The organism is Polaribacter vadi (assembly GCF_001761365.1).
Taxonomy (GTDB): domain Bacteria; phylum Bacteroidota; class Bacteroidia; order Flavobacteriales; family Flavobacteriaceae; genus Polaribacter; species Polaribacter vadi.
In genome coordinates this window covers 2,448,358-2,506,028 of sequence record NZ_CP017477.1, presented here as the reverse complement: position 1 = coordinate 2,506,028, position 57,671 = coordinate 2,448,358, and the positions used below count along the sequence as shown (strand labels likewise).

Below are 57,671 nucleotides of genomic sequence, written 5' to 3'. Positions count from 1 at the left end.
AGTAAGTGTTGCTTATAAAGATACACTTGTAAAGCTATCAAAAGGAACCATTTTTAAAGTAGTAAATGGTACTATTGATACTGTAAATACTTTTGATATTAACGAAAATTCTTGGTTGCAAAAAGAATCTAATTTTAAAAGTACAGCCTTACGTTTTGTGCTAAAAGAAATAGAAAATCAGTTTGGCTACACCATTGAAACAAAAGATATTGATTTAGATATTTTGTATTCTGGAGGTTTTACACATGCTGATGTAGATATTGCATTGCAATCTGTTACAATTCCTTTACAATTATCGTATAAAATTGAAGGTGAAAAAATTATCATTTTTAATTATGATAACTAAAATTCAAGGTTTTTTTCTCAGTTTTTTATTAATAACAAGTATTGCTTTTTCTCAGAATTCTTCTGATAAAATTGCACTTTCATCACTATTAATAACTTTAGAAAAAAACTATGATATTAAATTTTCTTTTTCTGATACTGATGTAAAAAACATTTTTATTGATGCACCAAAACCTGGAATTTCTATTGATGAACTCTTAACTTTTTTAAACGAAAAAACATTTTTACATTTTAAAACTTTAGACAATAGATATGTTACAGTTTCCTTTTTAAACAAATCTATTTCTATTTGCGGAACAGTTTTAGATGCCAATTCTTTAACGCCTTTAAATTTGGCTTCTGTTACAATAGATGGTTTTAAAACAGGAACAACTACCAATAATGAAGGTGTTTTTTACTTAAATAATATTCCTGTAAATGCCACTTTAAGTATTTCTTTTATCAGCTTTAAAACTATAAAAATTACAGCAAAAGAGTTGTTTTCTATTACTTGTAAACAACTTTTTTTAGAAGAAGAAACAGAGCAATTATCAGAAATTACAATGCAAAAGTTACTAACTTCTGGCTTGCAAAAAAATGCAGATGGAAGCACAGTGTTAAACACAGAAAAATTTGGAATTTTACCTGGACTCATAGAACCAGATATTTTACAAACCATTAAAATTTTACCAGGAATAGAAAGTGTAAACGAAAGTGTTTCTAATATTAATGTTAGAGGTGGCACAAATGATCAAAATTTAATGCTTTGGGATGGCATTAAAATGTATCATTCAGGTCATTTTTTTGGGTTGATTTCTGCTTATAATCCGTATTTAACTAAAAAAGTTTCGGTTACAAAAAATGGTACAAGTAGTGCTTTTTCAGACGGAGTTTCATCAACCATAAATATGGAAACATCCGATAGAATTACCAATAAATTTTCTGGTGGAGCAGGTTTTAATTTATTAAGTGCCGATGTTTTTTTACAAGTGCCAATTAAAGAAAATTTAGAATTGCATATTTCTGGAAGAAGATCTTTTACAGACTTTGTAAATACACCTACTTATAACAATTATTTTTCGAGAAGTTTTCAAGACAATTCTGTGTCATCAAATAATATAAAAAATTATGAATCAGATTTTTACTTTTACGATTATTCTTTTAAAGTTTTATATGATATTGGTTATAAACATTCCATTAGGGCTAATTTTATCCAGATAAAAAATAACTTAGATTATTTAGAAAAATACACTTCTAACAACACCACAATTGAAGAAAACAGTACTTTAAAACAAGAAAATTTAGGGGCAAGTTTAAGTTGGAATGCTAATTGGAATTATGAATTTTCTACTAATTTATCTGCTTTTGTATCCGATTATAAAATAAATTCTTCAGATTATAATAAAGATTCAGATCAGTTTCAAACACAGTTTAATAACGTATTAGAAACCGAAATAAAACTAGATACTAAATATGAATTTACAGATGTTTTACATTTTAAAAATGGCGTGGTTTTTAACGAAATTGGCATTAGAAATACAACTACTGTAAACGCACCAACTTTTTCTAAAACCGTTAAAAATGTATTGGTAAAAAGCGCTTTTTATTCGGAAATTGAATATCAAAAAAACAATACGTATGCAAGATTTGGTGTGCGTTCAAACTACTTTCATAAGTTTTCTAAATTTGTTTTTGAACCTAGAATTAACGTCAGACAAAAAATAAATGATGAATTTTATGTAAAATTAGAAGGCGAATTTAAAAACCAAACTACTGCACAAAAAATAGATTTTGAAGACAACTTTTTAGGGATCGAAAAGCGTAGATGGATTTTAGCTGATGATACTAATACACCCATTATAAAAAGTAAACAAGCTTCTTTTGGTGTTGAATATAAGCTTCCTAAATTTTATGTTGATATTACTGGTTTTTACAAAAAAGTTAATGGAATTACAGCTGCAAATCAAGGATTTTACAATAACACGCAAACTTTTACTTCTACTGGCAATTATGAAGTAAAAGGAATAGAGTTTTTGGTAAACAAACAAACAGAAAATATAAGTACTTGGTTAAGTTATACCTTTTCTAAAAACAACTATACTTTCGCTATTTTTAATCCAGAAACCTTTGCGAATAGTTTAGATATTTCACACTCTTTAAGTGCTGCTTTTAGTTATAATTTTACTGAAAGTTTTAAAGTTTCTTTAGGTAGTGTTTTACGTTCTGGAAAACCGTTTACAAAACCTGTACTTGGTAATGAAACCATACAAATTGGTAATAGAACCATTGTAAATTACAACAATCCAAACCAAGAAAGATTAGCTAACTTTTTTAGAATTGATTTTTCCACAAGTTACGATTTTAAATTTAGAGATGCTATAAAGTCTACGATAAGAGTTGGTTTTACCAATATTACAGATAGAAATAATATGATAGATTCTTATTATATTTTAGATGAAACAAGTGCTAATAATGTAAATAGAGTTAATACTTATTCTTTGCCTTTTACACCAAATTTAAGTTTTAGAGTAAATTTTTAAAAAAATAACTTCCAAAACCTGCTAAAGGTTTTTAGTTGATAATTTTTACGATTCTTTCTTATAGTTTTTTTGAATATACAAAGCAATTAATAAACTGAAACCAACAACAATTCCACTAAAAGAATCGAAGGTTCTTTCACTATTTATAATGGTATATAAAGAAAATATAATTGCTAAAAATGCAATAATAATTACTACATATTTTACTTTAGTATTCATAAATTATTATTTTCTATCCATTCTAATATGTGGAATACCATCTTCTAAATACTCCTCTCCTACTTGTTTAAATTGATGTGTTTCGTAAAATTTCTTTAAATATTTTTGAGCAGAAATTGTAATTTCATCAACTTTAAAATTATTTTTTATAGCACTTATGGATGCTTTCATAATTAAATGTCCATAACCAAACTTTCGTTCTTTTTCTGCAACTACTACTCTTCCAATACTTGCATTCTCAAAATAATCTCCAGGTTTAAAAATACGTGTATATGCAACTACTTTATCATTCTTAAAACCAAAAACATGCAACGCTTTTTGGTCTTTAAAATCTATATCTTGGTACACACAATCTTGCTCCACCACAAAAACTTCTGCTCTAAGTTGTAGAATTTGATAGAGTTCTGTAGTATTTAATTCTGAAAACAATTTTATTTTAAATTTCATATAAAAACCTTTCTACAGTGCTTTAAGACGTCATTATTAAAAGACTATTAACAAGAAATTTTATCAACTCTAGTTCCATGTCTACCACCTTCAAATTCTGTAGTTAAAAAAATATCTACAAAACCAATAGCTTGTTGTAAAGACACAAAACGTGCAGGAATCGTTAACATATTTGAGTTGTTATGTTGTCTTGTTAATGCAACCAATTCATTATTCCAACACAAAGCAGCTCTTATTCCTTGATGTTTATTAGCAGTCATTTGTGCACCATTTCCAGAACCACAAAGAATAATACCAAATTCAGCTTTACCTGTTTCTACACAGTTTGCTGTTGGATGAATAGCATCAGGATAATCCATAGAATCGTTTGTATCGGTTCCAAAATTGATAACTTTATATCCTTTATTCTCTAAATGTTTTATAATTTCGAACTTGTATTCAGTTCCTGCATGATCGTTTCCAATGGCAATTGTCATAATATAATTTTAGTGTAATTATAAATTTTTAAAATAATCTAGTTATTAAATAAAAGATTGCTTCATTCTATTCGTAATTACGTAGTTAGATTTACAAAAGTATAGAAATTAACGGTTATCAACAGTTATAAACAATACTAATTTATACATTTTTAATAACTCTTTAATTTTTAACTTATTACCATTTTAAGAGAATGTTAAGAAGTTGTAACAAGAAACTCGTAAGTTTATTTGCCAGTTTTAATTATTATTACAATACACGCTCTTGGTTGATATATGCAAATTTTATTATGAGTTTTTAATAAAAGTTTATCAACATAAAATTTACAATTTATTTACATAACTAGGTTTGTTAACTATTAAGAATTTTAGGTTAATTGCTGTTTATAAGTTTTGTTAATAACTCTATTTTTAAGTTGATTTTAAACGATTTAAAAACTCATAAGTTGTCAGTCTTTTTTAATAACTCACAAACTATCACAAAATCTAATAATTTTATAGTAGCTATTCACATACTATTATAAACATCATTGTTTTTTAAAAATTTATAAAAGAAAAATAATTATAATATAGAATGTTGATAAGTGTTGAAATTCTAAAAATTTTATTTTTTAAGATTGATGTAAATTTTAAAGAAATGATATAATTAAAATAAAAAGTAGGGTTTATTTTTAAACTTCATTTCCGAGAAAAGAGACTAAAAAGTTCTAAATTTTATTGAAATAAAGGTGAGTACTAAAATATATTTTGAAAAATTAAAACAGGAAGAAACTAAACTCTTTTCTTTTCAGCTTTTAAAAGCGATACTGTATCTTTTTGAATCTCTACAGTTTCATTAGGAACATGAGTTTTATTCAAAGAAGTATTTATAGTCATTACAGTAACAAAAATGCCTGCAACAAGTATAAAAATGAATAATGCTATAATTTTACGAAGATTTTTCATCTAAATTTAAATGTCCTTTCTATATAGACGTAAAAATAAACAAAACGTTACACAAAAATTAAGATTTTTTTAACGTTTAACAATTTAAACAAAAATAAAATTTTAGATTGATGTCAGTTCACCACAAATTTAATTGCTTTTTCTAAAATTTTTGCAGTAACTTTTCCTGTTCCAATCAACTCTCCATCAGCTTGTATAAAGGTTTTATGATTTTTAGGTTGTACACATATTTCTTTAGTTTTATACGTTTCACACTTTTTATGATCTACAATTTTTCCTGAATATAATTTATTGATATTCAGTACTAAATCTAAAAAAGTAATATTTTTAGCGATGGTAATATCAAAAAATTCGTCAGAAGCATCAACATCTTTGGTAAACTGCATGCCACCACCAGAAAATTTACAAAGTCCGATAACCGTCATTAAACAAGTTGTTTCTATTTTTTGATCATCAAAAGAAATAGAAAATATAGATTTTTTATAGAAGAATAAACCATAAATTCCGGCTAATAAATAAGATGCAGCTCCAAAACTTTTTAATTTTTTAAGTTTATTAACAATGTACGCATCATACCCTAAACCAGCTGCGTTATTAAAATAAGTCATTTTTTGATCAGCAGTTTCCAAAACACCAATATCTTGTAAAATTGTCTTTTTTTGGTTGATGATTTCTATCGACTTTTTAATATTATTAGGAATGTTATACGTTTTTATCCAATCGTTTCCAGTTCCTAAAGGAATTACTGCAATAGTTATATCCGAAGTTTTTACATATCTTTGCAGCATTATTGCATTCACTACATGATGTAGGGTTCCATCTCCACCTACAGAAATAAAGTTTCTATATCCTTGCTTAACTGCGTTTTGTACCAATTCAATTTCGTGTTTAACAAATTGTGTAATAGAAAAAGAAAAATGAATATTCTTATCTCGTAACAATTGCTGAATTAGCTTCCACTTTTTAGAAAAATTACGATTGCCAGAAGTTGGGTTTGCAACAATAAACCAACGATTCACATGGATCTTGTCGAAACTTATTTTATCAACAGGTAGTTTTTCCAATCGAGCCATAAAATTAAATTAATAAGAAGCCAAATTACAAAATAGATTTATAACTTTATTTTAATGTAAATAAGTTGAAATATTTGTAATTTGCAACATACATCAGTTCTATATAAATTATAAACTGATCCAAAAAAAATTAAAGTATAAATGACAAAAAAGAAGAAAAAAATATATAAAAAGAAAGGAAAAATTGTAAAAGATTTAACTAAAAATATATTCAGAATTTTAAATGAAGACAGTAGTAAGTCTTTCAATTATAAACAAATAGCAGCCAAATTAAAAATTGAAGATACTGATGGTAAAAACCAAGTTATTCAAAAATTAGCAGAATTAACAGGCTCAAAAAAATTAATAGAAATAGACAGAGGTAAATTTCAAATTAATGAAGATCGTAAATATTCCATTGGTACTTTAGATATTACCTCTAATGGAAATGGATATTTTATGACAGATGATTATGAAAACGACATTTTTACACCCAATAACAATCTTGGAAAAGGTTTGCATGGAGATGTGGTTAGAGCCTATGTTTACAAAAGAAAAAGAAGTAATAAACTAGAGGCAGACGTTGTAGAAATTATAGAACGCGCAAAAAACGAATTTGTTGGTGTTTTACAAAAAAGCAAAAACTTTGGTTTTGTAATTTGTGATAACAACAAAATGTATGCAGATATTTTTATCTCCGAAAGTAAAATGAATGGTGCAGAACATGGAGATAAAGTACAAGCAAAACTAATTGATTGGCCAGAAAATTCTAAAAATCCGTTTGGTAAAATAACCACAGTTTTAGGAAAACCAGGAGATCATAATACAGAAATGCATTCTATTTTATTAGAATATGATTTGCCTTACGAATTTGAGCCAGAAGTAGAGAAGGAAGCAGAAGAGTTACCGATAGAAATTACCAAAGAAGAAATTGCCAAACGTAGAGATATGAGAGGCGATTTAACCTTTACAATCGATCCAAAAGATGCCAAAGATTTTGATGATGCATTATCATTCACAAAATTAGAGAATGGCAATTTTGAAATTGGAATTCATATTGCAGATGTTTCACATTATTTACAACCAGATACTATTTTAGATGATGAAGCGTATGCAAGAGCAACCTCTGTTTATTTGGTAGATAGAGTAGTGCCAATGTTACCAGAAATGTTAAGTAATGGCGTTTGTTCTTTAAGACCAAATGAAGAAAAATTAACATTTTCTGCTGTTTTTGAAATCAATGAAAAAGCACAAATAGTAGGGGAGTGGTTTGGAAGAACAGTAACGTATTCAGACCAACGTTTTGCGTATGAAGAAGCACAAAGTATTATAGAAAATGTACAACTTTCTGAGGATGTGCAGCCTTATACAATGCCTACAGATATTTCTATCACAGATGCATCTTACGAAGTAAAAGCTGAAGTTGTAGAAGCTACTTTAAAGTTAGATGAATTGGCAAAAATTCTTCGTAAAAAGAGAATGAAACAAGGTGCAATTTCTTTTGATAGAGTAGAGGTGAAGTTCAATTTAGATGAAGATGCAAATCCTGTTGGAGTTTTCTTTAAAACAAGCCAAGATGCTAATAAATTAATTGAAGAATTTATGTTGTTAGCCAACAGAAAAGTAGCAGAATTTATTGGAAGTCATAAAGGAAGGCCATCAAACAAAACGTTTATTTATAGAGTACATGATGAGCCAAATGACGAGAAATTAGCTTCGCTACAAAATATCATTGGTAAATTCGGTTATAAAATAAATACAGATACCAAAGAGAGTACATCAGCGACTTTAAATCAACTTTTAAGTGATGTTCAAGGCAAAGCAGAATCGAATATGATTGAAACTTTAGCTATTAGAACCATGAGTAAAGCTGTTTATACAACTCAAAATATTGGGCATTATGGTTTGGCTTTTGATTATTATAGTCATTTTACATCACCAATAAGACGTTATCCTGATGTAATGACACATAGATTGCTTCAACATTATTTAGATGGAGGAGAATCGCCAAAAGCGCTTCCTTATGAAGAAAAGTGTAAACATTCTTCGCAAAGAGAAGAATTAGCATCAAAAGCAGAAAGATCATCTATAAAATACATGCAAGTTAAATACATGCAAGATCATAAAGAAGAAATTTTTGATGGTGTAATTACAGGCGTTACTGAATGGGGAATTTATGTAGAAATTGCTGCGAATAAATGTGAAGGAATGGTTAGAATTAGAGATATAAAAAGCGATTATTATATTTTTGATGAAGAGCAATATGCAATTGTTGGGCAATCCACAAAAAACATGTATCAGTTAGGTGATGATGTAAAAGTGCAAGTAAAAAAGACAGATTTAGAACGCAAACATTTAGATTTTAATTTAATTGAGGAGTAAAAAAAATCCAGTTTTCAGTTTCAGTATACAGTTTTAAATTGATAAAATTTCAAGGAAATAACATTGAGTTGGTTTACACCTAATTTGTCACCCTGAATTTATTTCAGGGTCTCAAAAATGATAAACTAATTCAAATTAATACGAGATTCTGAAATAAATTCAGAAGGATAAATTTTTAAAAATAAACCAATGATTTTAACAACAACAAATAATATAGAAAACTTTCAAATAGTAGATTATTTAGGCATTGTAACTGGTTCAGCTTACGATTCTAGTTATTCTACAAACGGAAAAAAAATGTCTTTTACAGATATGTTTAGCATGACTAAATATAGAGAAATGTACACTTTAGGTTTAGAAGGTATAAAAGAAAAAGCGTTCCAAAATTTAAAAGATAATGCAGTTAAATTAGGAGCAAATGCAGTTGTAGGAATTCAAATAGATGTAGAACCTTTGGCAAATTCCTCTACACTTTTAGTTTCTATTACAGGAACTGCAGTAAAAGTAAAATAAATTAATTATTAGTTGTTACAATAAAAGATAAAAATTAACTTTATAAAGATGGTATACTTGTTGATTTATGAGTATCATCAAAATTAAAATTATGAAAAAAATAGTATGTATTTGTTTGTTAATTAGTTCTTTTATAGGACAATCGCAAACAACAGTAACTAAAAATTTAGGCGATTATAATGTTTTAAAAGTTTATAATGGTATTGAATTAGAGTTGATAAAATCTACAGAAACGAAACTTGTTATTACAGGAAAGAAATCTGAAATGGTTAAAATTAAAAATGTAGATAATACTTTAAAATTATCCTTACCTTTTTCTTTAAATCCTGAAGATAATGCTGCTGGTGGAGAAGTTTTAGTAAAATTATATTACAATGCTATTATTGATGTAATTGATGCTAATGAAAACGCGACCATTACAGGAAAAGAAATAGAACAAGAAAAATTAGAGGTAAATTCGCAAGAAAGAGCTTTTATTAATTTAGTTTTAAAAGTAAAACACTTAGAAGTAAGAGCAACTTCTGGAGGAATTATTAAATTAACAGGTAGTACAAAAAACCAAAATGTAGATGTAGATTTATATGGAATTTATAATGGTTTTGGTTTAAAGGCAGACTCAAATTCTACTGTAAAGGCTGGTACTGGAGCAAGAGCAGAAGTTTTTGCAGAAGAAACCTTAGATGCGAAAGTAAGTTTTGGAGGTTCTATTTTTTACAAAGGAAACCCAGAAGTTTTAAAAGATAAAAAAGTAATTGGTGGCATTATACAAAAAAGAGATTAATAAAAACCTTTTTGTATCTTTGTACTATTAAATTTAAGAACAAATGAATAGTTTACATACATTTTTAGCAATTCCAGGAGGATACTCAATAATATTAATTGTAGTGGTTGTTTTATTGTTATTTGGAGGCAAGAAAATACCTGAGCTAATGAAAGGTTTAGGTGGTGGAATAAAAGAGTTTAAAAAGGCTTCTAAAGACGAAGAAGGAGAACAGTTAGAAGAAAAGAAGTAATCTAAATTTATTTTAATAAAATTTAAAAAGCTCAATTTGTATAAAACAGATTGAGCTTTTTTTTGGTTTCTTTAAAAAATATCCCCCAATATTTTATTTCAGAATAACGTTTTCAAATTTAAAAAATAAAATTATAATTTGATGAAAAATATTTTAAAAGGGTTATTTACAAAGCTTTTGGGGTAAATGGGAACCTATTTTTGCAGTAATTTTTCTAAATCTACTTTATGTAAACTTCTAGAAACAGGAATTTTGTTTTCAATTCTATTAGATTTTAAAGAATAACCTCTTGCATTACCTGTAATTTTATCAAAAAATAAAGAATTTATAATATAAGATTTATGGCACCTAAAGATAAAAGGATAGTTTTTTATTTGCTTTAAGATGTTAGATAATGTATTTCTTAAAATTAATTCTTTTATACCATTTCCTGTTTCTATAAAAAAACTTGCATAATTACCATCTATTGTAATGTAGATTAATTTATTAATATGTATTGTAATATTTTCTTTCTTATTTTCTGAATATAAGGTTATCTCATCTTCTTTTATTCTATTTATTTTTTCTGATTTTAATCTTAATAGTTTATCATTTACTATCAACATAAAAATTATTGAAATGATAGCTAAAGATGAACAATACTTATAAAAAACAATAAAACTAAGTTTATTTAAACTAAAAATATCTTTATAAATTCCACTAAAATACCAAAGAGTAAAACTATAAATTATTGAAAAAAATAAGGTTAAACCTATAAAAGAATAGATAAACCAATTTTTAAATTTAATTTTTTCTAATATAAAAAAAATAAAAAAGGCACTAAAAAAGTTAAAACCCCCATTAAAATAGTATATCCAAATAAATCTTCTTTTAAATTATCTAACTTAAAAGGTTTAAAAATATTTAAAAAAACAAATACAAATAAACCATGTAATAAGCTTAAATTTAATTTATTAGATATATAGGATTCTAAATTGAAGGGTTTTTTTAGAAATAATATAATTTTTTTATACAATTTAATACGATTTATAAATCTAAATATAAAGCAAAAAAAAGAAGTAATACAAATTATTACTTCTTTTAGATCTTACAAATTAAATTTTTTACTCTTTCTCTTTCGGTTTTTGGTTTTTCATTGCTTCACCAATTTGATTACTGGCTGTAAAACTTGCAACCATATCATTTAACATTTGGCTACCAGCTTGTGGCGAATTTGGTAATAAAATTAAATTACTATTTGTTTCTTGCCCTAAAGATTGTAAGGTATCATAATGTTGTGTAACCACAATTAAAGCAGACGCTTCTTGGCTGTTGATACCAACTTTATTTAAAACTTCTACAGATTCCTCTAAACCACGTGCAATTTCACGTCTTTGATCTGCAATACCTTGTCCTTGTAAACGCTTGCTTTCTGCTTCTGCTTTTGCACGTTCTACAATTAAAATACGTTGTGCATCACCCTCAAACTGTGCTGCAATTTTTTCACGTTCAGAGGCATTAATTCTGTTCATGGCTATTTTTACTTGATGATCTGGATCTATATCAGTTACTAAAGTTCTAATAATATCAAATCCATAATCTGACATTGCATCATTCAATTCCGCTTTTACAGCTAAAGCAATATCATCTTTTTTTACAAAAACGTCATCTAATTTCATTTTAGGAACTTCTGCTCTTACCACATCAAAAACGTAACTTGTTATTTGGTCTGCAGGATAATCTAACTTATAAAAAGCGTCATATACTTTTTCATTGATTACTTTATACTGAACAGAAACTTTTAGTTTTACAAAAACATCATCTAATGTTTTAGTTTCTATAATAACATCTAATTGCTGAATTTTTAAACTCAATCTTCCTGCAACTTTATCAACCAAAGGAATTTTTAAATGTAAACCAGATTGGCGAATGCTATGAAATTTTCCAAAACGTTCTATAATTGCTGCTGTTTGCTGTTTTACCATAAAAAAAGCGGCAAAAAGTATAATAACTGATAAGACTATAATAATTGGCAAAGTTGGTATCATAATATTGTTTATTAGTTAGGTTTTTGTTTTACGTAAAGGTACTGATTTTCAATATCTAATTTATAAGACGCTTTAATTCTATAAAGTTACACTTTATTGCATAAAAAAAGCCTGAAAAATATTTCAGGCTTTTAATTTATGAATTATACTTAGTTTTCCTTTTCTTCGTTTTCAACATCATCTTTTGGAAAAACCTTATAATTTTTTCTGTTATATTTAATCCACTTTTTATATTGTTTCTCAGACAATATTTCTTGCATGGTTGTATCTAATTCTTTATCATAAATTCTTAAAGTTTCAGAAATTGGCTTTAAGTTTTCAGTCATTTTTTTTTGAATGTTTGCTCGTTCTGAAAAATCACCTGACTTTTGAGCATTTTTTTGAAAATTTTCAACCATTTCTCTAGTACTATTTAACGTAAAGCTATTAATTCTTCTAAAATCTTTTAGTTTTTTATTAAATTTAGTCAATACTTCAGAAAACTTTTTTCCTTCTTCAGATGATAATTTTATGCTTGATTTTTTCGCATATTTTTCAATATCATAAATTAAAATTCCAAGATATTTTTCAATTTCATATTTTGGTTCTGGAGCTTGTCTTGGAGTTTGATTCATTTGCCTTTGACGTTGATTTCTCATGCCATTATTATACTGACTATGAGATAATAAACTTGTTAAAGCAAAAATTAAAAGGAAATAATTTTTCATGATTCTATTTTTTCGATTGCATTATGTATTCTTTTAATAGTTTCTTCTTTACCAACTAAATAAATAATATCAAATAAATGAGGCCCAGCCAATTTACCAACCAAACACAAACGCAAAGGTTGCATCACTTTACTGTACCCAATTTCTTTTTCAGAAAGCCATTCTTTGATTTCTTTCTCAGTATTTTTTGATGAAAAATCTTCAATATTTGAAACTACAGGAATCAATTCTTTCATTAAATCAGAAGTTCCTTCTTTCCAGCTTTTCTTTACAGCTTTAGCATCATATTCTTGTGGAGTTTCAAAAAAGTAAGAAGCTAATTCCCAGAATTCATCTACAAAAACAGCTCTCTCTTTTATAGAAGCAACTATTTTTTGTACATCTTTTTTATCCATGTTTATCCCCTTTTTTTCTAAAGTAGGCATAAATAAATCTGTTAATTTTTCATCGTCTTTGGTTTGCATATATTGCTGCTGAAACCATTTTGTTTTATCAAGATCAAATTTTGCACCAGCTTTATTAACACGTTCAAAATCAAATTTTTCAATTAATCTATCAATCGTAAAAATTTCTTCTGTAGTACCAGGATTCCAACCTAAAAATGCTAACATATTTATAAAAGCATCTGCAAAATAACCATCTTCTTTAAAACCTCTAGAAACTTCTCCTGTTTCTTCATTTGTGTAGGCTAAAGGAAAAACAGGAAACCCTAATTTATCTCCATCTCTTTTGCTTAATTTTCCTCTACCAACTGGTTTTAAAATTAAAGGTAAATGTGCAAATTTTGGAATTTCCCAATCAAAAGCTTTGTATAATAAAACGTGTAAAGGCATAGAAGGTAACCATTCTTCACCTCTAATAACGTGTGTAATTTCCATTAAATGATCATCAACAATATTTGCTAAATGATATGTTGGCATTCCATCAGATTTAAATAAAACTTTATCATCTAATGTATTTGTTTTAATAGTAATTCTGCCACGAATTTCGTCTTCCATGTACAAAATTTCGCTTTGTGGATTTTTAAAACGAATTACATATTTATCACCAGCATTAATCTTTTTTTGTACTTCTTCTTCAGATAAAACTAAGGAATTTACTAATTTACCATCTTCTCTATTTTGCCAATTATAAATAAACATTTTTCCTTTAGAAGCATTAAAGTCTCTTTGTGCTGTTAATTCTTCTGGAGTATCAAAAGCATAATATGCATGACCCTTTTCTAATAAAATATCTGCATATTTTTTATAGATTTCTTTACGTTCAGATTGTCTATAAGGACCAAATTTTTCGTTCGTATTTGGACCTTCATCAAAAGGGATATTACACCATTTTAAAGCGTCTATAATATACTGTTCAGCATTTGGTACATAACGTGTTTGGTCTGTATCTTCTATTCTTAAAATAAAAGTTCCATTATGTTTTTTGGCAAATAAATAATTGTATAAAGCTGTTCTTACACCACCAATATGTAAAGGTCCTGTTGGACTAGGTGCAAAACGAACACGAACATTAGATTTCATTTTCTTTGATTTTTTAGATTCCTGCTTTTTAAGGAAAGACATTTTTAATGAACCTTAAAGATTATTTAAGGTGCTTTTTTAATGCTACAAAGATAGTTTTTCTAAGAGATAATGGAAATTAGAAGGAAGAAAAATAATTGAATGTAAAAGTGCTTAAATATTTTTAAAAGTTTTAAAATTTAGTTATTCTTTAATTTGTGAGACTCATCAATTTTTCCTTTTAAAAAGTATTAAAAATACCAATAGAAAAAGCACTTTGTTTTGGAACATTATTTCCTGAAAAAGCATTTGCAAAACTTGCTGTAACTCCAAGATCACACAATTGTAAAATTGCCTTTAAACCATAAGCCCCATATTCTTGATCATTTTGGTATAAACCATTTAACGGATTATCATTTATTCTGTTGCCATCATCAAAAGATTCTACAACATCTACAAAGCCAATTAACCAAATATTTTTTAAAACCTTTCCACCAAATTCGCCACCAATTTTAAAATTATTGCTATAATCATTCGTTCTTACATCTACACCAATATGAGATTGAAAAAATGTTTTGCCGAAACTTTTGCCTACTAATAATTGAGGTGTAAACGTATAAGCATTATAACCAGTTCTAATTCCAGATTTTGCATCCAAAGTACTTGTATTAAATTGTGTAACAAATTGTCCAGAAATAACCCAACCTTTATTATAAAATTGATGTTTTATACCTAAAGAAATATTTCCAAAAGCTGTTTTATTAAAGTTTAAAAGCTCAGAACAATCGCCAGCACAATTAATAGCAGGATCTATATAAACAAAGTTATCAACAGAAATACTTTTTAGTGGAATACTTGCTATGAATGTAGTTTTATCTGATAAACCATATTCGCTATAAATTTGATATGTATTATCAGTTATTTTTCCGTTTGCAAAATAATCTGGATCTCCAAAAATTTCATTATAATCTGATATTGTTGTGTAAGAAATATTCAAAAACAAATCTCCTTTTTCTTTGGTCCAAGGACTTTGAGCAAATAGAGTAGAAGTTATAAATAGCGAAAAAAGTAAGGTTATAGATTTCATGTTTTTGGTTTATAAATTTTTAGTTGTTTTAAGACGTAAATACTTACAAATTGTTTTAACAAATATTTGCTTTAAAATCTTACCAAAATTAGTACTTTTATTTGTTGATTATGAGCGAATTCGAAAACATACAGAAAAAATTACATCAGTTTACCCAAAAGTATTACATAAATGAGTTGATAAAAGGAGCAATTCTATTCTTTTCATTAGGTTTTTTGTACTTCTTTTTTACACTTTTTTTGGAGTATTTTTTATGGTTAAAACCAACTGCTAGAACTATTTTATTTTGGCTTTTTATTGCTGTTGAAGTTTTCTTATTAATTAGATTTATAGCAATTCCTATTTTTAAACTAATAGGATTTCGAAAGGGAATTTCTTTCACAGCATCCTCAAAAATTATTGGAGCACATTTTCCTGAAGTTCGAGACAAATTATTAAACGTTTTACAGTTAAAAGAAAACGTACAAGAATCGGATTTGATTCTGGCAAGTATCAATCAGAAATCTGCAGAATTACAACCAATTCCGTTTGTAAAAGCAGTTGATTTTAAAGAGAATAAAAAGTATTTAAAATATGCAATTATACCTGTTTTAATTTATGTAATTAGCTTATTTACAGTTAGTAATGGTTCTTTAACTGAAAGTTTACAACGTGTTGTAAATCATAGAACTGCTTACAATCCACCAGCGCCATTTTTGTTTTCTTTGATGAATGAAAATTTAAACGTTATTCAAGGAAAATCGATAAAAATTGAAGTTAAAACCATTGGAGAAGTAATTCCTAATGAAGCTAAAATTGTATTCGATAATCAGCAATACTTTTTGCAAAATAATGGCAATGCTTCTTTTTCGTATACGTTTTCTGATGTGCAAGAACCCATCAATTTTTATGTTGAAGCCAATGGAATTCAATCTCAAGATTATCAAATTAACATCATTGGAACACCAACAATTAATAACATTTCTTTAGACTTAGCGTATCCAAATTATTTAGGACGAAAAAGTGAAAGAATTCAGAATTCTGGAAATTTAACAGTTCCTGAAGGTACTAAGATTACTTGGAATGTAAAAACGACGCAAACAGATGAGTTGGCTTTTATCAACAATGATAAAAGAGAAAATTTTAAGATGGTTTCTGATGATAATTTTGAACATCAACAGCAAATAAAAAATGCGCTTAATTATCAAATATCGTCATCAAACAAAAATTTACAAGATTATGAGAATTTACAGTTTTCTGTGGATGTTATAAAAGATGAGTTTCCAATAATTTCTGTGACTTCAAATATTGATAGTATTTCACGTGGAACAGCACAATTTGCTGGTCAGATTTCTGATGATTATGGTTTGCGAAAATTAGAGTTGATTTATTATGATGAAGAAAATGCAGAAAGAAAACAACAATTCAATTTGCAAATTACAAGACAAAATATTCAAACATTTTTCTATCAATTTCCTGATGGATTAAATTTAGAAAATGGAATTAATTATGAATTATATTTTCAAGTTTCAGATAACGATGCTGTAAATGGAAATAAAAAAGCAAAAAGTAAAGTTTTCAAATATCGACAAAAAACAGAAAATGAAGTAGAGGAGGAGTTGTTGCAAGAGCAAAGAAATACGATTAACGATTTAGAGAATTCCGTTCAAAAACAGAAAAAGCAGCAAGAACAATTAGAAAATATTCAGCAAGATTTACAGAATAAAAAGAGCATTAATTTTAATGATAAAAAGAAAGTAGAAAATTTTATTAAGCGTCAAGAACAATACAAAGAAATGATGCAAAAACAAACGGATAAATTACAAGAAAATTTAGACGAAAAAGAAGAGAAAGATAAAACGTTACAAGAAAAAAAAGAAGATTTAAAAGAAAGAATTAAAGAGTTAAAAAAATTAGATAAGCAACAAAAGCTGCTGGATGAAATTCAGAAAATGGCTGATAAATTAAACAAGGAATATTTAGTACAAAAAGCCAAAGAATTAGCACAACAAAATAAACAACAACAGCGTAGTTTAGAGAAAACTTTAGAAATGGTAAAACGTTTTTATGTGGAGCAAAAAGCGATGCAAATTGCGAATAAAGTTGATGAATTATCAAAAAAACAAGAGAATTTAGAAAACAAGGAGGAAGGTTCTTTAGAAGATCAAAAGCAAATTAAAAAAGAGTTTGACGCTATTAAAAAAGAACTTGATGAATTGAACCAAGATAATGAGAAGTTAAAAGAACCTATGGAATTGCCAGATGTTGACCAAGAAGAGGAAGACATTGATGACGAACTAAAAAAATCTGAAGAAAACTTAGAAAAGAATAATAAGCAAGAAGCAAAAAGTAGCCAAAAGAAATCATCTAAAAAGATGAAAGAAATGAGTGCTAAAATGCAAAAAGCGATGATGGATATGCAAGGAGAATCTATGGAAGAAAATATAGAAGATTTGCGTAAAATTTTAGAAAACTTGGTTATTTTCTCATTTCAACAAGAAGGATTAATGGAAAAGTTTAGTGAGACTTCTACTTCACATCCAGATTTTGGAAATGACTTAAAAAAACAAAATGAGATTAAAACATATTTTGAACATATAGATGATAGTTTGTATGTATTAGCAATGCGTTTGCCAAAAATATCGACCAAAATCCAAGACGATTTATCTTCTGTGCATTATAATTTAGACCAATCTTTAGAGAATTTTTCTGAGAATAGATTTAATAACGGACTTTCAAATCAACGGTATGTAATGACTTCCACTAATAATTTAGCAGATTATTTGAGTAACATGCTAAATAGCATGCAAAATAACATGTCTATGAAAATGGGCAAAGGAAAAAAGGGAAAAGGACAAGGTTTTAGTTTGCCAGATTTAATTAAAAAACAAGATGGTTTATCTAAAAAAATGCAAGATGGAATGAAAAAAGATGGAGATAAAAAAGGACAAAAACCTGGCGCAAAAGAGAAAGAAGGCGAAAAAGGAGAGAGTGGAAAAGATGGAAAAGGAGGGAAGTCTGGAGAAAATGGAAAACCTGGTGGAGATGGAGAAGGTTCTAATGACGATTTAGATGGCGAATTATACGAAATATTTAAAGAGCAATCTCAATTAAGGCAAGAATTACAAAATGCCATAAAAGAAAGCGAAAACGGAAATCCGAATGGAAATGGAAATGCAAAAAAAGCATTAAAAACGATGGAAGATTTGGAAAATGAAATTTTGGAAAAAGGTTTTAATGCAGGAACCCTTCAAAAAATGCAAAATCTAAATTATGAGTTATTAAAATTAGAAAAAGCAGCTTTAGAACAAGGGAAAGATAAAAAACGAAAAGCAAACACCAATCAAATAGAGAATTTAAGGAATAAAGCAAAAGCATTAGAATTTAAAAAGCAGTTTTACAATCAAATAGAGATATTAAACAGACAATCCTTACCTTTGCAGCAAAATTATAAAAAGAAAGTCAGAGAATACTTTTCTGACGTAAAGAAAGAGTAATTATGATAACGTATAATTATGAAACTGAGTTTGCTTTAGAAAACGAAACTCAATTAGAAAATTGGATTGAAAAAGTAGTTTCAGATAAAGAATTTGAACTTGGAGAAGTCAACTATATTTTTTGTGATGACGAATATTTATTAAAATTAAATGTTGAATTTTTACAACATGATACGTTAACAGATATCATTAGCTTTGATAACTCTTTAGGGAAATTAATAAACGGAGATATTTTTATATCTATAGAAAGAGTTCAAGAAAATGCTAAAGAATATAACGTAACTTTTGAAGAAGAACTTCACAGAGTTATGATTCATGGAATTTTACATTATATGGGTTTAAAAGATAAATCTGCTGATGAAAAAATGCTGATGAGAAAAGAGGAAAATAAAGCTTTATCGGTTTTAAAGTTTTGATAATCAATTTAATAAAAGAAAAGTTTCACGTGGAACTATTAAGATAATGAGTTTATTTACAACAACATACGACGTAATTGTAGTAGGTGGAGGCCATGCAGGAAGTGAGGCTGCTGCTGCTGCTGCAAATATGGGTGCACATACTTTATTAATTACAATGAATTTGCAAAATATTGCGCAAATGAGTTGTAATCCTGCAATGGGTGGAATTGCAAAAGGACAAATTTTAAGAGAAATAGATGCGTTAGGAGGTTACAGTGGAATTGTAACTGATAAGACAGCTATTCAGTTTAAAATGCTAAACAAATCGAAAGGACCTGCAATGTGGAGTCCAAGAGCGCAATCTGACAGAATGCAATTTGCAGAGTGTTGGAGAACTATGTTAGAGCAAACTGAAAATGTAGATTTTTATCAAGATTCTGTAAACGGATTATTATTTGATGAAAATAAAATTATTGGAGTTAAAACAGCTTTAGGTTTAGAGATAATAGCGAAAACTGTCATTATAACTGCTGGTACTTTTTTAAATGGATTAATTCATATTGGTGATAAAAGTTTTGGTGGAGGTAGAGCAGGTGAAGGAGCATCCACAGGAATTACTGAAGATTTAGTTGCAAAAGGTTTTGAAGCAGGTAGAATGAAAACAGGAACACCTCCAAGAGTAGATGGGCGTTCTTTAGATTATTCTAAAATGATAGAACAACCTGGAGATGAATTTACAGAGAAATTTTCTTATTTGCCAACTACAAAAAATTTAACAAAGCAACGTTCTTGTTGGTTAACATATACCAATCCAAAAGTACACGAATTGCTTCGTGAAGGGTTTGATAGATCGCCAATGTTTAATGGTAGAATTAAATCTACAGGACCAAGATATTGTCCTTCTGTAGAAGATAAAGTAGATCGTTTTGCAAGCAAAGAAAGACATCAAATGTTTATTGAACCAGAAGGTTGGACAACTTGTGAAATGTATGTAAATGGATTTTCAACTTCGCTTCCAGAAGATATTCAAGACAAAGCCATAAGAGCTGTAGAAGGTTTCGAAAACGTAAAGTTTTTAAGGTATGGTTATGCTATTGAGTATGACTTTTTTCAGCCAACACAATTAAAACATTCTTTAGAAACTAAGTTGATTGAAAACTTGTTTTTTGCTGGTCAAATAAATGGAACAACAGGTTATGAAGAAGCAGCTGCACAAGGTTTAATGGCTGGTGTAAATGCGGCTTTAAAAACGCAAGGAAAAGAACCATTTATCTTAAAAAGAAACGAAGCTTATATTGCAGTTTTAATTGATGATTTAATTACAAAAGGTACAGAGGAGCCTTATAGAATGTTTACATCTAGAGCAGAATATAGAACTTTATTAAGACAAGATAATGCAGATTTACGATTAACTCCAAAAGGGTATGAATTAGGATTAGCATCAAAAGAACGTTTGGATAGAGTTTTAGAAAAGCAACGTAAAACAGATTTATTAATCAAATTTTTAAACGAAACTAGCGTTAAGGAAGATGAGATAAATCCTATTTTAGAAGCTAAAAATTTGGCGCTAATTAATCAATCTATGAAGTTGTTTAAGATTGCTGCAAGACCACAATTAGATTTTTCTGACTTTAAAGATATTAAGAAATTGAGTGTGTTTTTAGAAGAGAACGCTATCGATAAAGAAGTAATCGAGCAAGCTGAAATTCACTTGAAATATTCTGGTTATATTGATAAAGAAAAAAACAATGCTGACAAGTTAAATAGGTTAGAGAATGTAAAAATTCCAGCTGCTTTTAATTATCAGAAATTACAATCATTATCTTTTGAAGCACGAGAAAAGTTAACGAAAATTCAACCAACTTCTATTTCTCAAGCAAGTAGAATTAGTGGAGTTTCTCCAAGTGATATTTCTGTGTTATTAGTGTATATGGGTAGATAAAAAAAACCATTCTAATCTTTAAAAAAGGGAAGAAACTTACTTAGAAAAAACAAATGTTCCACAAGGAACATTTGTTTTTTTAAATATTTTTAATTCCATATGTTCAGAGTTTAGTTACTTAAATTAAAATTTATAAAGATGAAAATCTTTACGCTCTTTGCGAATCTTTTTGCGTCTTTGTTTTTTATAAAACAAGATTGTTCCTCGTGGAACAATTTAAAAAAATAGAACAATTTTTCAATAATTAGTTTTTAAGTTTCTAATTGAATCGACTTAATAATTAGAAAATATCAACAGTAAGTAGTATCATAAATGAATAAAAAAATAGACTTTTATAAAAACCTAGAACCTTTTTTAGAGTGTAAAGATTACACAGTTTCTGGAGAACTATATCATGTAAAAAAGAACACTGAATTTGATATGTTGGTTACAGTTCCTGTTCCAAAAAATTTAGGAGATTATTACAAAAGTGAAAACTATATTTCTCATACAGATTCTAAAAAATCGGTATTGGATAAAGTGTACCAATCTTTAAAAAATATTACTTTAAAAAGAAAATTAAAGTTGATCAATTCTTTTGGAACATCCACAAAAAATATTTTAGATGTTGGAGCAGGTACAGGAGATTTTTTAAAAGTTTGTAAAGATAATTCTTGGAATGTTTTTGGAACAGAACCAGATTTAGATGCAAGAAATATTGCAGCAAAAAAAGAAATTATTCTTCATGAAGATTTATCAAAAATCAAAAAAAGTAAATTCGATGTTATTACACTTTGGCATGTTTTAGAACATGTAGAAAACTTACAAGAATATATTTCTGAGTTAGAAAATTTACTTTCTGAAAAAGGAAGATTGATTATTGCAGTTCCTAATTATAAAAGTTATGACGCAAAATATTATAAACAACATTGGGCTGCTTTTGATGTGCCAAGACATTTATGGCATTTTTCGCAAACATCAATCCCTAAATTATTTTCTGAAGTAGATATGATTGTAGAAAATACGCTTCCAATGAAATTTGATGCTTATTATGTTTCTCTTTTAAGTGAAAAATATAAATCAGGAAAAATGAATCCTGTAAAATCTTTTCAAAAAGGTTTTACATCAAATTTAAAAGCAAAAGACACAAATGAGTATTCTTCTTTAATATATCTGTTAAAAAAGCAATAAAAATCGATTTTTAAAAGTGTAAATCCGTTTTTTACATAAGAATAATACAATAACCTTCTTAAAATGAGAAAAGCCCTTAAAACGCAAATTTTAAAGGCTTCTTTTATCAATATAATTGATTGTGAAAATTAAAATGATAAATTTTAGCTATTTAATAGATATACACCTAAAAGTGTAATCAAAAAATAGACAGCTAAGGACATTGCTCCTGCATAATCTTTTGCAAGACGTTGTCCAATTAACAAGAAAATTAAAACGACAGCACAAAGTTCAATTCCTAATAATGCAATTTCTTTTACGCCTGAAGTATATAATTGGTAAACTCCAAAAATCATTAATCCACCTGCAATTATTTCTAAAATTAAAATAACGCCTAATAATATAGGAACGCTATTTTTTAAAGGTGAGTTTTTAAAATGATCAGAGATAAAAGAAACATTTCCTTTCCAATCTAATAATTTGTCGATTCCAGATTGTACAAAAGTTACAATTAAAAAAAATAGAATTAAAACTTCTGTTGGGTAATTAGATAAAAATTTCATAATTAAAAGGGTTTAGTGTTTATTTAAAAGCTGCATCAATAGGTTCCCAAAGTTCAATTTTATTGCCTTCGTTATCTAAAATCCAACCGAATTTACCATATTCAAACTCTTGCATTTCTCCTACTATAGTAACACCTTCTTTTTTTAATTCAGCTAAAAGTTCAACTAAATTTTCGACTCTGTAATTAAACATAAAGTCTTTTTTTGAAGGTTCAAAATAATCGGTTTTTTTGGGAAAAGGACTCCATTGAGTGGAGCAATCATTTCCTTGTTTATCTTTCCACCAAAAAGTGGATCCATAATCATCTGTATTAAAACCTAAATGTTTTTTGTACCAGTCTTTTGACGCTTTTGGATCATCACTTTTAAAAAAAACACCACCAATTCCTGTAACTCTATTTTTCATAATATTTATTTTTTTAATGCATTTTCATAAATTTTAATCCATTCATCTACAGTAATTTTACTGCATAATTCACCAATTAAATCAAAAGGAATCTCTTCCATTTTTTTAAAACGAATACAACTCTTACCCATATCTAATTTGCGTTTGCAATGTTTAGGATATTCTGCAACAAACCAATTTAAAAGAGCTGGATTAGAATAAATTCCACTATGATATAGATTCACAGAATTTTTTTGGGATGCAATATTTATAAAATGCAATGGAGTTCCTGGTTGACAATGGTAACCATTAGGATATTTAGAAAGTGGCACAAAATAACCAATCATTTTGTATAAAATTCCCTCTTCAAATCCTTTAGGCAAGTTGTTTTTGATAACTGTTCTTAACTTTTGTATGGCTTCTTGACGTTCTTTTGGCAATTGCTCAATATATTCCTTTGGAGTTTCTGCTTCGTAAGTCATCTTTTTTAAATTTAGGTTGATGTTTTAAAACCAGTAAGTTAGCAAAATTTTTCTTTTATTTTATCGACAATTGTTTGTGCCAATTTTTCTTTACTTTCAAAAGTCCAACCTGCAACATGAGGAGAAAGTAAAACATTTTCTGAACCAATTAAATATTGAAAAGCATCAGGTATTTTATGATTAGTAAAAAGGTTTTCAAAAGACGATTTTTCGTATTCTAAAACATCTAAACCAGCACCTAGAATTTTACCAGACTTTAGCGCTTCAACTAAATTATTTGTGTTTACGGACCTTCCACGTGCAGTATTTATCAGCCAAAAAGGTTTTTTAAAATTGTTGATAAACTGAGTATTTACCATGTTTATTGTAAGTGCTGTTTCTGGAGTATGTAAACTTAAAACATCGGTTTTTTCTTGCAATTCAGCCAAAGAAACCTGTTTGCAATTTTCATTACCAACAGTAGGTTTTATATCATAACAAAGCACTTCAACATCAAAACCACGTAGTTTTTTTGCAAACGATTTACCCATATTTCCATAGCCAATTAAACCTACAGTTTTTCCATCCAGTTCAATTCCTCTGTTTTCTTCACGTAGCCATTTTCCATTTCTAACTTCTTTATCAGCTTTATTTAGTTTATTAAATAATGATAAAAGCATAGCTAAAGAATGTTCGCCAACTGCATTTCTATTGCCTTCTGGAGCAGCAATTAGTTCGATGTTTTTTGATGTAGCATACTCACAATCTATATTTTCTAAACCAGCACCAACTCTTCCAATAAATTTTAAGTTGGTTGCTTTGTCAAGAAAATGTTTATCAATTTTAAAACGACTTCTAATAATAAAACCATCATATTTATGAATTTTAGCTTCAATTTCTTGTTTTGAAGATGTGTAATCTTCATCATTTATAAAACCTAAATCGTTTAATTGTTGTATTAATAAAGAGTGATTAGCGTCTAAATGTAGGATTTTCATTGTTAGTTTTTAACTTATATGATTTCCTCTTGTTTTTTGGTAATTTGAAGTGTTTTATAAACTTCATCAAAAATTTGAGGTTTGTCTGCGAGTATAATTAGCGTATCGTAAACTTGTATTTTTGTTAAACCATTTGGAATTATATAGCTGTTATCTCTTTTAATCATCGCTATTATTGCATTTTTAGGAAAACCTAATTCAACAATTTTTTTATCTAGCGCAAAACATTCTTTTGTTATAGAGATTTCTCTCATTTCAGCTTTTGGATGCTCTTCCATTAGTAAATCTGTACCTGTTAATTTTTTTTGTGTTTCTGGTAAACCAACATTTAACCATTTTGCAACAATAGAAAGTGTGGTTCCTTGAATTAAAATTGAAGTAACTGAGATAAAAAATACAATGTTAAAAATCATATTTGCCTTGTCAATTCCTGCTAAAAGAGGGTAAGTAGCAAATACAATAGGAACTGCTCCTCGCAAACCAACCCAAGAAATATACATTCGTCTTCTAAATTTCATTTTAAAAAATAGAAGGCTAATGAGCACGCCAACAGGTCTTGCTACCAATATTAGGAAAACAGAGATTAATATTCCAATTCCCATATAAGGGATTATTTGAGATGGAAAAACAAGTAATCCTAAAGTAAGGAATAGTACAATTTGCATTAACCATGCTAAACCATCAAACATTTTTAAAATGGTTTTTTTATGTATTAAATCTTGATTTCCTAAATAAACAGCACAAATATAAATGGCTAAAAACCCATTACCACCTATAAAAGTAGTTGCTGAAAACGTAATAAACATCAGCGCAATTACTAAAACAGGGTAAAGACCTTCAAAATCGAGTTTTATTTTATTAATGATGAATTTGCTAGTAAAGCCAAACGTAATTCCTGCAATTCCACCAAAAATCATTTGTTGTAAAAACAATGGAATTATAGAAAAGAAACTTTGGTCTTGATTTATTACTAATGTTAAAAATGCTATTGTAAGCACGTAAGCCATTGGATCGTTACTACCACTTTCTAACTCTAAAGTAGGTCTTAGATTTGTTTTTAAAGCAAGACTTTTTGCTCTTAAAATTGAAAAGACTGCAGCAGCATCTGTAGAAGAAACTATAGAGCCTAAAAGTAAACTTTCATAAATAGTAAAATCTGTAATGAACCAAACAAACGTTCCCAGTGAAACCGCAGTTAAAAAAACGCCTAATGTAGATAAAACAATACCTTCTTTAAGAATCGGTTTAACAGCTGTCCAGTTTGTATCAAGACCTCCAGAAAATAAAATAAAATTTAAGGACACAATGCCAATAAATTGAGCAAGTTTTGGATCGTCAAAAAGAATACCACCTATCCCATCAGAGCCTGCAAGCATTCCTATTGTTAAAAATAACAATAAAGTAGGAACTCCAAATTTATACGAAGTTTTACCTGCAAGAATACTTAAAAGAAGCAGTAAAGAGCCAATTAACAGTATGTTTTCAATTGTTAAATTCATTCGTTTATCATTTATATCTTACTTTACAAAGTTACTGATAGTCAACTGAATATTTGGCAAGAATAAAATGTAGTTTTACTCTTAATAGATTTTATTTTATAGGAACATTTTTTAATAAAGCTATCCTTATTTTTTGGATTTATTAGTTTTGTAGGTAGTTAAGATGAATTTTAATATTGCTCTTTATCACTTGGGAAATCGCCGCTTTTTACATCAGCAATATAGTTTTTAAAAGCGCCAGTCATATCAGCATATAAATCTAAATATCTACGTAAAAATCGAGGATGAAATTCGTGGGTCATTCCAATCATGTCATGAGTTACTAAAACTTGCCCATCAACACCATTTCCTGCACCAATTCCAATTACAGGAATTGTTAAAGCATCAGCTACTTTTTTAGCTAATTTAGCAGGTACTTTTTCTAAAACGATAGCAAAACAACCAATTCTTTCTAACAACAAAGCATCATCCATTAATTTTTCTGCTTCTTCTTCCTCTTTTGCTCTAACTGTATAAGTGCCAAACTTATAAATAGATTGTGGTGTTAAACCTAAATGTCCCATTACTGGAATACCTGCGTTTAAAATACGTTTTATAGATTCTTTAATTTCTCTACCACCTTCTAATTTTATAGAATGTCCACCACTTTCTTTCATAATTCTTATGGCAGAACGTAAAGCTTCTTTTGGATCAGATTGATAGCTACCAAAAGGTAAATCTACAACCACCAAAGCACGTTCAATAGCTCTAACCACAGAACTTGCATGATAAATCATTTGATCTAAAGTAATTGGTAATGTAGTTTCATGACCAGCCATAACATTAGAGGCAGAATCACCTACTAAAAGCACATCTAAACCTGCACTATCTAATATTTTAGCCATGGTATAATCGTAAGCAGTTAACATGGAAATTTTTTCTCCATTTGCTTTCATTTCTACCAAAGATTTTACAGTAATTCTCTTATACTGTTTTTTAGCTACAGACATATTTTTTTATTTTTTGTGGACGTAAATGTAAGAAATATCAATAGACTTTTAACAAGTTAATATTTTGTAAGTTTGGTTAGTTTATGGTGAATACCTACTTTTTTATAGTTTTAAATCTTAAAAACAATTTAATAATGATAAAAGTTATTCCGCTTTTAGTAACTCTAGTTTTTACACTAACAACATCAGCACAAAAAAACACGCAAGCATATATTGTTAAAACTAATTCCTTGAAAGTAAAAAAGGTTATTGAAACTTTTTTTGAAGGTTTGCATAAGGGCGATAGTATAATAGTAAGTACTACACTTCATAGAGATATAAAAATACAAACAACATCCACAAATAAATTAGGAGAAAATACATTAACAACAGATACAAAAGAAAAATTGTTAACTTCTGTAGCCAATAAAAAGCCAGAACATATTTATTTTGAAAAATTACTTTCTTTTGATATTAAAATTGATGGGAATTTAGCTTCAGTTTGGACACCTTATGAGTTTTATTTGAATGGCAATTTTAGTCATTGTGGAGCTAATTCTTTTCAGTTGTTTAATAATAATGGAAAGTGGGAGATTATTTTTTTAGTTGATATGAGAAGAAGAGACAATTGCAACGCATTAAAAGAAAAAAAATAGCGTTATATTTGATTTCTTTAAAATTTAAAATGCCTCAAGAAGAAATTACTTTAAACCCTGATAAATGGATAGACAATTACGCTGATTATTTATTTAATTATGCTGTTGTTCGAGTTAATAATAGTGATGTTGCAAAAGATTTAGTACAAGATGCTTTTTATGCTGCGCTTAAATCTGCAAAAAATTTTCAAGGCAAATCTACAGAAAGAACTTGGTTAGTATCTATTTTAAAAAGAAAAGTAATAGATTATTATAGAAAAATAAATTCTAAAAAAGGCAAAGCTGAAGTAAGAATGAATTTTTATGATGATGGAGAAAATGAAGGAAGTTGGCTTGAAGAACGTGTGCCACAAAGTTGGAATAACGAAACAGAAAAAGACATAGAAAACCTAGAGTTAAAAAACCAACTTGATACTTGTATAGATAATTTACCTGAAAAATATGCGTTGGTTTTTAGAATGAAAACCATTCAAGAGTTTGAAACTGAAGAAATTTGTAAGGAATTAGATATAACAGCGTCAAATTTATGGGTTATTATTCACAGAGCTAGAACTCAATTAAGAAAGTGCATGGAAGATAACTGGTTTAATAATTAAAAGATGTTTAAAAAGTTTAAGGTAACTTGTGATGAAGCTACAACAATCTGCGATAAAAGCCAGTATAAAGAAGCTTCATTTATAGAAAAATTAAGATTAAATTGGCACTTTTTACAATGCAAATTTTGTAAATTGTACTCAATACAAAATAATAAAATGTCGCTTTTATTTGGTATAAAAGCTGCTGATTGCAAACAACATAAAAAATGTCTTTCAAAAGCAGATAAAGAAAAATTAGCTGCCGAATTTGAAAAAATGAGATTATAAACGTTTTGTAGTTTGATAAGCTACAATTTTTGATTTTTTGTTAGATTGAAACGGGATTTATAGAAATATAAATTCCGTTTTTTGTATTTTTGATATCGTCTTTAGCGAATAATCTAAAGACGTTACAAACAATTCTATTACAACTTCGCTCAACCAAACTTAAATATGCATTTTTTACCAGAAAAAATAGATGATTATGTTGTGGAACATTCACAACAAGAACCTCAAATTCTACAAGAATTAAGCAAAGAAACTTGGCAAAAAGTATTAAATCCTAGAATGTTAAGTGGTGCTTATCAAGGAAGAATTTTGGCGATGATTTCAAAATTAATACAACCGAAAGTTATTTTAGAAATAGGAACATATACTGGTTATTCTGCTTTGTGTTTTGCTGAAGGCTTAACATCCGAAGGAAAAATTATTACGATTGATAAAAACGAAGAATTAGAAAGTTTACAAAATAAGTATTTCGAAAAATCTGGTTTTAGAGATCAAATAGAACAAAAAGTTGGGAATGCTTTAGATATTATTCCTACCATAAATGAGCAAATCGATTTGGTTTTTATGGATGCAGATAAATCTAATTACATCAATTACTTTCATTTGATTATTGATAAAATGAAACCTGGAGGTATTATTTTGTCAGATAATGTACTTTGGAGTGGTAAAATTGTAGAAGAATTAAATCCGAAAGATATAGACACTAAAGTGCTGCTAGAATATAATAAACTATTGAATTCTGATAATAGATTAGAAACTGTGTTATTACCTATTAGAGATGGTTTAACAATTAGTAGAGTAAAGTAGAAGAATAAAAAAAAATTAAAACTGTCTTTTGATAGGTCCAGTTAAATCATCGATTTTATCTTTAACACTATCAACTTCTTTTTTAATGTCTTTACTAATATCTGTATCTAAACCATGCTTTTTAGAGCTATCGTTAATTTCTCTTTTAATATCATTTGTAGCATCCTTTACTTGACGCATTCCTTTTCCTAAACCTCTTGCAATCTCAGGAATTTTATCCGCGCCAAAAACCATCACCACAATTAACATGATTACAAAAACCTCTGGGCCACCAATAAATAAAATAGTAGTATTCATAGTAGTACAAATATAATAGTTATTCTAGTAAATATATTCAAAAGTATCTGTAAAAATTTTACTTTTTTTTATATACTTTTTTTAATTACAAAAAAGGTTATAACCATTATTTTAAGTATAGTGTTTTGTGTATAAGCATTTTAGGGTTTCGCTCTTTTTTTTGTTAATAAATAAATTTTTTTTTTGCATAAACTTGCAAATGTCATAAAAAGGTTTAACTTTGCTTTCAGTAACCCTAAAAAAACCCCACATAATGAAATCCCTTAAAAAAATCGCAGCGCTAGCTGTGGTGTTAATTGGTATATTTGCTTTTAGTACAAAAACAACAACTTTACCAAAATCAAGTTTAAATTTAGAAGCAATTAATGTAGTAGACATGCTATCCAAACAACAGTTTGAATGCAGACCTTCTTCTGATGTTATGTTTTATGTAGAAACAAACATTGTAAAAAAGATTAGAGGAGCTAACAACATTAACGCAAAAGTATATCTTGTAGATAGAGCTTCTGGAAATAAAAGCTTATTAGCTGTAGAAAATTTACAAATTAATAAATTTGAAGGCGCAATTGCTATAGGTCATCATGATGTTATAGATGGTTTTGCACCTACAAAAATAGCAAATGGCGATAAAATTATAGGAAGTTTAGAAAAAGCACCTTATAGTTTTGAAGAACTTATTAAGTACGAAGCTATTTATAATGCATATATAAATGCTACCAACAAATTATTAGATTTAAAAAGGACTATTTAGAAGAAAACCAATTCAACTTACCCCTAGAATCTAAAACCTAAAGGCCTTGTGCTTTTAGGTTTTATTTTTTTATAATACTTTCATGTCTTCATTCATAAGATTGACAATATATAAATAGCAAAAAAAGACAAAATTCTTTATTAAAGGTTAAAATTTATTTTTGCTTGTCTATCATACATTACAATACTACCAGCTACAGAAACATTTAAGCTTAAGTCAGATTTAAATTTTACTAAATAATGCGATTTTTCAATGGCTAATTTAGATAAACCATGATCTTCTGCTCCTAGTAAATACACACAACGTTTTGGGTGATTAAAAGTTTCTAATTGAACCGATTTTTCATCTAACTCTACACCTACTAACATTGCACCTTTTGGTAAATTTTTAAAGAATTCATCGAAGTTTTTATAGTGAAAATAAGGCATTGCACCTGTTGCTTTATGTGTATCACAAGCTTGTTTTGCATATCTATTACCTATAGTAAAGATAAAACTTGCACCCATATTTTGTGCAGACCTCCAAAGAACACCTAAATTTTCAGGCGTTTTTCCATTCTGAATTCCTATACCAAAAAAGCCTTGTTCTAAATTATTAACCATTTTTTTTCACCAACATTCTCTTAATCTCATTCAACTTCATCAATGCTTCAATGGGAGTTAATGTATCAATATTAATCGTTAATATTTCTTCACGAATATTTTCTAAAATTGGGTCATCTAACTGAAAAAAGCTGAGTTGCATGTCTTCATGTTGCGATTACTAATGTTCCTGAGGTTTATGTTTTTATAAATTACAAAATTTAAGTAATTTGATTTATAAAATTGACCGTTGTACAAAAAGACATACGAATAGTATTTATTATTTATATCTTTATTTTTTCTAAAATAGAAGAATTAGTATAAAATAAATAACTCTAATTTAAAATATAACAAAATGAAAAAACAATTACTTTTATTAATTTTACCAATGTTTTTTATTTCAACAACTTATAATGCTCAAGGTATTAAATATTGGGATTTTGGAGCAAAAGAATTAGGAGCAGGTTATACCAATGTAATGCCTTTGGATTATTTGAATGCCTTTGCTAATTATAACAGGCAAATTGTATATGTTGATGAAAACGGTGTTACAAAAACACCTAATGAAGGTTATGAAAACGAAGATGGGCAAAGTGTAGAAGCAATTTATAATGCCACCTTTAATGCTAATTATGCAAGTGGGAATTTTACGGTATCTTCAAAAGGTTCTTCACCAACGCCTCCAGGAGGTACGCTTTTAAGTGGTGGAAGTGAGTATACAAAGCCAAAAAATTTAGCAGATTTAGATGGTTCAGCAGATTTAGTATTTAAAAGAGATAGTAATAGTGATAGACTTTTTACAACTAGAAATGATATTACACGTTATGAAGATCGTGTAGAAATGCCTGATGGAATGGATAAAAATTTATTCCCTGGGTGTTTACAATATACTACACCAGGTGAAAAAAGATACAACAGAAGTGGTGGTAGAGGTTTGTTAATAAATTTAGAGAAAGGACAATGGGTAACTGTTGTTGGTTCTGGACAATATACAGATATTGAGGGAGATGGAACTTTAGGTTTTAGTACAGGTTATATAAAGTTTGAATCTTTCGGAGGTACAGGAACACCAGTAGATATTGATGATTTTGGAGCGGGAAAAGGAAGTCCAACAGGTCCAATTGATGGGGCAGACACAGGTGATGAAGCAGTTAGAGTAATGCAATTTAAAGCAGTAGATGCTGGTACATACAGTCTTTCTAATAGAGGGGGTACAATAAGGATTTATAGAATTTACTTAGGTCAAGTAGATGTTTCTTTAGGGACAGGACTTGAAACTAAAATATATGAAAACGGAGTTTTTAAGAGAACTCTTTCTGTAGACAAAAATGTAGGTGTAATTTCAACTGATATTAGAGCAGCTAAAAACAGAGTGTATATTTCTAATGTAACTTCTAAAACTGAAGTAAAAATCTTTAGTATTACAGGGGCTTTAGTAAAAGAATTTAATACTACTCAAGATATTAATTTTGATATGAAAGCAGGTCTTTATATTACAACTATAAAAACTGTAGAAGGTCATAAAACATTAAAATTATTGGTAAATTAATTCATAAACTAATAGTTAAATATAGAAAAGGACATGCATTTAACGCATGTCCTTTTTATTTAAGTAAAATTTAAAATATTTTATTTACATAATTGGTCAACGCTCAAAAATAACAGCGAATTATTGTTAAATTAATAATATTGCAAAAAGCATTTTAAATTGCTTTATTTCAAAATTATAAGATATGCAGAAAAGGTTTTCAGGAGTAGTTGTACCAATGGTAACACCTTTAAATAAAGATTTTACTATAGATGTTATAGCTGTAGAGCGCATCATTAAATTATTTGCAGAAAATGGAATCCATCCTTTAGTTCTTGGAACTACAGGAGAGTCAAGCTCAATAAATGAAAAAGAGAGTCTTAAATTAGTTGAAACATCTGTAAAAGTAAAAGGAACTAATCAATGTATTTATGTTGGTTTGGTTGGTAATCAAGTAGATAATTTAATTAAAAGAGGTAATCAATACATTGCTTTAGGAGCAGATTGTGTTGTGGCAACTTTGCCATCTTATTATGGTTTATCGGAAAATCAAATGTTACTTTTTTATCAAACATTAGCAGATAAAATTTCTGGTCCAGTAATGATGTATAATATCAAAGCAACAACTCAAATGTCCATTCCTTTAGAAGTTGTTAAAGAGCTTTCTAAACATCCAAATATTTGGGGTTTAAAAGATTCTGAAAGAGATTTAAAGCGTATGAAGTTTTGTATTGATTGGTATAAAGAAAATTCTAATTTTTCATTTTTCTGCGGATGGGGAGCACAAAGTTTTGGTAGCTTAAAATTAGGTGCAGATGGTATTGTACCAAGTACTGGAAATTATGTTCCGGAAATGTATAAATCACTATACGAATCAGCTTTAAATAAAGATTGGAAAAATTGTGAAAAATGGCAATTAGAAATTAATGCTATCGCAAAAGAATATCAAAAGAATAAAACGTTAGGAGAATCTTTAGCTTTCTTAAAATTCTTAATGAATAAAAAAGGATTTTGTAATAAAACAATGATGCCACCTTTAACGGAGATAAAATAAAACAAAACTATTATGTTAAATATTCATTGGGTAGATATTGTTATTGTAATTATATCTGTAGTATTTACTTTAGGTGCAGGATTTTACTTTGCTAATAGACAAAAAAGTTCTGATCAATATTTTTCGGGAAGTAAAACAATACCTGCTTGGGCTATTGGGGTTTCAATATTCGCTACGTTAATTAGTAGTGTTACTTTTTTAGCTTATCCTGCAGCCGCATATAAATCTAACTGGATTTTGTTAGTGCAAGGACTTATGGTTCCCATCGTTTTAGTGGGTTTAATTTGGGTAATTGTTCCTTTATTTAGAAAAGTGATAAGACTAAGTACTTACGAATATTTTGAGCGGAGATTTAGTCCATTTGCAAGAATGTACAGTTCAGTAGCTTTTATTCTTACTCATTTTTCTAAAATGGGAACTGTTTTGTATTTGGTTAGTTTAGCATTGGCAACACTTACAGGAATTGATGTAACTACTTTCATTTTATGTTTAACCGGAATTATAATTGTTCTAACACTTTTAGGTGGTATGGAAGCTGTTATTTGGATGGATGTTATTCAAGGATTTTTATTAATTAGCGGAGGTTTGTTGTGTATTGGAGTTTTATTATTCAATTCAGAAGGTGGAGCAGGATTCATGTTAAATGAAGCAGTTTCAATGAAAAAAATTGATTTTGGCCCTTACGATTTTAGTTTTTCAGAATTAACCTTTTGGGTCTTAGTGATTAATGGTGCTTTTTATGCACTTCAAAAATATGGAACAGATCAAACCATTGTGCAACGATATTTAGCAGCAAAGAATGATAAAGATGCTAAAAAAGCAGCTTACATTGGTGTTTTAGCAAGCGTACCAGTTTGGGCATTATTTATGTTAATTGGATCTTTGTTGTTTGTTTTTTACAATTCTGGAGGAGCAGTTTTACCAGAAGGAATGACATCAGATCAAGTATTTACTTATTTTATTGGTACAGAGTTACCAATTGGTGCTGTAGGATTGGTTTTAGCAGCGTTAATTGCTGCTGCTGTTTCTAGTTTAGATTCTGATATGAATTGTTTAGCAGCTATTGGTGTAGAAGATTTTTATCAACGTTTCAATCCTAATTGTAACGATAAACAACGATTAGTTGTTGGTCGTTTATTAGTGTTTTTTGCAGGAGTTTCTATGGCAGGTGTAGCATTATTGTATGCTGCTTGGAGTGGACAAGGTGTATTAGGAGTAGTTTTTAAATTATATGCAATTTTTTCAGCTGGTATTGTTGGTGTTTTTCTTTTAGGATTATTTTCTAGAAGAGCAAATAAGCAAGGTTTACATATTGGTATTGCTGTATGTGTAGCATTTACTGGCTATGCTATTTTAACAACTACAAAAATTGGAGATTCTTTAATTCTTGATTTAGGAAAGTATAATTTTCCACATCATAAATATATGTTAGGTGTGTATAGTCATTTAATTGTGCTAGTGGTAGGTTATTTTGCAAGCTTCTTATTCAAATCAGAAAAAGTAAAAGAAGAACTTACTATCTACGGATATTTCAAATTAAAAGAAAAAAAACAAATTTAACAGTTATATAGAAATGAATTCTATTACATTATTACAACCTCAAAAAATTGCATTTGGTGAAGGGATTATAAACTCTCTTTCCGAAGATGCCATTTTGTTGAATTCAAACAAAATACTATTTCTAGTTGCAACACCTTTATTGGATGTTTTAAGTACTATAGTTAAAAATATTGAGCTAAAAAATAAAGAAGTAAATCTTATAGAATATAGATTTTTAGGTGAGCCAACATTTGCCCAATTTAATTTGTTGTTAAAAGAAAATGAAGGGTTTAATCCAGATTGTGTTATTGGAGTTGGTGGAGGAAGCGTATTAGATTGTGCTAAGTTATTAGCAGCACTTATTAATAATTCACAAAAGTTAAAAGATGTTGTTGGAATTGGTTTTTTAAATGGGCGTTCAGCTAAATTAATTTGTGTACCAACTACTTCAGGAACAGGAAGTGAAGTGTCTCCAAATGCTATTTTATTAAATGAAGAAACTCAAGCTAAAAGCGGAATTATTAGTCCGTTTCTAGTGCCAGACGCGTGTTATCTTGATCCTGTTTTAACAGTTACTTTACCCCCTAAATTAACAGCAGAAACTGGAATTGATGCACTATCTCATTGCATTGAGGCTTACACAAATAAATTCGCACACCCAACTGTAGATATTTATGCTTTAAAGGGGATTCAACTTATTGCAGAAAATATAGAAGAAGCTTATAAAAATGGAAAAAATATAGAAGCTCGTTCAGCGATGTTATTAGGTTCTATGTATGGTGGTTTATGCCTAGGGCCAGTAAATACATCAGCTGTACATGCATTGTCATATGGTTTGGGTGGAAAATTTCATATTGCTCATGGATTATCAAATGCTATTCTAATGCCAGAAGTGTTACGATTCAATTTATCTGCAAACCCGAAAAGGCATGCAGAGGTAGCTCGCGCTTTAGGAATAACAACACAAGGAAATGATGAAGATATCGCAATATCTGGAATCAAAAAAATTGAAGCAATTTCTAAATCTTGTAATATTCCAAAGCATTTAGCTGATATTGGTGTAACTGAAAATGCGCTTCCAGAATTAGCAGATATTGCTATGAAAGTTACAAGACTTTTAAAAAATAATCCAAGAGAAGTAACCAAAGAAGATGCTATAAATATTTATAAAAAATTACTTTAAAATGATACCTAAAATAGGAATTTCGATGGGTGATCCTGCAGGGATTGGCCCAGAAATAATTATAAAAACATTAGCATTAAAAGATGTTTACAATCGTTGTAATCCTTTAGTTGTTGGTGATGCAGAAACTATGCAAAATGAAGTGGATGCATTAAAATCATCATTAAAAATTAATGCGATACAAGATGTTAATGATGCCAAATTTGAATTTGGAATCGTTGATGTTTACGATTTAAAAAATGTAAATAAAAAAGAATTGCAATATGGTGTTGTTACTGCCATGGCAGGAAAAGCTGCTTTTGAAGCCGTTATAAAAAATATTGAATTAGCATTAGCAAACCAAATTGATGCTACAGTTACAGCACCCATTAATAAAGAATCGATTCATAAAGCAGGACATAAATATTCTGGACATACAGAAATTTATGCGGATTATACAAATACTAAAAAATTCGCGATGCTTTTGGCAGATGAAAATTTTAGAGTAATTCACGTAAGTACTCATGTTTCTTTACGTAAAGCTTGTGATTTATGTAAGAAAGACCGTGTTTTTGAGGTAATTACTTTATTGGATGATGCCTGTAAAAAATTCGGCATTAAAAAACCTAGAATCGCTGTTGCAGGATTAAATCCACATGCAGGAGAAAATCAATTATTTGGTGATGAAGAAGTAGATGAAATTATCCCTGCAATTGAAGAAGCTGTTAAATTAGGTTATCATGTAGAAGGTCCTTTTCCTCCAGATACCATGTTTGTAAAAGCAGTTCAAGGTAAGTTTGATGGTTGTATTGCTATGTACCATGATCAAGGTCATATTCCCTTCAAACTAGAAGGTTTTAAATGGGATAATGAAAAAGAAACCATGAAAAGTGTAAAAGGCGTTAACATCACTTTAGGCTTGCCAATTATCCGAACTTCAGTAGACCATGGAACAGCATTTGAAATTGCAGGTCAAGGTATTGCTTCAGCAGATGCTATGTTAGTTGCTATAGATTATGCAATTATAATGTCTAAACATAAAAATTAATGATTACAGTAATTGCAGATGATTTAACAGGTGCAGCAGAAATCGCAGGAATTTGTCTTCATTATGGGGTAGGTGTATCTTTTGGTATTGATAAAATTCCAGAAAAGCAAACAATTATTAATGTTATTGCAACAGATACGCGCTCTAAAGATGAAGATGAAGCTTATGAAACGCACTTTCATTTGGCGGAAGATGTTATTTCAAAATCTAAAAATATCATTTTTAAAAAATGTGATTCTGTATTGCGTGGGCATGTTTTGATTGAGCTCTTAGCTTTGGCAGATGCAGCAAATAAAAATAAAATTTTTTTGCAACCTTCAAATCCAAAAAGTAATCGTTTTATAAAGGATGCTTCTTATTACATAAATGATATTTTAATAGAAAATACAGGTTTTGCAAACGACCCTGATTTTCCTGCAAAAACATCTTCAGTAAAAAAACGTATTCTTAATAATGTTGCAAAACAGCATACTTTAGAAGTTCATACAGGTGATTTTAAGGAAATAAATACCAAAGGGATATTTATACCAGATTGTGATTCTGTTGAAGCATTATCAGAGTGTCTCAACTTATATCAAAAAGATATGATTATAGCAGGAAGTGCCGCTTTTTTTGAACAATTTTTGATAAAAATGAAACTAACAAATTCAAAGGTCGAGCAAAAGGAATATAGGTATTCGAGTAACTATTTGTTAGTTTCTGGAAGTACACATCCTAAAAGTATAGCGTTTTCAAAAACACTAAATAAATTGAACGTGCCTTTAATTGTTTTTCCTGAAACCCTTCTAGAAACAAAACTTAATAAAACATTTTTAAACGAATTTATGAATAGTATAGCTCATGTTTATAAGGGTCGTGAAAGAATTATTTTAAGAGTTTCAAATGATAGAATTCAACTTGAAAATAGTGCACTAAATTTAAAAACACGGATGAGCATAATTGCAAAAAAACTTATAGAAACCTCGAATATTAATGAGGTTTTTATTGAAGGCGGAGCAACAGCTTATGATTTGTTAGAGGAGTTACATTGGAAGTCATTTACGCCAATTGCTGAATTGGCTTCTGGCGTTGTACGCATGCAATATGACAATGACCCTAAAAAGCATATTACCCTTAAACCTGGAAGTTATGAATGGTCAGAAGGATTATTAAATTAAGATATTATAAAATTGAATAAAAATTATAAATGATACATTTAAAAGGAATAGCATGGAATCATACGCGTGGCTTTACATCTGTTGTAGCAACTGCTCAACGATTTGAAGAACTTAATCCCGAAGTTAGGATTACTTGGGAAAAGCGTTCTTTGCAAGCTTTTGCAGATGCTTCTTTAAGCGATTTGGTAAGTAATTACGATTTGCTAATCATGGATAATCCGCATGTTTCAATCGCTGCAAAAGATCAACTATTATTGCCTTTTGATGATTATTTGAGTGCCGATTTTATTAAAGAATTAGCAAATAATAGTGTGGGTAAATCGCACGCTAGTTACAATGTTTTTAATAAACAATGGACATTAGCTACTGATGCTGCAACACCAATAGCCACTTGGCGAGAAGATTTAGTTAGCAAATACAATATTCAAATTCCAAAAATATGGCAAGAACTTTTGGAGTTAACAAAAACAGGAAAAGTGGCTTTTGCATCTATTCCTATTGATACTTTAATGCATCATTATATGTTTTGCATAGCTCTAGGAGCTCGTGTTTTTAAAAGTAAAATAGAAGTAGCTCCGCGACATATTATGATAGAAGCAATTAAAATGTATAAAGAATTGGTCGATTTAACGCCTTCATTTTGTTTAGAAATGAATCCGATAAAAATTTATGAATGCATGGCCCAAACCGATGATATTATCTATAGTCCATTTAATTACGGATACTCAAATTATTCTAAAAAGAATTATGCAGACCAGGTTTTAAAAGCTGGTGCTTTAGTAACGTTTAATGGAAAAAGATTGCGTTCTACTTTGGGAGGTGCAGGTATTGCAGTGTCATCCAAGACTAAGTATGCAGAAATTGCTATGAATTATTCCCAATTTACTGCTTCAGAAAAAACACAATCTGGTTTGTATTTTGAGTTTGGTGGACAACCAGGACATAGAAAATCTTGGTTAAACGATGAAGTTAATAATCAATGTAAAAACTTTTTTAAAGATACTTTACAAACATTAGATGAAGCAACTATGCGTCCACAATATTATGGTTACATGCATTTTCAAGATGAAGCAAGTCTTGTTATTCATGAAGCTGTCTCAGGCAAAGTTTCTATTGAAGCAGCTGTAGACAAAATGAATGACATTTATAAAGAATCATTAACGCATTAATAAAATAAAACAGTGAAGCCATTAGAAGGTTTATTGGTATTAGAGTTCTCTCAGTTTTTAGCAGGACCTTCAGCAGGTTTAAAACTTGCCGATTTGGGAGCGCGTGTCATTAAAATTGAACGCCCTGTAAAAGGAGAAGCTTGCAGACAATTAAGTATTAAAGATTTGTTTGTTGACGATAGTAGTTTACTATTTCATACCATCAACAGAAATAAAGAATCTTTTGCAGCCAATCTTAAAAACTCAACAGATTTAGAAAATGTAAAAAAGTTAATCGCCAAAGCCGATATTATGACACATAATTTCAGACCAGGAGTTATGGAGAAAATTGGATTGACTTTTGAAGATGTTTTAACTATCAATCCTAAAATAATTTACGGCACAATTACGGGTTATGGGAATACAGGTCCATGGGCAAAAAAACCAGGTCAAGATTTATTAGTGCAATCGCTTTCTGGTTTAACTTGGTTAAGCGGAAAAAGCAGTCAAGGTCCTGTGCCTTTTGGTTTAGCTGTGGCCGATTTAATGTGCGGGAATCATTTTGTGCAAGGCATTTTAGCAGCATTGCTTAAGCGCATTAAAACAGGAAAAGGTGTTTTAGTTGAGGTGAGTTTATTGGAATCTGTTTTAGATGTCCAGTTTGAAGCGCTCACCATATTTTTAAATAATGGCGGACAATTAGCCGATAGAGGAAACGTAAAAGGCAGTGCACATGCTTTCTTAAGTGCCCCCTATGGTATATACGAAACCAACAATGGTTATATAGCTTTAGCCATGGGAGATTTAATGCAGTTGGGTGATATCCTTGATGTTGATTTAAGTGCCTATTCAGATAAAAAAACATGGTTTACAGGTCGAGCAGCCATTCGGAAAATACTTAGAAAGCGAATAACCACTAAAAGTTCAGAACACTGGATTGACATATTACGAAAAAACGGCATATGGTGCGAAAAAGTATTGAATTATAATGATTTGAATAACCAAGCTTTTATGAACGATTTACAATTAAAACAAACTGTAAAAAATTCTGAAGGAAAAGACATGATAACCACAAGACTACCCATACAATTTGATGGCGGTATTTTAACCAGCACAAAAGCGGCACCTATGGTTGGAGAGGGTAATGAAACTATTCATAAACAATTTTTAAATAATTAAATGCGACCATTAGAAGATCATTTAATAGTAGATTTTAGTCAGTTTTTATCTGGCCCATCCGCTAGTTTACGATTGGCAGATTTAGGTGCGCGCGTTATTAAAATTGAAAAACCTATCACGGGAGATATTTGCCGTACCCTATATTGTTCCGATTTAATAATGAATGAAGAATCATCAATTTTTCATACCATAAATAGAAATAAAGAATCGTTTACAGCCGATCTAAAAGATGCAGAAGACCTAAAAATAATAAAAGTATTATTAGCAAAAGCAGATGTTGTGATGCATAATTTTAGACCAGGTGTTATGCAACGTATAGGACTAAGCTACAACGATGTTAAAACTATTAATCCCAATGTTGTTTATGCAGAAATATCTGGCTATGGTAATCATCCCGATTTAATTAAACATCCTGGACAAGATTTATTATTGCAATCCTTAACCGCTTTAACTTGGTTAACAGGAAATAAAAATGATGGTCCTGTTGCTATGGGATTATCTATTGTAGATATGTTAGCAGGCGCACATTTAGCACAGGGTATTTTAGCAGCACTTTACAGAAAAACAGTTAATAATTCAGGAGCATTAGTTCAGGTAAGTATGTTAGAATCGGCAATCGATTTTCAATTTGAAACCATTACAACCTATTTTAACGATGGTGGCGAACTTCCTGTTAGAACAAAAAGCAATAATGCCCATGCATATTTAGGAGCGCCTTATGGCATATATAAAACAAATGATGGATTTTTAGCATTAGCCATGGGATCTATTCCTGTTTTAGCAGACCTTTTAAAATGTGATGCATTATTACAGTTTCCTGAAAATACGTTTGAATTACGAAACGACATAAAAAAAGTATTAGTCAAACATCTTAAAACACAAAATACAGCCTATTGGTTGGCTATTTTAGAACCTGCTGATATTTGGTGCGCAAAGGTGTTAAACTATCAAGAACTTTTTAAAGAAGAAGGTTTTAAAGTCTTAGATTTTATTCAAAGAGTGACTATGGGAGATGGTTATTCATACGAAACAACCCGATGCCCCATAAAAATTGATGGCGAATTATTAACATCAAGTAAAGGTTCTCCAAAACTAGGGGAACACAATAAAAAAATATTAGAAGAATTAATCAATATCTAATGGAGAAGATAAGAATAGCTGTTCGGAAATTTGATCCTTTTGAAACTACACTTCAAAAGCTTTGGGATACTTTTTGTTTAGAAAACAAGATCTCTATAGAAGCCGAAATGATTCCTTTAGAGCTTCACGATTTATACGAAGAAGCACTTGCTAAAAAGGGTTTAAAAAATGGCGATTGGGATATTGCTCATATTAATACCGATTGGATTTTTGATGCAGTAAACTCAAATGCTATCGAAAATTTATCACCATTAATCAGTCAAAACCCACCTCAAAATTTCCCTGAAGGTTGGCACAAATCTTTACTTCATCTACAAGAAATTAATAATCAAGTTTACGGCTTACCTTTTCACGATGGTCCAGAATGTTTAATTTATAGAAAAGATTTATTTGAAAACGAAACGGAGCAAATCAATTTTAAAAATCAATATGGATACGATTTACAACCACCAAAAACGTGGCAACAATTCACAGATATAGCAGCGTTTTTTAATCGCCCAGAACAAAATCTATATGGTTGTGTCTTTGCCAATTTTCCTGATGGGCATAATATGGTGTTCGATTTTTGTCTGCATTTATGGACAAGAGGTGGTTCTTTATTAGATAAAAATAATCAAATCAACATCAATCAACCATCAGCTGTTAAAGCACTCGATTTTTATAGAAATATTGTTAATAATAAGAAAACAACACACCCTAAATCAAAAGATTTTGGTTCGGTAGAAGCAGGTATGGCATTTGCAACAGGCGAAGCTGCTATGGCCATAAACTGGTTCGGTTTTGCTTCGATGTGTGAAATTATAGACGAATCAAAAGTAAAAGGAAAGGTTGATATTACTGAACTACCTCATAATGAAAATCACAAATCAGCATCCTTAAACGTCTATTGGTTATATACCATAGGTTCAGGTAGTAAGCATAAAAAAATAGCATATAATTTTTTACGATTTGCAACCACAGCAGAAAGTGATAAATTGTTAACCAACGAAGGTGGCATTGGTTGTAGAAAATCTACATGGAATGATACAGAAGTGAATAAAACGATTCCTTATTATCATAAATTAAGTATGTTGCATGAGAATGCATTAACACTTCCACAAACTCCTTTATGGCCAAAAGTTGCAGCGTTAATTGATATTATGGTTTTAGAAGCCATCAATGGAAATTTATCATCAGCTACACTTTTAGAAGAAACACAGAATAACATCCAAAAAATTTTATAAAATGAATGTTACTTACAAACCTTTATTACCAGAGACAGAACAACCTATCATTATTATTGGTGCGAGTGGTATTGTAAAAGATGCACATTTGCCAGCTTATAAAATGGCAGGATTTAAGGTTTTCGGAATAACAAATCGAACTACATTTAAAGCACATGCAATGGCAGAAAGTCATAACATTCCACATGTTTTTGAAAATGTTGCTGAAGCCGTAAAAAAAGCACCCAAAAATGCAGTATATGATATCACTGTATTGCCAGATCAATATATTGATATTTTAGAGCAATTGCCAAATGGAGCAGCAGTACTTATTCAAAAACCAATGGGTAATGACTATAAACAAGCTAAAGATATTGTAGCTGTTTGTGAGCGTAAAAATTTAGTAGCGGCAATCAATTTTCAACTGCGCTTTGCATCGTTTGTAAGTGCTGCTAGAAATATGATTGATCAAGGACTTATAGGCGATTTATACGATCTAGAATTTAAAGTCACCGTAAATACACCTTGGGAATTATTCCCCGTAATTAAACAGCATCCGCGTCTAGAAATTCTGTTTCACAGTGTGCATTATATTGATTGTATTCGTTCGTTTTTGGGAAATCCAAAAAGAGTTATGGCAAGAACTACAAAACATCCTTTAAAAGATTTGTCATCTTGTCGTTCTACAATAATCTTAGATTATGGTGATATTATGAGCGTGAAAATAAACACCAATCATGATCATGATTTTGGAACAAAAAATCAAGAAAGTTATATAAAATGGGAAGGCACAAAAGGAGCAATTAAAGCAAAAATGGGTTTATTGATGAATTATCCTGATGGTTTGCCTGATGCTTTTGAATATATTATTAAAGAAGATAATAATGAAAATGACTGGAAAAGTTTAAATCTAGAAGGATCTTGGTTTCCAGAGGCTTTTATTGGCACAATGTCTAATTTAATGCGTTTTAAAGAAGGTTCAGATAAAATATTACATGCTAGTGTTCAGGATGTTTTAGAGACTATGAAAGTAGTAGAAGCTTGTTATAAAAGTAATGCATCAGGAGGCGTTTTAATAACAGAATTATAATAAATTAATATATGTATTTTAAATCAACATTTTTTGAAGAGTATCTACTAAACGAAAAAAGAGTTACGTTAGGAAGAACCATAACAGAAACCGATTTTGTAGTTCATGCGGGTCATACAGGAGATTTTTTTCCACATCATATGGATGAAGAATGGTGTAAAACACAACCTTTTGGGCAGAGAATTGCACATGGAACTATGATTTTTAGTATCGGAATTGGTTTAACTGCTTCAGAAATTAATCCAGAAGCTTTTTCTAAAGGATATGATCGATTGCGTTTTGTAAAGCCAGTTCATATTGGTGATACTATTCATTCAGAAATTACTATATCAAAAAAAGGTGAAGCTAAAAGACCAGAAATGGGAACTGTTACAGAGCATGTAGAAATCATCAACCAAAAAGGAGAAGTAGTTCTAGTTTGTGATCATTTACTGCTTGTAAAAAAGAAATCTTAAAATCAAAAATCATAAAAAATGAGTGCACCAAATTCTTTATTAGGAACACTACTGCATGCAGTTGGAGGTATTTCTGCAGCAAGTTGTTATTTGCCAAGTACTAAAACCAAAGGTTGGTCTTGGAATACTTTTTGGTTGGCGCAATCTGTTTTTGCTTGGTTTTTAGTTCCCTTACTATTGGCATGGTTAACAGTGCCAAACTTCTTTTCAATTATAGCAGAAGCACCGTCAAAACCACTTTGGATGGCATTTTTGTTAGGAGGAATTTACGGTTTTGGAGGCATGTCTTTTGGAAAAGCAATTAATAATATAGGCTATTCTTTAACGTATACTTTAGCTATTGGTATTTCTGCAGTTGTAGGTACTGTTATGCCATTGATGGTTTTTGGAGGTTTAGAAGATTTTTTTACCAAACCAGGAGGTAGCATTGTTTTATTAGGAATGGCTTTATCTATTGTAGGTGTTGTTATTTGTGGGTGGGCAGGTTTTAAAAAAGAAAAGGATATTAATGCAGAAAACTTAAACAAAGCAGGTTTTAATATGATGTTAGGTTTAATACTTAGCATCATTGCAGGTGTACTTTCAGGAGTTTTTAATTTGTCTTTAGAATATGGGCAACCAATTGCAGATATGGCTGCAGAAAACGGAGCAGGTAATTTTGAAGGAAATGCAAAATTAGTAGTTTCTACAATGGGGTGTTTTGTTGTTAATGTGGTATGGTATATAATAGCAAGTGTAAAACAAAAAACGATTAGAGAGTTTTTGCCAAATAAAAACAATAAAAAAACAAAAAGGCCTCTTTATAAAAATTGGTTGCTATCATCTTTAGCAGGAACTTTGTGGAGTTTACAGTTTTTTTTCTACGGATTAGGACATGTAAAAATGGGAGAATATCAGTTTGCAAGCTGGGTTTTACACATGTCTATGCTTATTTTCTTCAGTTACATTGTTGGTGTAATTATGAAAGAATGGAACAACGTTAAAAAAGGAACTTATACTTTATTAATTATTGGGTTAGTCGTTTTAATTGTTTCATTTTGTGTAACAAGTTATGGTAGTTCTTAAAAGATTGATTTTTTTTAATATATAGTTATAGACTCTCTATTTTAACAGGATTTAATTTGAGTATGCATCTTTTTTAAATACATTTGAGTAATCGATTACACAATGATTTTGATTTCATAAAAAACACAAAAATTTAAATAACTTAAACAAATATAAAATGATAAATAGAGTTAATATTAATAGTCAAAATAGATTTAAAAATAAGGTATTTAAAGTCATCTTTTTTTTAGGGATATTCTCTAGCTATTTTGGGTTTTCACAAAATCCTGTAGTTAAAATTGATTTTGATCAAGCAGGCAGAAATGCCTCAGAAGTAAATCAAGTAGGTTATACACCTTGGATTATAGCAGGTGCAACATCTGCTAGTAAAACAGAAAATGGAGTAACTTTTACCGTTACAAAGTTTGGTGGTTTTGGAAGCCAAATAAGTTCTTCTTGGTTTAAAACGGGTATACAAGCTTCTACAGAAGGCAAATTGGTAAATGATGGAATTACTGTAAAAGACGGAAATGCAGACCAAGGTGGACAAATAGAATTTAATATTAGTGGTTTACAAGCTGGCGAACATTCTTTACTTGTTTTTTTAAATCAAACGTCTAGTGATACTTTTACCTATAGCCCCATAGATGTTTCTGTTGATGGAAATTTAGTAGAAGATAATTTAGTGCCAACTGTAAGAGCAGCAAATTCTGCTGAAGCAAAATCAGTATATTTAATCTTTACTGCACAAGCAAATACAGATGTTGTACTTCTTTTTTCTGCAGAAACTTCTGGAACTGAAGATGTGAAAAATGTATTAATTAATGGTTTTGAATTAAATACACCAAATATTTTTGATCAAGCTACAGATCCAATTCCAACACTTAATGATGAGCATGTAGAGTTATCATCTGGAGGTACTTTGTTAGAATGGACTCCTGCAAATAGCGCTATTACTCAAAATATTTATTTTGGAACTGATGAAACTGCCGTAGATAATGCTGATATATCATCGCCAGAATATAAAGGAAAACAAGACAATACAGCTAATGGTTACCAAGTTAATAACTTATACACAGGAGAAACTTATTTTTGGAGAATTGATGAAATTGCCTCCAATGGAAAAATTACAAAAGGAAATTTATGGAGGTTTCGTCCTGCACAATTGGCATTTCCAGAAGCAGAAGGTTATGGTAGATTTGCACGTGGTGGACGTGGTGGAAAAGTAGTTGTAGTAACTAATTTAAATGATAGTGGTCCTGGAAGTTTACGAACAGCAGTTACCAATGATATTGGTCCAAGAATCATCGTTTTTGCAGTATCTGGTATAATTACTCTTCAATCTCGTTTGGTTTTAAATAATCCATACATCACTATTGCAGGACAAACTGCACCAGGAAAAGGAATAACCATTAAAGGAAGTTCTTTAGGATCAGGAAGTAATGATAATATCATCCAAAATATTAGAGTAAGATTAGGTTACAATTATAATGGAGATTCTGGAGGTATGGGCTTACTGGGAGGCTATAATATTTTTGATCATTGTTCAATTAGCTGGGCAACAGATGAAGCTTTAAGTTCTAGAAACGCATCCGACATTACCTTTCAACGTTCTTTAATTTCAGAGGCTTTAAATAAAGCAAACCACCCAAATTATCCTAACGGAATTGTAGAACATGGTTACGCTGCTTCTATAGGTGGTAATATTGGTAGTTTTCATCATAATTTATTAGCCCATAACTATGGTAGAAACTGGAGTTTAGCAGGTGGTTTAGATGGTAGTGGTTTTTTTGCTGGAAGATTAGATATTAGAAATAATGTAGTTTATAATTGGGGTTCTAGAACCACAGATGGTGGTGCAAAAGAAGTAAATTTTGTTGGTAATTATTACAAACCAGGACCAGGTATTCAATTAAAAAGATACGCATTAACTATGGATCATGAAGATAATTTTGGCGGAATGCAAAGAGCCTTTTTTGATGCAAATGTAATGCCAGGTTACTTTGACGAAACGAACCAAGAATATGGTAGAAGATCTCGTGTTGGAAATGGTATTACTGTAGATTACGAAACTTTTGTAGATGCGCCATTTTTCCCTTCATATGTAACAACACAATCTGCAAAAGAAGCTTATAAAATTGTACTTTCTGATGTAGGTTGTAATTATCCAGTTTTTGATGACCATGATACAAGAATGGTAAATGAAACTTTAAACGGAACTTACACTGTAACAGGCAGTAGAACTAATAAAAAAGGTTTTCCTGATACTGCAGATGATTATTCTTATGAAGATTATCCTTTTATAACAAGAGCTGCAGATTGGGATTCAGATAATGATGGTTTGCCAAATTGGTGGGAAACAATTATTGGTACAAATATAAATTCTACTGCTGGAGATTTTTCTGATACAAATGCAGATGATAATATGGATGGTTATACAAACCTAGATTACTATTTACAATGGATGAATCAACCACATTATAGTTCTGTTTCTGGAGAAACAATAAATATCGATTTACAAAAGCTTTCTAGAGGTTTTACAGATGGTGTGTCTTATACAATTTCTGATGTTGTAAATGGAACAGCAAATTTGTCTGACAATATGGTAGCATTTATACCAAATGTAACTGGTTTTGGTTCTTTTAATTTTACTGTTTTAGATTCAGAAGGACATAGTATGACACGAAAAGTAAATACTTTAAACGGTTATGATATTTCATTATCTGTAAATAAAAATGAGGTAGATAATATTAAAATATGGCCGATTCCAAGTTCAGGTTTATTTTCTATTCAAATGTCAAATAACAATTCAAAATCTGAATTTATAGTTTACGATATTTTAGGAAAACAAATATCAAAGGGAGTTATTGAAGCAAATGCTGTAAAACAAGTGAAAATTAATGCAAAAGGTATTTTTATTTTAAAAATAGTAGATGCTGCTACAAAACAAATGTTGCGTACACAAAAAATTATAGTTGAATAACTAATAATAAAACTACAATATAATTAGATATCACTTTGTTAATTACAATTACTAAAAAATGAAAAAGAGGTATCTAATTATATTTTTATGTTAACTTTTCTCAACATACACTTAATCAAGATTCAATAATAAAAATTATAGAAAATTAGATTCGTTTACGAATCATCCCTAATTTTAAAATAGATATTACCAATTTCGGTGCAAATGCAAACGGATTAAAAGATTGTAAGAAAGCTTTTGATAAGGCAATGAAAGTTTGTTTACAAAAAAAAAGGAGGTACAATTATTGTTGCTAAAGGAAACTATAAAATCAATGGTCCAATTTCTTTTGTGAGTAATGTTAACTTACATTTAGAAGAGGGAGCAAAATTATTTTTTGACACAAATCCCAAAGATTATCCTATTGTTTTAACAAGTTGGGAAGGGACATCACTGTACAACTATATCCCAATGATTTACGGTAATAACGTAGCTATTACAGGTAAAGGAATTATAGAAGGCTATCCAAATTTTAAAGTTGAAAATATTTATTTAGATCATATTTTTATTAAACCTGCAAAGAATAGCATGAAATTAACCAACTCTAAAAATGTGACTTTTAATGAAGTAATTATTGGAGAAAAACAAACTGTACCAAGTTCTGTACACTAAATAGTTTTTAAAACGATGCTGTTTTATTTTTAAGAACTTTCTACCAATTTATATTTATAGTATTTATTTTTTAAAAAGAAATGCGCCTATAATAAGGCGCATTCCTTTTTAAAAAAAAGGGGGATTAACTAAAACAAAGATAATTTTTAATATCCATTTGTACCAAACTCGTTAGCGTTACCAATTGCATCAAGAAAAGATTGTGGCACTGGTCTTACAATATGCTTGTCATCTACAAAACCTGTAATATCTGGGTTGGTTCTATTGAGATAAGTGTTATTTAATTTACCAAATCTTTTTAAATCTTCCCAACGAACTTGCTCTCCTGTAAGTTCTCTTGCACGTTCTGCTAAAATAAAGTCAAGATCAACTTGACCCACAGGAACAATCATTTCATTTTGTCTACTTGTAATGGCAGCACGTTTTCTTAAAGTATTTACATATCCAGCAGCTGTAGCTTGATCGTTACTAGCACGAAGTGCAGCTTCTGCAGCAATTAAATAAACATCTCCCAAACGAAGAATAGGTACATCTCCAAGCCATCTTTGGTTATTGTAAATCCAATAAATAGATGAGAATTTATTAAAAGAAGGATAGCATTTTTTATAATAAGCACCTAATGATGAAGAAGCATCTGTTACCCATCTTCCACTAGAATCAAACATTTCATCTGGTGTAGCAATAAGAAATGGTAACGAATATTTTTCTGCAGCAGTCATAGGGTAATTAGGTGTAAAAACAGAGATACCATCAAGATATCCATCAGAATCGTTATCTACCATATTAACATTTCCAGAAGCATTTACTGTAGGTCTATATACTGTTCTTCCATCATAATAAACTTCACCACTATAATAAGTTCCTGCAGTATTTTTAATAACATGACCCGCTAATGCTGGATCTTTTTCATATTTAGCTAACACCTCACTGCTAATTTTAAAGTCAGACCATCTAGAGTTGTAATATTCTGTAAAAAAAGTATTTTGGAATCTAGTATCTGCTGGATTTTTTTCTGGTGTAAAAATTTCCGTTAATAAATACTTTGTTGGTTTTATACCGTTGCTATTTGCTCTACCATACCAAGCACAGTTTTTTTCTGTAGTTCCCCATTCTGCGCCAACATTTTTTAAGTCCATTTCATAATATTGTCTTGTACGACCTCTATTATTTCCTTCAGGATTTGCTCTAGTTTCATCATTTGGGTCTATAGATTCTAAGAACAAAAACTCTTTATTGTTTTTATTATTTGGGCCATCCCATAACTGTGCATATCCAGATTCTGTGTCAGTGCTTTCCCATAGACCACAACCATATGCTGCTTGATTATCTATAAGGTCTTTGGCAACTTTTAATGCTTTAGAAGCATACAATGCTTCATCACCTAATCTTGTTCTTTGAAGATATGCTTTTGCAAGCATGCCAAGTGCTGCTTTTTTAGAAGCACGTCCTTTTTCTGCACCTTGAGATACAGGTAAGTATTTTGCAGCAAACTCTAAGTCGCTTAAGATTAAGTCGTAAAATTCAAGTTCTGTACTACGAACAGGAAAATTTTCTTTTTCTGAATCAATAGATGAGGGTAACGTTCTAAGAACAACACCACCATATTGTTCTACAATTTGTAAATAGGACCATCCTCTAATAAAGTAAGCCTCTGCTACTTTTTCATTTCTTTGTTCATCTGTGTAATCTGTAACTTTATCTGCATAATATATACCTAAGTTAGCATAGTTGATAGCAGCGTAGAACCCTTGCCAAAATACTTGGTTTTGACCTTGAGTAGTTGTTAATTCACTTCCATATTGTGTATATGGTGATAAATAAGATTCAGACCACCATAAATCAGTCCCCATTTCTTGAGCACCTATACCATCTAATTTACCATAAAAATAATATAGACTATTGTAGGCATAGTTAATTACACCTTCATAACCAGTTACAGAAGTGTAAACCAAATCTGTATCTTGTATTTCTCTATTAACTTCTTCTAATTCGCAAGAAGTTGTAATCAATAGTATAAATAGTATTGATGTTATTCTTTTTAAATTTAATATTTTTTTCATCTTTCTTAATATTTTAAAATGATACATTTAAACCAAAAACTACTTGTTTATAAAGTGGGAAAGAATCAGAAGCTCCAGATTCTGGATCTAATCCTTTTAATAGATGACTTTTAGCAATAATTAATGAATTGTAAACAGTTCCGTATAATCTTAAATTGCTTAATCCTATTTTGTTTGTAAATTGTTTAGGAACCGTATAACCAAGTGTTATATTTTTAATTTTAAAATAGGAACCATCTAAATTATTAAGAGCTTGAATAGGTTGAGAAGCATTTGTACTTCTATTAATATAAGGTCTAGGAAAATCGTTTGTTGGATTTGTTGGCGTCCAATAATTATAATTATCTGGTAAATTTGGAGTTCCATAGCTCATAAAACCTAATAATTCTCCTTCAATCATTTGTCCATATCTTGCTGTTGCAAAAATGCTTAAATCAAATGCTTTGTATACAAACGTATTTTGTAAACCAGCAGTCCAATCTGGTGCTGCTTGTCCAATAATTCTACGATCTTCATTTGCGTTTATTGTATAAGGGTTTGAAGCTGTATATGTTTCTTCTGTTGTAACTCCTTGGTCATCTGTAACATTTCTCGTCCAAACGCCTTCAGATTGTTTTGTTAAACTCGATTGAATTTTAACATCTCCTGGTTCTAATCCAAAAACAGCTGCATCTGCTTCTTCACCTAATTGCCAAATACCAATTTTATTATAGTCGTAGAAAACTCTGCTTTGATTTCCTATAAATAAATTTAGAGAAACCAAATCTGAAACTTCTACATTTCCTAAATTAACTTCTGTTACTTTTTCTGTGTTTTTAGCAAAAGTTAAACTAGAAGTCCATTTAAAATTATCGGTTTCAATATTATTTGTGTTTAGAGTTAATTCTATACCTTTATTATTCATTGCAGCAAGATTAGCTTCTTGTATAAATGATGTTTTTGGACCAACACCACCAACAGTAGAAGGTAAAGGTCTTGGATATATTAGGTTTTTTGAATCTGTATTATAATATTCTATAGATCCATTAATTTTATTATTAACCAAATTAAAATCTAAACCAATATTTGTATTGTATGATTTTTCCCAACCTAAATTTGTATTTCCAACAATTTCTGTTGGAATAAAAGTTTGTACTTCTCCACCACCAAGATCTAATTGTTGAGGACCTCCTGTAACTCCAGAAAGTGTGGCATAAGCACCTACATTTCTGCTTCCAGAAACTCCATAACCTAAACGTAATTTTAAATTATTTACCCAACTTATATCAGTCATAAAATCTTCGTCAGAAACTCTCCAAGCAACTGCTCCTGCAGGAAATGCATCCCATTTATTTCCTCCTGATAATTCTGATACACCATCTGTTCTTACAGAACCTGTAATAAAGTATTTACCTTTGTAGTTGTAATTAAATCTACCAGCGTAAGAAGAGCGTTTACTCATACTATAACCACTATTTAAGATTTGAGAAGGAGCTTCTTTTAAATTATACCATAAGCTATTATCTGAGGTAAAACCTGCACCATAAATTTGAGAATATTCGCTTTGATTATATAAGTATGATGTGATAAATGTTGCGCCTATATTATGATCTTTTGCAATATTGGTCTCATAATTAAGGATGTTTTCCCAGTTATATCCGTAGCTTAAAGATGTATTATAAGCACCAGTTCTTTCTGCAGCAGAACTTCCTGTAAGCTTTAAATATGTTTTGTCACTTTCATATTGTCCATTGCGTCCGTTTGCTAAACTTACTCCTAAAATTGATCTGAAGGTTAGGTTTTTAGCAAAAGTAAAATCAACATAAGGGTTTGCTGTAATTCTTGTTGTCTTATTATTATTTAAATACGTTCCAGGTATATTGTTTGCAAGTACACTTGGTTCAACATCATTCATTATCGGAAATCTATTGATGTTTCCATCTTCATCATAAATATCACCTAAAGGAACTAAACCAAATGCTTTATTAACACGACTTCTATTTTGATTTTGATCTCTAAAAATTAAACCAGTTACAATTCCGAATTTTAACCACTTTGCTGCTTGGATGTTTACATCACTTCTCATAGTATATACGTTGATATCGTCTCCTGTATATATACCTTCTGTTTTATTATGGCCTAAAGAGAAACTACCTTGAACTTTATCGTTACCTCCTCTAATTGATATTGTGTTGTTTTTTTGTATACCAGTTTTAAAAGTTTCATTTGCCCAATCTACATATTTTCCATCATCAATATATTGATTTAGGTTTGCAGGAGATAATCCCCAACCTGTAAGTAAGGCATCTCTGTTTGGTGATGCTACTCCATTTGAAGCAATATAACCATCTTCAAGATATTTAAGCCAAGCATCCCCTTGTAATGGACTTGGATAAGATGGATTGCTGTTAATACTTATGTATGAGTTGAAATCTACTTGAATTTTACCTTTAACTCCTTTTTTGGTAGTAATAATAATAACACCATTAGCACCAGATATACCATATATTGCTGTAGAAGAAGCGTCTTTCAAAACATCTATAGAAGCAATATCATTTGGATTCAAACTATTAATATCTCCTTGTATTCCGTCAATAATATAAATAGGATTACTATTTCTAGTTAAAGATTTGTTACCACGAAGTAGAATGTTAAAACCAGAACCTGCGCGTCCATCATTACGTGTAATATCTATACCAGCAACTCTACCTTGTATAGCTTCAATAGGGCTAATTACAGGAGCTAAAGATATATCTTCACTTTTTACAGAAGAAACAGCACCTGTTAAATCTCGTTTTTTTACTCTACCAAAACCAATTACAACAATTTCATTAAGTCCTGTAGTAGATTCACTCAATACAATATTTATATTATTTTCATCATTAACAGCAACTTCTTTAGTGGTATACCCTAAGTAAGAAATTATTAACGTTGTGCTTTTCTTTGAAACCGAAATTGAGAAATTACCATCAAAATTTGTTTCAGTTCCATTTGTGGTATTTTTTTCAAGAACACTTGCACCTAGAATGGGCATTCCATTTTCATCATTAACAGTTCCTTTTATAACATAGTTTTGAAGGTTGATGGGGGGTGTTTGATTAATTGGTAATGTTTGATTTTCTTTTTTACTTTTTAATACAACTTGTGTATTTTTAACTTTAAAAGAAGTATTTGTATTTTTAAACAATTCATTTAAAATATTTTCTATAGTTTCTTTATTTACTTTTATAGAAGCTTTACGTTTTAAATCAACAAATTTTGTATTGTAAACAAACCTATATTCTGTTGTAGCTTCAATTTCATCTATTATTTGAGATACAGGTGTGTTTTCTATATTTAAAGTAATTGTTTGTGTATAGCCAGTATTTGCGAACATGCTAAAAAAAGAGACGACTGCAAATAAAGTAGTTAATTTCATTTTTAATTCAAAGTTTAGATGAGGTAACTTTCTACCTCTTCTATTAAGAAATTTTTTCATATTTTTAAAATGTTAATTGGTGATTGACAAAATTTTAGTTGTCACTTTAAATTTCCCGGAAAATGTTGGCGCATTTTCCGGATTTTTAATTTTTAAATTAAAAAAAAGTGATTTTGATATAAATTATTAAAAAGTACTCCTCATATTTTTTGTTTTTTTAAGTTAGTTGATAAATATTTTGTTGTTTTCTATTTTATATTCAAGTTTATAACTTTCACTAAAATAGCTAAGTATATTTTCTATCGGTTCTTCATTAAAATTGGCATTAAATATCTCGTTTTCTAAAAGTTTATTTTTTATAATAATTTTCATATTATAATGTCTTTCTATTTTTTTAGCAATATTTTTAAAAGTCATCTTTCTAAAGAAAAGACCACCTTCTCTCCAGGATGTATAAATAAATGTGTTAACTTTTTCCGTACTAATTTTTTTACTTTCTTTATTTAGTGTTCCTTTTACTCCAGGAATTAACATTGTTGCTTCATTTAAAGTGTTGTTGATTTTATACATTCCAACTGAACCTTCTACCAAAACAACATTAGATTCAGCATCTTCTGGGTAAGAAGATACATTAAATTCAGTTCCAAGAACTTCAATATTTAATTCTTCTGCATTTACTATAAATGGATGATTAAGATCTTTAGTAACAGAAAAATAAGCTTCACCGTTTAAAAAAACCGTTCTTTTTTGTCCTTTTAAAAACTTAATTGGGTATTTTAAAGAAGATCCTGCATTTAGATGAACAAGTGTGCCATCAGATAATTTAATTTTAAAACGTTTTCCGTAAGGAACAAATAAAGTATTGTAAGCTAATTTTTCGTTTATTTTGTCAACTTCAGTATTGTATACAAGTTCATTTCCTTTTTGATTACCAATAACTTTACCATTATCACTTATTAACTTTGAGGAGTTTTCTGTATTTATAATTTTAGTAGTTCCGTTTTCTAGTTGAAGTGTTATATATTTTGATTGCACTTCTGGTTTCATATCACTTTTTAAATATATTTTCTGATAAAAATAACCTATTGTAAAAAGTAAAAGTACTGCAGCAGCGTATTTTGGAATTTCGCTAAATAACTTTCTAAATTTAGTTTTGGAATTATAATTTTTAGAAATTGAAATGCTTTTAAGTGGTGTTTTTAGTTTAGAAACTATCCGTTTCCAAGCAATATCTTCATCTAATATCTTTAAAAGTTCGGTTCTTCTTTTTTTCTTATAAACTTTTAAATGATTTATAAAAAGCTCTTCGTTTTTAGAATCTTGCTTTATCCATTTTTTTAATTCGTTAAACTCTTTTTCGTTAAACTCTTTAGAGATATACTTAGAAATTAGTTTTAAAATATAAGAGTTTATACGGGTCATTTTTGATTTTTAAAATATATGTTATATTGTCTTTATTATGTACTATATTGATATAATAAAGAAAAACCAAAAATGGGTGACAAAAAAAGGAGTTTTTTTATAAAAAAAATAAAATAAGTACTAATACCGTGGAATTTCGGAGTCGTTTGAGAGCTCTAGAATAGTGTGTTTTTACTGTATTTACTGAAATTCCAAATTTTAAAGCTACTTCTTTATACTTAAGATTTTCTAAAACAATAGCTTTAAACACTTCTTTACATTTATTTGGTAATGCTTCAATTTCTAGATGTAATTTTTTCTTTTCTTTTTCAATATATTTTACATCTAAATTTTCATCAAGAATCAATTTATTTACATGCTCTTCTATATCTAAAAATTGATACTTCGCATTTTTTTTGGTTGCTTGTAAAGTGTTGTTTTTTATGGATTTGAATAGGTATGGGCCTATTGCTTCTTCAAAGTTTAAGTACAATTTATCATCCCAAATTTTTATAAATAAATCTTGAACGATATCTTCTGCTAAAGAAAAAGAATCGCAATATTTTAAAGCATATGTACTTAAAGGTATGTAATATAAATCGAACAATTCCTTGAAAGCTCCAGGCTTATCAAGTTTTAGATTGTTAAGAATTTTTAAATCATTCGATATCATAATCATTAAAGATATGTTTTTAGAAACAAAATTTCTATCAAATTATTTTACTCAACAAGTATTATTGAGTTCTATGCTATTTTATTTTTTAAAATAGATACCCAATTTAAATAAGAGTTATCAATATTTTCTGAGTTTAAATTAGGTTGATATTTTTTTATTTTATCAGCAGGTAATTTTGGGATTTCATCAATATTAGTCCATAATTTTACTCCTAAACCAGAAATTAAAGCAGCTCCCCAAGCAGAAACGTCTGTAATTCCCATATTCGTAATAGGTGTTTTTAATAAGTCTGCTATAAATTGCATCAAAAATTTATTGGCAGTAATACCTCCATTTACTTTTAATTCTTTTAGTTGTGTTTTTGTTTCTTTTTCTATAGAAAAAATGACATCTTTTAGCTGAAAAGCTATAGACTCTAAAGCCGCTCTTACAAGATGCTCTTTGGTTGTTCCAAAAGTTAAACCATGTATAGAAGCTTTCCATTCTTTTTGCCAATAAGGAGCGCCCATTCCGCTAAATGCTGGAACTAAATAAACATCTTCATTTGTTTCTAAAAATGTTGCCATGGGTTCAATTTGATCATAAGAAGTAAAAATTGCTAACTGATTTTTTAACCACTCTATGGTAGAGCCGCAACTTACAATAACACCTTCTAAAGCATAATTTACTTGCCCTTCTAAACTCCAACCAATTGTGGTAAGCATGCCATTATCGGTTATTTTATTTAAA

53 protein-coding genes and 1 pseudogene (2 of these 54 only partly in view) are annotated in these 57,671 nt (G+C 29.4%); 30 read left to right on the top strand and 24 right to left on the bottom strand.

All coding sequences use genetic code 11. From position 1 onward, the window contains the following. Both LPB03_RS10795 and LPB03_RS10790 read left to right on the top strand, forming a co-directional pair. A protein-coding gene (locus LPB03_RS10795; protein ID WP_065319621.1) for a FecR family protein crosses the window boundary here: on the top strand, nucleotides 1-346 show its 3' portion. It extends 569 nt beyond the left edge of the window; only the last 346 of its 915 coding nucleotides appear in the window; the start codon falls outside the window, past its left edge; it ends in the stop codon at nucleotides 344-346. Beyond that, nucleotides 336-2,864 (top strand): TonB-dependent receptor, encoded by a 2,529-nt coding sequence (locus LPB03_RS10790; protein WP_065320118.1) that lies wholly within the window; start codon nucleotides 336-338, stop codon nucleotides 2,862-2,864. The genes LPB03_RS10795 and LPB03_RS10790 overlap by 11 nt, the downstream gene beginning before the upstream one ends. Before the next feature lie 45 nt (nucleotides 2,865-2,909). Here the strand turns inward: LPB03_RS10790 and LPB03_RS16640 are convergent, their stop codons facing one another. From LPB03_RS16640 to LPB03_RS10775, 5 genes are all read right to left on the bottom strand, one after another. After that, entirely contained in the window at nucleotides 2,910-3,083 is a 174-nt protein-coding gene (locus LPB03_RS16640) for a hypothetical protein (RefSeq protein WP_157579359.1), read from the bottom strand. Between the two features lie 6 nt (nucleotides 3,084-3,089). Further along, nucleotides 3,090-3,530, bottom strand: a complete 441-nt coding sequence (locus tag LPB03_RS10785) for a GNAT family N-acetyltransferase (RefSeq protein ID WP_065319620.1) — start codon at nucleotides 3,528-3,530, stop codon at nucleotides 3,090-3,092. A gap of 47 nt (nucleotides 3,531-3,577) precedes the next feature. Beyond that, nucleotides 3,578-4,006 (bottom strand): ribose 5-phosphate isomerase B, encoded by a 429-nt coding sequence (gene rpiB / locus LPB03_RS10780; protein WP_065319619.1) that lies wholly within the window; start codon nucleotides 4,004-4,006, stop codon nucleotides 3,578-3,580. Between the two features lie 771 nt (nucleotides 4,007-4,777). Further along, nucleotides 4,778-4,951, bottom strand: coding sequence for a hypothetical protein (locus LPB03_RS16760; RefSeq protein ID WP_170324217.1), 174 nt, complete (start codon nucleotides 4,949-4,951; stop codon nucleotides 4,778-4,780). A 113-nt stretch (nucleotides 4,952-5,064) separates the two neighbouring features. Beyond that, a complete protein-coding gene (locus tag LPB03_RS10775) occupies nucleotides 5,065-6,024 on the bottom strand; it encodes a diacylglycerol/lipid kinase family protein (protein WP_139058972.1) in 960 nt (319 codons plus the stop codon). Nucleotides 6,025-6,165: 141 nt separating this feature from the next. Between LPB03_RS10775 and rnr the strand changes: the two genes are divergently transcribed. From rnr to tatA, 4 genes are all read left to right on the top strand, one after another. Further along, nucleotides 6,166-8,385 (top strand): ribonuclease R, encoded by a 2,220-nt coding sequence (gene rnr, locus LPB03_RS10770; protein WP_065319618.1) that lies wholly within the window; start codon nucleotides 6,166-6,168, stop codon nucleotides 8,383-8,385. 189 nt (nucleotides 8,386-8,574) lie between these two features. After that, nucleotides 8,575-8,898 (top strand): YbjQ family protein, encoded by a 324-nt coding sequence (locus LPB03_RS10765; protein WP_065319617.1) that lies wholly within the window; start codon nucleotides 8,575-8,577, stop codon nucleotides 8,896-8,898. Nucleotides 8,899-8,989: 91 nt separating this feature from the next. Further along, a complete protein-coding gene (locus LPB03_RS10760; RefSeq protein ID WP_065319616.1) occupies nucleotides 8,990-9,679 on the top strand; it encodes a head GIN domain-containing protein in 690 nt (229 codons plus the stop codon). A 43-nt stretch (nucleotides 9,680-9,722) separates the two neighbouring features. Next, the gene (gene tatA / locus LPB03_RS10755; protein WP_065319615.1) at nucleotides 9,723-9,911 is read left to right on the top strand and encodes a twin-arginine translocase TatA/TatE family subunit; all 189 of its coding nucleotides are present in this window, start codon (nucleotides 9,723-9,725) and stop codon (nucleotides 9,909-9,911) included. A gap of 194 nt (nucleotides 9,912-10,105) precedes the next feature. Here the strand turns inward: tatA and LPB03_RS10750 are convergent, their stop codons facing one another. From LPB03_RS10750 to LPB03_RS10725, 5 genes are all read right to left on the bottom strand, one after another. Continuing rightward, the gene (locus LPB03_RS10750; RefSeq protein WP_065319614.1) at nucleotides 10,106-10,516 is read right to left on the bottom strand and encodes a LytTR family DNA-binding domain-containing protein; all 411 of its coding nucleotides are present in this window, start codon (nucleotides 10,514-10,516) and stop codon (nucleotides 10,106-10,108) included. Nucleotides 10,517-11,014: 498 nt separating this feature from the next. Next, the gene (locus LPB03_RS10740; protein ID WP_170324216.1) at nucleotides 11,015-11,938 is read right to left on the bottom strand and encodes an SPFH domain-containing protein; all 924 of its coding nucleotides are present in this window, start codon (nucleotides 11,936-11,938) and stop codon (nucleotides 11,015-11,017) included. 149 nt (nucleotides 11,939-12,087) lie between these two features. Continuing rightward, nucleotides 12,088-12,645: a hypothetical protein gene (locus LPB03_RS10735; protein ID WP_065319612.1), complete on the bottom strand. Its 558-nt coding sequence runs from the start codon at nucleotides 12,643-12,645 to the stop codon at nucleotides 12,088-12,090. Beyond that, nucleotides 12,642-14,168 carry a glutamate--tRNA ligase gene (gltX, locus tag LPB03_RS10730; RefSeq protein WP_065320115.1) on the bottom strand — a complete coding sequence of 509 codons (1,527 nt, stop codon included), beginning with the start codon at nucleotides 14,166-14,168 and terminating at the stop codon, nucleotides 12,642-12,644. The genes LPB03_RS10735 and gltX overlap by 4 nt, the downstream gene beginning before the upstream one ends. A gap of 220 nt (nucleotides 14,169-14,388) precedes the next feature. Further along, nucleotides 14,389-15,234, bottom strand: coding sequence for a hypothetical protein (locus LPB03_RS10725; RefSeq protein ID WP_065319611.1), 846 nt, complete (start codon nucleotides 15,232-15,234; stop codon nucleotides 14,389-14,391). Between the two features lie 110 nt (nucleotides 15,235-15,344). Here LPB03_RS10725 and LPB03_RS10720 point away from each other — a divergent pair, with 110 nt between their 5' ends. The 4 genes from LPB03_RS10720 to LPB03_RS10705 all read left to right on the top strand — a co-directional run bounded on the left by LPB03_RS10720 (nucleotide 15,345) and on the right by LPB03_RS10705 (nucleotide 22,220). Beyond that, a complete protein-coding gene (locus LPB03_RS10720; RefSeq protein ID WP_065319610.1) occupies nucleotides 15,345-18,710 on the top strand; it encodes a DUF4175 family protein in 3,366 nt (1,121 codons plus the stop codon). Nucleotides 18,711-18,712: 2 nt separating this feature from the next. Beyond that, nucleotides 18,713-19,126 (top strand): rRNA maturation RNase YbeY, encoded by a 414-nt coding sequence (gene ybeY / locus LPB03_RS10715; RefSeq protein ID WP_065319609.1) that lies wholly within the window; start codon nucleotides 18,713-18,715, stop codon nucleotides 19,124-19,126. A 46-nt stretch (nucleotides 19,127-19,172) separates the two neighbouring features. Beyond that, complete coding sequence (mnmG, locus tag LPB03_RS10710) at nucleotides 19,173-21,050, top strand: tRNA uridine-5-carboxymethylaminomethyl(34) synthesis enzyme MnmG (RefSeq protein WP_065319608.1); 1,878 nt, start codon at nucleotides 19,173-19,175, stop codon at nucleotides 21,048-21,050. Nucleotides 21,051-21,362: 312 nt separating this feature from the next. Beyond that, on the top strand, nucleotides 21,363-22,220 hold the full coding sequence (locus LPB03_RS10705; protein WP_065319607.1) for a class I SAM-dependent methyltransferase: 858 nt from the start codon (nucleotides 21,363-21,365) through the stop codon (nucleotides 22,218-22,220). 143 nt (nucleotides 22,221-22,363) lie between these two features. Here the strand turns inward: LPB03_RS10705 and LPB03_RS10700 are convergent, their stop codons facing one another. The 6 genes from LPB03_RS10700 to panB all read right to left on the bottom strand — a co-directional run bounded on the left by LPB03_RS10700 (nucleotide 22,364) and on the right by panB (nucleotide 27,094). After that, nucleotides 22,364-22,762, bottom strand: coding sequence for a DoxX family protein (locus LPB03_RS10700; RefSeq protein ID WP_065319606.1), 399 nt, complete (start codon nucleotides 22,760-22,762; stop codon nucleotides 22,364-22,366). A 19-nt stretch (nucleotides 22,763-22,781) separates the two neighbouring features. Continuing rightward, nucleotides 22,782-23,168 (bottom strand): VOC family protein, encoded by a 387-nt coding sequence (locus LPB03_RS10695; protein ID WP_065319605.1) that lies wholly within the window; start codon nucleotides 23,166-23,168, stop codon nucleotides 22,782-22,784. 5 nt (nucleotides 23,169-23,173) lie between these two features. Further along, a complete protein-coding gene (locus LPB03_RS10690; protein ID WP_065319604.1) occupies nucleotides 23,174-23,629 on the bottom strand; it encodes a DUF1801 domain-containing protein in 456 nt (151 codons plus the stop codon). Nucleotides 23,630-23,667: 38 nt separating this feature from the next. Further along, complete coding sequence (locus LPB03_RS10685; protein ID WP_065319603.1) at nucleotides 23,668-24,606, bottom strand: 2-hydroxyacid dehydrogenase; 939 nt, start codon at nucleotides 24,604-24,606, stop codon at nucleotides 23,668-23,670. A gap of 14 nt (nucleotides 24,607-24,620) precedes the next feature. Further along, nucleotides 24,621-26,105, bottom strand: coding sequence for a potassium/proton antiporter (locus LPB03_RS10680; RefSeq protein WP_065319602.1), 1,485 nt, complete (start codon nucleotides 26,103-26,105; stop codon nucleotides 24,621-24,623). 170 nt (nucleotides 26,106-26,275) lie between these two features. Then, on the bottom strand, nucleotides 26,276-27,094 hold the full coding sequence (panB, locus tag LPB03_RS10675; protein WP_065319601.1) for a 3-methyl-2-oxobutanoate hydroxymethyltransferase: 819 nt from the start codon (nucleotides 27,092-27,094) through the stop codon (nucleotides 26,276-26,278). A gap of 134 nt (nucleotides 27,095-27,228) precedes the next feature. Here panB and LPB03_RS10670 point away from each other — a divergent pair, with 134 nt between their 5' ends. The 4 genes from LPB03_RS10670 (at nucleotide 27,229) to LPB03_RS10655 (ending at nucleotide 29,399) form a co-directional block, all read left to right on the top strand. Next, complete coding sequence (locus LPB03_RS10670) at nucleotides 27,229-27,729, top strand: nuclear transport factor 2 family protein (RefSeq protein ID WP_065320114.1); 501 nt, start codon at nucleotides 27,229-27,231, stop codon at nucleotides 27,727-27,729. A 29-nt stretch (nucleotides 27,730-27,758) separates the two neighbouring features. After that, a complete protein-coding gene (locus LPB03_RS10665; protein WP_065320113.1) occupies nucleotides 27,759-28,325 on the top strand; it encodes a sigma-70 family RNA polymerase sigma factor in 567 nt (188 codons plus the stop codon). 3 nt (nucleotides 28,326-28,328) lie between these two features. Further along, entirely contained in the window at nucleotides 28,329-28,592 is a 264-nt protein-coding gene (locus LPB03_RS10660) for a hypothetical protein (protein WP_065319600.1), read from the top strand. 165 nt (nucleotides 28,593-28,757) lie between these two features. After that, nucleotides 28,758-29,399: an O-methyltransferase gene (locus LPB03_RS10655; RefSeq protein WP_065319599.1), complete on the top strand. Its 642-nt coding sequence runs from the start codon at nucleotides 28,758-28,760 to the stop codon at nucleotides 29,397-29,399. Between the two features lie 15 nt (nucleotides 29,400-29,414). On the opposite strand, the gene LPB03_RS10650 is transcribed toward LPB03_RS10655, so the two are convergent. Then, nucleotides 29,415-29,696, bottom strand: a complete 282-nt coding sequence (locus LPB03_RS10650) for a Sec-independent protein translocase subunit TatA/TatB (protein ID WP_065319598.1) — start codon at nucleotides 29,694-29,696, stop codon at nucleotides 29,415-29,417. 253 nt (nucleotides 29,697-29,949) lie between these two features. On the opposite strand from LPB03_RS10650, the gene LPB03_RS10645 reads away from it, so the two are divergent. Next, nucleotides 29,950-30,447 (top strand): hypothetical protein, encoded by a 498-nt coding sequence (locus tag LPB03_RS10645; protein ID WP_065319597.1) that lies wholly within the window; start codon nucleotides 29,950-29,952, stop codon nucleotides 30,445-30,447. A gap of 140 nt (nucleotides 30,448-30,587) precedes the next feature. On the opposite strand, the gene LPB03_RS10640 is transcribed toward LPB03_RS10645, so the two are convergent. Together LPB03_RS10640 and LPB03_RS16635 are read right to left on the bottom strand one after the other, a co-directional pair. Beyond that, nucleotides 30,588-31,049, bottom strand: a complete 462-nt coding sequence (locus LPB03_RS10640) for an RNA methyltransferase (RefSeq protein WP_065319596.1) — start codon at nucleotides 31,047-31,049, stop codon at nucleotides 30,588-30,590. Next, a pseudogene (locus tag LPB03_RS16635) lies at nucleotides 31,042-31,203 on the bottom strand (hypothetical protein); the annotation flags it as partial. The pseudogene LPB03_RS16635 and the gene LPB03_RS10640, both read right to left, overlap by 8 nt. Before the next feature lie 180 nt (nucleotides 31,204-31,383). On the opposite strand from LPB03_RS16635, the gene LPB03_RS10635 reads away from it, so the two are divergent. The 15 genes from LPB03_RS10635 to LPB03_RS10565 all read left to right on the top strand — a co-directional run bounded on the left by LPB03_RS10635 (nucleotide 31,384) and on the right by LPB03_RS10565 (nucleotide 49,408). Beyond that, nucleotides 31,384-32,577 (top strand): T9SS type A sorting domain-containing protein, encoded by a 1,194-nt coding sequence (locus tag LPB03_RS10635; RefSeq protein ID WP_065319595.1) that lies wholly within the window; start codon nucleotides 31,384-31,386, stop codon nucleotides 32,575-32,577. A 184-nt stretch (nucleotides 32,578-32,761) separates the two neighbouring features. Continuing rightward, entirely contained in the window at nucleotides 32,762-33,610 is an 849-nt protein-coding gene (locus tag LPB03_RS10630) for a dihydrodipicolinate synthase family protein (RefSeq protein ID WP_065319594.1), read from the top strand. A gap of 12 nt (nucleotides 33,611-33,622) precedes the next feature. Further along, nucleotides 33,623-35,170: a sodium:solute symporter family protein gene (locus tag LPB03_RS10625; RefSeq protein WP_065319593.1), complete on the top strand. Its 1,548-nt coding sequence runs from the start codon at nucleotides 33,623-33,625 to the stop codon at nucleotides 35,168-35,170. A gap of 13 nt (nucleotides 35,171-35,183) precedes the next feature. Further along, entirely contained in the window at nucleotides 35,184-36,332 is a 1,149-nt protein-coding gene (locus LPB03_RS10620) for an iron-containing alcohol dehydrogenase (protein WP_065319592.1), read from the top strand. A 1-nt stretch (nucleotide 36,333) separates the two neighbouring features. After that, nucleotides 36,334-37,359 carry a 4-hydroxythreonine-4-phosphate dehydrogenase PdxA gene (pdxA, locus tag LPB03_RS10615; protein WP_065319591.1) on the top strand — a complete coding sequence of 342 codons (1,026 nt, stop codon included), beginning with the start codon at nucleotides 36,334-36,336 and terminating at the stop codon, nucleotides 37,357-37,359. After that, nucleotides 37,359-38,516: a four-carbon acid sugar kinase family protein gene (locus LPB03_RS10610; RefSeq protein ID WP_065319590.1), complete on the top strand. Its 1,158-nt coding sequence runs from the start codon at nucleotides 37,359-37,361 to the stop codon at nucleotides 38,514-38,516. Before pdxA ends, LPB03_RS10610 begins: the two co-directional genes overlap by 1 nt. A gap of 29 nt (nucleotides 38,517-38,545) precedes the next feature. Continuing rightward, the gene (locus tag LPB03_RS10605; RefSeq protein WP_065319589.1) at nucleotides 38,546-39,685 is read left to right on the top strand and encodes an extracellular solute-binding protein; all 1,140 of its coding nucleotides are present in this window, start codon (nucleotides 38,546-38,548) and stop codon (nucleotides 39,683-39,685) included. Nucleotides 39,686-39,697: 12 nt separating this feature from the next. Continuing rightward, a complete protein-coding gene (locus LPB03_RS10600; protein WP_065319588.1) occupies nucleotides 39,698-40,843 on the top strand; it encodes a CaiB/BaiF CoA transferase family protein in 1,146 nt (381 codons plus the stop codon). After that, nucleotides 40,844-41,983 carry a CaiB/BaiF CoA transferase family protein gene (locus LPB03_RS10595; protein ID WP_065319587.1) on the top strand — a complete coding sequence of 380 codons (1,140 nt, stop codon included), beginning with the start codon at nucleotides 40,844-40,846 and terminating at the stop codon, nucleotides 41,981-41,983. After that, on the top strand, nucleotides 41,983-43,206 hold the full coding sequence (locus tag LPB03_RS10590; protein ID WP_065319586.1) for an extracellular solute-binding protein: 1,224 nt from the start codon (nucleotides 41,983-41,985) through the stop codon (nucleotides 43,204-43,206). The genes LPB03_RS10595 and LPB03_RS10590 overlap by 1 nt, the downstream gene beginning before the upstream one ends. A gap of 1 nt (nucleotide 43,207) precedes the next feature. Continuing rightward, nucleotides 43,208-44,275, top strand: coding sequence for a Gfo/Idh/MocA family protein (locus LPB03_RS10585; protein ID WP_065319585.1), 1,068 nt, complete (start codon nucleotides 43,208-43,210; stop codon nucleotides 44,273-44,275). Nucleotides 44,276-44,286: 11 nt separating this feature from the next. After that, entirely contained in the window at nucleotides 44,287-44,730 is a 444-nt protein-coding gene (locus LPB03_RS10580) for a MaoC/PaaZ C-terminal domain-containing protein (RefSeq protein ID WP_065319584.1), read from the top strand. An 18-nt stretch (nucleotides 44,731-44,748) separates the two neighbouring features. Further along, nucleotides 44,749-45,795, top strand: coding sequence for an L-rhamnose/proton symporter RhaT (locus tag LPB03_RS10575; RefSeq protein WP_065319583.1), 1,047 nt, complete (start codon nucleotides 44,749-44,751; stop codon nucleotides 45,793-45,795). A gap of 157 nt (nucleotides 45,796-45,952) precedes the next feature. After that, nucleotides 45,953-48,757: a T9SS type A sorting domain-containing protein gene (locus LPB03_RS10570; RefSeq protein WP_139058971.1), complete on the top strand. Its 2,805-nt coding sequence runs from the start codon at nucleotides 45,953-45,955 to the stop codon at nucleotides 48,755-48,757. A gap of 330 nt (nucleotides 48,758-49,087) precedes the next feature. Further along, nucleotides 49,088-49,408: a glycoside hydrolase family protein gene (locus tag LPB03_RS10565; RefSeq protein ID WP_065319582.1), complete on the top strand. Its 321-nt coding sequence runs from the start codon at nucleotides 49,088-49,090 to the stop codon at nucleotides 49,406-49,408. Between the two features lie 146 nt (nucleotides 49,409-49,554). On the opposite strand, the gene LPB03_RS10560 is transcribed toward LPB03_RS10565, so the two are convergent. The 5 genes from LPB03_RS10560 to LPB03_RS10540 form a co-directional block, all read right to left on the bottom strand. Further along, nucleotides 49,555-51,468, bottom strand: a complete 1,914-nt coding sequence (locus LPB03_RS10560) for a RagB/SusD family nutrient uptake outer membrane protein (RefSeq protein ID WP_170324215.1) — start codon at nucleotides 51,466-51,468, stop codon at nucleotides 49,555-49,557. 13 nt (nucleotides 51,469-51,481) lie between these two features. Next, nucleotides 51,482-54,925, bottom strand: coding sequence for a TonB-dependent receptor (locus tag LPB03_RS10555; RefSeq protein WP_083187214.1), 3,444 nt, complete (start codon nucleotides 54,923-54,925; stop codon nucleotides 51,482-51,484). 162 nt (nucleotides 54,926-55,087) lie between these two features. Continuing rightward, nucleotides 55,088-56,287, bottom strand: coding sequence for a FecR family protein (locus tag LPB03_RS10550; RefSeq protein WP_065319579.1), 1,200 nt, complete (start codon nucleotides 56,285-56,287; stop codon nucleotides 55,088-55,090). Between the two features lie 97 nt (nucleotides 56,288-56,384). After that, on the bottom strand, nucleotides 56,385-56,945 hold the full coding sequence (locus tag LPB03_RS10545) for a sigma-70 family RNA polymerase sigma factor (protein WP_065319578.1): 561 nt from the start codon (nucleotides 56,943-56,945) through the stop codon (nucleotides 56,385-56,387). Between the two features lie 65 nt (nucleotides 56,946-57,010). Next, nucleotides 57,011-57,671 carry the final stretch of an FGGY family carbohydrate kinase gene (locus tag LPB03_RS10540; protein ID WP_065319577.1) on the bottom strand. The gene runs 839 nt beyond the window's last position, so 661 of the gene's 1,500 nt are visible here — the last part of the coding sequence; its start codon lies beyond the right edge, outside the window — the gene reads right to left on this strand; it ends in the stop codon at nucleotides 57,011-57,013.

Coding starts and splice junctions, on each gene's coding strand:
- LPB03_RS10690 (WP_065319604.1), bottom strand. CDS start 23,629: ATGACTTACGAAGCAGAAACTCCAAAGGAATATATTGAGCAATTGCCA.
- gltX (WP_065320115.1), bottom strand. CDS start 14,168: ATGAAATCTAATGTTCGTGTTCGTTTTGCACCTAGTCCAACAGGACCT.
- LPB03_RS10620 (WP_065319592.1), top strand. CDS start 35,184: ATGAATTCTATTACATTATTACAACCTCAAAAAATTGCATTTGGTGAA.
- LPB03_RS10750 (WP_065319614.1), bottom strand. CDS start 10,516: ATGTTGATAGTAAATGATAAACTATTAAGATTAAAATCAGAAAAAATA.
- LPB03_RS10640 (WP_065319596.1), bottom strand. CDS start 31,049: ATGGTTAATAATTTAGAACAAGGCTTTTTTGGTATAGGAATTCAGAAT.
- LPB03_RS10785 (WP_065319620.1), bottom strand. CDS start 3,530: ATGAAATTTAAAATAAAATTGTTTTCAGAATTAAATACTACAGAACTC.
- LPB03_RS10655 (WP_065319599.1), top strand. CDS start 28,758: ATGCATTTTTTACCAGAAAAAATAGATGATTATGTTGTGGAACATTCA.
- LPB03_RS10705 (WP_065319607.1), top strand. CDS start 21,363: ATGAATAAAAAAATAGACTTTTATAAAAACCTAGAACCTTTTTTAGAG.
- LPB03_RS10545 (WP_065319578.1), bottom strand. CDS start 56,945: ATGATTATGATATCGAATGATTTAAAAATTCTTAACAATCTAAAACTT.
- LPB03_RS10630 (WP_065319594.1), top strand. CDS start 32,762: ATGCAGAAAAGGTTTTCAGGAGTAGTTGTACCAATGGTAACACCTTTA.
- LPB03_RS10580 (WP_065319584.1), top strand. CDS start 44,287: ATGTATTTTAAATCAACATTTTTTGAAGAGTATCTACTAAACGAAAAA.
- ybeY (WP_065319609.1), top strand. CDS start 18,713: ATGATAACGTATAATTATGAAACTGAGTTTGCTTTAGAAAACGAAACT.
- LPB03_RS10550 (WP_065319579.1), bottom strand. CDS start 56,287: ATGACCCGTATAAACTCTTATATTTTAAAACTAATTTCTAAGTATATC.
- LPB03_RS10650 (WP_065319598.1), bottom strand. CDS start 29,696: ATGAATACTACTATTTTATTTATTGGTGGCCCAGAGGTTTTTGTAATC.
- LPB03_RS10660 (WP_065319600.1), top strand. CDS start 28,329: ATGTTTAAAAAGTTTAAGGTAACTTGTGATGAAGCTACAACAATCTGC.
- rnr (WP_065319618.1), top strand. CDS start 6,166: ATGACAAAAAAGAAGAAAAAAATATATAAAAAGAAAGGAAAAATTGTA.
- LPB03_RS10665 (WP_065320113.1), top strand. CDS start 27,759: ATGCCTCAAGAAGAAATTACTTTAAACCCTGATAAATGGATAGACAAT.
- LPB03_RS10645 (WP_065319597.1), top strand. CDS start 29,950: ATGAAATCCCTTAAAAAAATCGCAGCGCTAGCTGTGGTGTTAATTGGT.
- LPB03_RS10740 (WP_170324216.1), bottom strand. CDS start 11,938: ATGATACCAACTTTGCCAATTATTATAGTCTTATCAGTTATTATACTT.
- LPB03_RS10625 (WP_065319593.1), top strand. CDS start 33,623: ATGTTAAATATTCATTGGGTAGATATTGTTATTGTAATTATATCTGTA.
- panB (WP_065319601.1), bottom strand. CDS start 27,094: ATGTCTGTAGCTAAAAAACAGTATAAGAGAATTACTGTAAAATCTTTG.
- LPB03_RS10590 (WP_065319586.1), top strand. CDS start 41,983: ATGGAGAAGATAAGAATAGCTGTTCGGAAATTTGATCCTTTTGAAACT.
- LPB03_RS10555 (WP_083187214.1), bottom strand. CDS start 54,925: ATGAAAAAATTTCTTAATAGAAGAGGTAGAAAGTTACCTCATCTAAAC.
- LPB03_RS10700 (WP_065319606.1), bottom strand. CDS start 22,762: ATGAAATTTTTATCTAATTACCCAACAGAAGTTTTAATTCTATTTTTT.
- LPB03_RS10790 (WP_065320118.1), top strand. CDS start 336: ATGATAACTAAAATTCAAGGTTTTTTTCTCAGTTTTTTATTAATAACA.
- LPB03_RS10595 (WP_065319587.1), top strand. CDS start 40,844: ATGCGACCATTAGAAGATCATTTAATAGTAGATTTTAGTCAGTTTTTA.
- LPB03_RS10610 (WP_065319590.1), top strand. CDS start 37,359: ATGATTACAGTAATTGCAGATGATTTAACAGGTGCAGCAGAAATCGCA.
- LPB03_RS10585 (WP_065319585.1), top strand. CDS start 43,208: ATGAATGTTACTTACAAACCTTTATTACCAGAGACAGAACAACCTATC.
- LPB03_RS10765 (WP_065319617.1), top strand. CDS start 8,575: ATGATTTTAACAACAACAAATAATATAGAAAACTTTCAAATAGTAGAT.
- mnmG (WP_065319608.1), top strand. CDS start 19,173: ATGAGTTTATTTACAACAACATACGACGTAATTGTAGTAGGTGGAGGC.
- LPB03_RS10605 (WP_065319589.1), top strand. CDS start 38,546: ATGATACATTTAAAAGGAATAGCATGGAATCATACGCGTGGCTTTACA.
- LPB03_RS10575 (WP_065319583.1), top strand. CDS start 44,749: ATGAGTGCACCAAATTCTTTATTAGGAACACTACTGCATGCAGTTGGA.
- LPB03_RS10775 (WP_139058972.1), bottom strand. CDS start 6,024: ATGGCTCGATTGGAAAAACTACCTGTTGATAAAATAAGTTTCGACAAG.
- LPB03_RS10725 (WP_065319611.1), bottom strand. CDS start 15,234: ATGAAATCTATAACCTTACTTTTTTCGCTATTTATAACTTCTACTCTA.
- pdxA (WP_065319591.1), top strand. CDS start 36,334: ATGATACCTAAAATAGGAATTTCGATGGGTGATCCTGCAGGGATTGGC.
- rpiB (WP_065319619.1), bottom strand. CDS start 4,006: ATGACAATTGCCATTGGAAACGATCATGCAGGAACTGAATACAAGTTC.
- LPB03_RS10560 (WP_170324215.1), bottom strand. CDS start 51,468: ATGAAAAAAATATTAAATTTAAAAAGAATAACATCAATACTATTTATA.
- LPB03_RS10720 (WP_065319610.1), top strand. CDS start 15,345: ATGAGCGAATTCGAAAACATACAGAAAAAATTACATCAGTTTACCCAA.
- LPB03_RS10695 (WP_065319605.1), bottom strand. CDS start 23,168: ATGAAAAATAGAGTTACAGGAATTGGTGGTGTTTTTTTTAAAAGTGAT.
- LPB03_RS16640 (WP_157579359.1), bottom strand. CDS start 3,083: ATGAATACTAAAGTAAAATATGTAGTAATTATTATTGCATTTTTAGCA.
- LPB03_RS10670 (WP_065320114.1), top strand. CDS start 27,229: ATGATAAAAGTTATTCCGCTTTTAGTAACTCTAGTTTTTACACTAACA.
- LPB03_RS10570 (WP_139058971.1), top strand. CDS start 45,953: ATGATAAATAGAGTTAATATTAATAGTCAAAATAGATTTAAAAATAAG.
- LPB03_RS10680 (WP_065319602.1), bottom strand. CDS start 26,105: ATGAATTTAACAATTGAAAACATACTGTTAATTGGCTCTTTACTGCTT.
- tatA (WP_065319615.1), top strand. CDS start 9,723: ATGAATAGTTTACATACATTTTTAGCAATTCCAGGAGGATACTCAATA.
- LPB03_RS10735 (WP_065319612.1), bottom strand. CDS start 12,645: ATGAAAAATTATTTCCTTTTAATTTTTGCTTTAACAAGTTTATTATCT.
- LPB03_RS10760 (WP_065319616.1), top strand. CDS start 8,990: ATGAAAAAAATAGTATGTATTTGTTTGTTAATTAGTTCTTTTATAGGA.
- LPB03_RS16760 (WP_170324217.1), bottom strand. CDS start 4,951: ATGAAAAATCTTCGTAAAATTATAGCATTATTCATTTTTATACTTGTT.
- LPB03_RS10685 (WP_065319603.1), bottom strand. CDS start 24,606: ATGAAAATCCTACATTTAGACGCTAATCACTCTTTATTAATACAACAA.
- LPB03_RS10635 (WP_065319595.1), top strand. CDS start 31,384: ATGAAAAAACAATTACTTTTATTAATTTTACCAATGTTTTTTATTTCA.